We start from the raw sequence: 47,616 nt of genomic DNA, 5'->3' as shown, positions 1-47,616 counted from the left end.
AAGGGCACCACCGGCGATGCGATCTTCGCGGTCCTCTGTGGCTGCGGTCACAACATCCGCAAGATACTCGCCCACCTCCGGGCCATTTGGGCTGCGGTCATCTGCTGGCTTGCGGCCCACCTGAAGTCGCCGACAACGCGAATTCCTGTCGCTCAGGCGGTCTGAAGGCGTTGTTCAAAGCCGACTACTGCGTGTATTATATTAGTCATTAATTAAACTCCCCACGGGGAACGAATCATATTCAACAACTTGAACCTAAATGCAATTCAGTGATCCCCGAACCTAAACCGCCTTGAAATTATAGCAAATTAAGGTTAATGACGTCCACTCCCCGCAGGTTGTTCTGGCCTTGGTTGAATTCCATATACAAAACACATCCTATAGTAGATAAGCGTTTTCAGGGCAGTCCACGCCATAGGTTTACGTCTGGCTGAACGGCTGCATTGCAGCCGAAGCAGGGCTTTACTGCCCCGGCACGTCCAGCCCTTCGGGTTGACCTACGACAGTGAAATGCAGGTCCTCGGGGCGCAGAAGGCGTTTGGCGACGCGCTTTACATCGTCCAGCGTGACCGCCTCCACCTTTGCATTCCGGTCGACGACATATTCGGTAGGCAGCCCGTCCATCTGCATCCCGACGAGGATATCCGCAATCGGGCCGTTTCCGTCAAACCGCAGCGGGTAGGCGCCGGTCAGGTAGGTCTTGGCTTCCTCCAGCTCGTCCTGAGTCACGCCGTTTTCCGCCAGCTTCGCCCATTCGTCGCGGATCACTTGGATCGCTTCGGCGATGCGGTCATTGGCGCTGGCGACGCGACCGAGATAGAGCGCCGCGTGGTCCTTGGGCACGAGGTAGGAATAGACACCATAAGTCAGGCCACGCTTCTCGCGGACTTCCTGCATGAGACGGCTTTCAAAGCCGCCCCCGCCCAGCACAACATTCATGACATAGGCGGGGAAGAAATCCGGATCGTCGCGCTCAATGCCCTCATGCCCGAAAAGCGCAACCGATTGCGGGGTCTCGAACGGCACGATGTCTATCCCACCTTCCAGCGCAAAGCCCGCCGGTCCGGGTTGCTCCCAGCCGCTTTCGGGCAGATCCCCCAGCAGGTCATCAATCAGCGCCGAAAGCTCTTGCGCCGAGATATCACCGGCCGCCCCGATATAGACATTGTCGCGCCGCATCGTGCCCTTGTGCGCTGCCACCAGATCATCCCGCGTCAGTGCCGCCACGCTTTCCAGCGTACCGTCGGCGGAAGACCCGTAGGGATGGTCGCCAAAGGCCGCCGCGTCGAATGCCTGCCCGACAATGCTGTTGGGGTCTTTGAGGTCAGAGCGGATGCCGGATTCCACCTGGGCGCGAACACGCTCGATCGCGTCTTCGTCAAAGCGCGGATTGACCAGGGTCTCGCGCAGCAGCGCCACGGCCTCGTCCCGATTTTCGGTCAGGAACTTGGCAGAGACGGACACCGCGTCATCATAGGCGTCATAGCTGAACCGCGCGGCAAGCTCTTCTGTCCGTTCGGTGAAACTGCGCGCGTCCATGTCGCCTGCACCTTCCTCCAGCAGCGCCATCATCAGGTTCGTCGCGCCGCGCTTGCCTTCGCGGTCAAGCGAGGCACCCCCCTTGAAACGCAGTTCCAGCGCCACGAAGGGGATGCCTTGTTCCTCGACCAGCCACGCGTCGAACCCACCGGGTGTCGTGATTTCCTGAATGTCGATCTCTGCCCAGGCCGGGAAGGCCAGCAGAAGCGATGTCAGCAAGCTTGCCAGAAATCTCATTGCGTTACCTCCTCGGGGGTGGTCAGCCATCCGGTCACCGATTGGTTGCGGTCAAACACCTTGCGGGCGGCCGCGATGATCTCTTCGCCGGTGATGGATTGCAGGATGTTTGGCCAATCCTGCACATCCTCGACCGTCAGACCGATGGCAAGCGCCTGCCCGTAGCGATTTGCGAGCCGTTCGACATTGTCACGCGCATAGATGGTCTGGGCGCGCAGCTGCATCTTGATCCGGTCAAGCTGCGCTTCGTCGACACCTTCAGCGAGAAATTCGGCGATCACGCGGTCCATCGCGTCCTCGGCCTCTTGCAGGGAAACGCCGTCACTCGGAACAACTGCAACCCCGAAACTGCTCTCATCCAGCCGGGTATCGTCGTAAAAGGCCCCGGCCCAGACGGCGGTCTGGCTGTCGAAGGTCAGTGCCCGCACGAGTTTCGAGGTTTGCCCACCGCCCAGAACCTCTGCCAGCAGGGTCAGCGCCGCGGCATCGCGCTGATCGCCCGCATTGCGCGAGGGTGCAAGGTAGACGCGGCTGACATAGGGTTGGGCCACACGCGCGTCGCGGAAGGTCAGCCGCCGTTCGGCCAGTTGCGGTGGCTCGTCAGGCCGGGCGCGGGGCGAAAGCTCGGGGTTCGGGGGCAGCGGGCCGAATTGCTCGGTCGCCAGCGCGCGCACCTCTTCGGGTTCGACATCGCCCGCGACCACGAGGATCGCGTTGTTGGGGGCGTAGTATGTTTCGTAATAATCAAGCGCGTCCTGCAGATCCAACGTCACCATCTCGTGCCGCCAGCCGATGATGGGGATGCCGTAACGGTGGTTCATGTAAAGCGCCGCGTTGCGCTGTTCTCCGAACAGGGCGCCGGGGTCGTTTTCGGTCCGCTGGTTGCGCTCTTCGATGATGACTTCGCGCTCTGTCAGGATGTCTTCTTCGTCGAGGTTGAGGTTGACCATCCGGTCCGCCTCCATCCGCATCATCAATTCCAGCCGGTCAGCGGCCACGCGCTGGAAATACGCGGTGTAATCGTAGCTGGTAAAGGCGTTGTCCGACCCACCGTTGCGCGCCACGGTCCGGGAAAATTCGCCGGGTTCAAGCGTGTCGGTGCCCTTGAACAGCAGGTGTTCCAGAAAGTGTGCGACACCAGAGGCACCGGCGGGTTCATCTGCTGATCCGGCCCTGTACCACACCATATTGACGACGACCGGCGCACGGTGATCTTCGATCACCACCACCTCCATGCCGTTGTCCAGCGTGAACGTCGTGACGTCATCCTGTGGTACCGGAGCCTCTTCGGCATGGGCCAGCCCCGTGGCCACGATCAAGGCCAGGACGGCCCCCTTGACGGCATTGCGCATGCAGATCCTCCAAACGGTGTGAGGGCAAAGCTACGCTCAAACTGCGGGGTTTCAAGCCCGACCACGTCTTTGTGACAGGCCGGGCGACGTTTTAGTTGCCCGGCGGGGAGGTCGGTGTGCGCGCGCCCGCCTGACGGGCCGCATTTACCGTGCCGTAAGGGTCAAGCGTCTGGGCGCGATAGGCGCGGTTATACTCGTCTTCCTTGAAGAGTTTCCACGTGAAGAGCGACTTCCGCTTGCGGAATTCCAGATCCTCGGCAGCCAGATCCTGACGCACATTGCCGTCACGGCCCAGCCGGCTGGCATGATTGATCAGCGCACCGTCGCCCGCAGGCACGGAATCTGTCGGTGTCAGGCGCGAAGGATCGCCGCCCAGTGCTGCGACCGCGTCCTGTTTGGGCGTCTGATCGGTGCGGTTGGCCCCGCCCGGCGTGGGTGCGGGCAGTTCTGCGAAATTCGCCGGTTCAAGCAGGGGTTTCTTCGGCTCGATCGCGAATTCCTCAGGCGTGCCCCGGTTGTTGCGCAGATCATGGAGGGTGATGTCACGCTCGTACCCGCCGCAGGCGGTCAGCGCCATCATCGTTCCCAGCATCACCCAAATGTGCGGCCCAGTCATCGCCACCCTCCTGATCGTCATCATGTCAGCCATATCCGATTGATCGCCCAAGGTCACGGGGCCTTTTTTCCGGCCTTGCCGCCGGGTTTCTGCGGCGCCGGGAACAGCACCAGTCCCACAGCACCCACGAAGATGGCCACATCTGCGACATTGAAGGCAAACGGGTTCTCGATCCCGCAGCAGCTCATGTTCAGGAAATCGGCCACCGCGCCGTAAAGCAGCCTGTCGATGACATTCCCCAGCGCGCCACCGATCAGAAGACCCGCAGAGATCAGGCCCCATTTGCGCGGCGGATCGCGCCAGATCCAGATCACAACGAAAACCACGATCGCCAATGCGATGCTGATCAGGATCCAGCGCCCCATGTCGCTGTCACCCTGAAACAGGCCGAAATTCACACCCCTGTTCCACGCCATGCGGAAATTGAGCAGGGGCGGCAGGACGTCGATCTCGCCGCGGAACCGCAGATCCAGGAAATGCACGACCAGCCATTTTGTTGCCTGGTCGAGCATGAAGGTCCAGAAAGCGGACAGGAACACCAGTTTCATCGCTGCCCCATCCCTTTCGCGCGATATGTGTGTCGCCCCATCAATGACGGAAATGCCGCATGCCGGTAAAGACCATCGCAAGCCCGGCCTCATCGGCGGCTTTGATCACCTCGTCATCGCGCATGGAACCGCCGGGCTGGATCACCGCGACGGCCCCGGCCTCTGCCGCTGTCAGCAGCCCGTCGGGGAAGGGGAAGAACGCGTCGGACGCCACAACAGACCCTTGCGTCAAGGGCGCGGACAGGCCCAGAACCTCTGCCATGTCCTGCGATTTGCGCGCGGCAATGCGCGTGCTGTCAACGCGGCTCATCTGGCCAGCGCCAACGCCCACGGTGGCGCCATCCTTGACATAGACAATGGCGTTGGACTTGACGTGTTTGGCGACTTTCCAGGCAAAGAGCAGATCAGCCAGTTGTGCGTCGTCTGGCGCCTTTTTGGTCACGACTTTCAGATCGTCCAGCGTGATGGCGCCGTTATCGCGGTCCTGCACCAGCATGCCGCCAGAAACCTGCCGATAGGTCAGGCCGGCAAGTGCCGGGTTGGACAGACCGTTGGTGGTCAGCAGGCGCAGGTTCTTCTTCTTGGCAAAGATGTCGCGCGCCGCCTGATCGGCATCGGGGGCGATAACCACTTCGGTGAATATCTCGGAGATCGATTCGGCGGTGTCGCCATCCAGCGTGCCGTTTAGCGCGATGATGCCACCAAAGGCAGAGGTCCGGTCGCAATCGAAGGCGCGCTGATAGGCTTGCTTCAGCGTCTCGCCACGTGCCACGCCGCAAGGATTGGCGTGTTTGATGATCGCGCAGGCCGGGCCATTTTCCGGCAGGAATTCGGACACCAGCTCGAACGCCGCATCCGTGTCATTGATGTTGTTGTAGGACAGCTCTTTGCCCTGATGCTGCATCGCGGTCGATACGCCGGGGCGGGCCGATCCATCGGTATAAAAGGCCGCCGACTGGTGCGGGTTCTCGCCATACCGCAGCGACTGTGCCAGCGTTCCGGCAACCACGCGGCGACGCGGGGTCGCCTCGCCCAGCGCATCCGCCATCCAGGTGGACACAGCCGCGTCATAGGCACCGGTCCGCGCATAGGCGATCTGCGCCATTTTCTGACGGAAGGCATAGCTCGTCTGACCTTCATTGGCATCCAGTTCGGCCAAGAGCGCGTCGTAATCCTCGACATCCACAATGGTGGTGACGAAGCCGTGGTTCTTGGCTGCCGCGCGGATCATCGCAGGACCGCCGATATCGATATTCTCGATGCAGGTGTCGTAATCGGCACCCTTGGCGACGGTTTCCTCGAACGGGTACAGGTTCACCACCAGCAGGTCGATCGCGCCAATGCCGTGTTCGTCCATCGCCGCTACGTGATCCGCGTTGTCACGCAGCGCCAGCAGGCCACCATGCACCATCGGATGCAAGGTCTTCACGCGCCCATCCATCATCTCGGGAAAGCCTGTCACATCGGCCACGTCCCGAACGGCAATCCCGGCATCGCGGATCGCCTTGGCGCTGCCACCGGTGGACAGAAGTTCGACGCCGCGTTCGGCCAGGGCGCGGGCCAGATCCACAAGGCCGGTCTTGTCGGATACGGAAATCAATACGCGTTGCACGGGGGCGAGGTTGGCTGTGTTTTCTGTCATGTGTCGGCTGTCCCAGGTCTGCTTAAGGTCGGTAGCTCGATGTCATCGCGGGCAAGATCGCGGATCGCAACTGCGGTGTCCTGCGGCTTGGCCAGCGACCATCGGATGCGCGTCGCATACTCCATGGCGCGGCCAGATAAAACGACCTGTTTCGTCGCGCGGGGCCTCAAACGCCCTTTTTCCAGATAAACCGAGGGTTCGAGCGTCATTTCTGCGCTTCCTTCGTGTCGGAAAATCCAGATTTCCCCCGACCGCAGCGCCATGGACACGGCGGTTCCGCCCATATCCAGCGTGCTGTCAATTTCCGGATGCAGGTGAAAACGGATGCTGAACGGTACCCCTTCGAGCCCGGATGCATCAAGGCGCCGGTCAAAAAGCCGTTGGTCGGGATCGTCCAGCGACATCAGCAGATCCTCACCGACGATCGCCCTGCCATCGAATGTCATCTCAAGCGTGCGGACATGGGTCAGCCCGTGGGTCTTGCGATACCCGTCATGGCCGCCCTCAAAGCGGATGCCGTCCGGCGCATGGGTGATCTGGATCGGCACTTCGCGCGGCGTATCCTCCAGTGCCTCATGCCGCGTGGCCCCGATCATGCCGGGTTTGCCAAGCCGCGCACTGGAATAGCCGTCAAGCGTCAGCGTGGAATGCGACGGTGTCGCCCGGCCGGCCCTGCGCCAATCCTCACCGAAAACAGCGCCAGAGCCGCAATTGACGATGAGAGGGCGGCGGCCGGAGGTCAGCTCGAATGCCAGCGTCGAGGCATGTGCCTTGAGCGACGCCGCCCCCGAAGGCGGAGCTGCCGCATCAATGACCACGCTCGTGCGGCCCGCCGAAAGCCGGGCATAGCCCATCGCCAGCCCGTCGGCATGGCGGTTCTTGGCACCTGACATCGCCAGCGCCTGATCCAGCCGCCCGTCAAGCCCGCGCCCGCCACCGTGGAACCGCGCCAGCCCGCCGTCGGAATGGCGCAGCGTGCGCAATGTCGGCGCGATTCGGTCGATCGCGGCCATATGCGGCTCTTCCGGCAGTTTGCCCGCCTCGTCGAGGGACGAACAGGCCCAAGTCAGCAAGGTGAAAACCTCCAGAAGTTCTTCGGGGTTGCGGGTGGGAATTCCGCCCTGATCGTCGACCTGAATGCGACATTCCTCGCTCAGTGCGCGCCGCGCGGGAAGGACGTGCCGCTCCATCCCGTCCAGCGACAACCCTGCATAAAGCAGACCTGTAAGCGCCTCGAACCGTGCCACGCCCGGTGGCGTTGCCTGCCAGCGCCGACCAACGAACTCTGTCTGCTGCGCCAGAATGCGAAAGAAGGCCTGCGATTGGGGCCGTTCGATCCCGCGCAACAGAAAGATCGCGTGATGGATCCAGCGTATCAGGCGACGCCCGGTCAGTTCCGGCACCCAGCCTGGCCCCTGCCCCTTGCCATAGCGGGTGATCCAGCCCCAAAGCCAACGCTGCGCCACCTCCCTTGCTGCGGGATCGCCGACTGCGGCCAGATCGTCGAGCCATGCAAAGCCGTGGATTTCCTCCTCGAACGCCGCATCGGGCGGGTCGAGATCCCACAGCATCGCGCCCCGGGCTTCCAGAAGATGACCTGCGAATTGCAGGTTCCCGGCGACCAGCTGGCGCCCTCTGGCATAGCTGCCGACGGTGCGTGGTTCCGGCTGGAGTTTGAATGCGGTTGCGGTTGCTGCCCGCGTGCACAGACGCGCATGCAGACGATTCATCCAGCGCATTCGCCGCGCTGACCAGCTTTGGGAGTCGGCCATTCGTTGCCCTGCGCTCAGCCCTCAGGCGGCCTCTACGTGCCGCATTCTGGCAAAAGCTTACCCTGTGATTGTCGCCAAGTCACCTTCGAAAGCGATCTGTGGCGGGGTCAGAACCTGAGGCGATCAAGCCTTGGTCAGCAGCGCCATGTAAAACCCGTCCATACCGCCCGTGTCGGACCAATAGTCAGGGCGCAGCCGCACCCCGCCCTCTGGCGTGATCCAGTCCGGTTCTACCCCCGGCAGGTTCGGGGCGACGACCTTCAGCTCCGGGTGGCGCGCCAGCGCCTCTTCGACCTGGCACTCGCCCTCGTCGGGAATCAGCGAACAGGTGCAAAAGACCATTCGGCCGCCCGGTTTCAGCAATTGAACGGCATGATCCAGCATAGCCGCCTGCAAGGCGATAAGCCCGCCAATCTCATCGCCTTCGCGCGCATGGGGAAGGTCCGGATGGCGCCGGATCGTGCCGGTGGCCGAACAGGGCGCATCCAGCAGGATCGCGTCATAGCTGCCTTGGTGCTCCAGCCCGTCCTCGGTGACAATCTCTGCCTTCAACCCGGTGCGCGACAGGTTCTGGCGCACGCGCGCCATACGCTGTTCCGAAATGTCGAGCGCCGTGACAGAGGCGCCCGCGGCCGCCAGTTGCATCGTCTTGCCACCCGGGGCCGCGCACATGTCCAGCACGGTTTCGCCCGGTTGCGCATTCAGCAGGCGCGCGGGCAAGGCGGCGGCGGCGTCCTGAACCCAGAACGTGCCCTCGTCATAGCCGGGCAGCGCCGAAACCTGCCCCCCGGCAGACAGGCGCACCGACCCGGTCGGCAGCAGCGTGCCGCCGGTCGCCTCAGCCAGCGCCTGCGGATCGCCCTTTGCCGTCAGATCCAGCGGTGCGCCCGCAAAATGCGCCGCCTCCATGGCAAGCACAGCTTCGCCGCCCCATGCCGCAACCAACGGGCCGCGCAGCCATTTCGGCAGGCGCGGCACACGCAAAATGGCCCATTCTGCAGGCGCGGCATCCACCAGCTTGCGCAGGACAGCGTTCACAAGCCCCTTCAGGTGCCGCGTCTTCTGATCGCTTCCAACAAGGGTGACCGCCTCGTTGACCACGCCATGCGCAGCACCACCCATGCACAGCTCGACCACCGCGAGCCGCAGCACGTTCTGCACGGAAACCGGCGGCGCCTTGCGCAGATGCGGCTTGAGCAGCCGGTCAGCGCGTTCCAGCCCGCGCAGCACATCCAGCGTCAGGCGCTGCGCCGCGGCGCGGTCCTGCGGGGCCATCGCGTCCCATGCGGGGCCCTGGGTCACTTCGGACAGCAGGCAGCGCTTTTCGAGCACCTGGTCAAGCAGGCGCAGGGCCATGCGGCGCGCGCTCATAGGCTTTTGGGGCTTGGTCATGACAGCTCTCCGGGGTGGGGCCGGGCTTGCTCCCCGGTGATGCGGGCGTATATCAGGAGGCAAACCACAAGGGAACATGTCCGATGAACCAGTCGTCCAACCCGGATCTACCGCCTGCCGCGCAGCGCGCACTTGCCGAAGCCGAAGAGCGCCGCAAGAAAGCCGCTGCCGAGGGGAAATCCCTGCCCAAGGAGCTTGGCGGACGCGACGGCCCGGAACCCGTGCGCTACGGCGACTGGGAAAACAAGGGCCTCGCGATCGATTTCTGACCGACGCGCAAAAGCAGGTTGATGCGCCGCAAGTCGGCCTGCCTGCACTTGACGGTTTTGCACTATCGGCCGGGGCGTTTCATCCCCAACCGAAGGCGCACGGGTGAGCCATAAGGCGCCACCTGCAGCATCTTCGCGATAAAATCTGATCGCGAAGATGCACGGGGAAGGACGAGGCCCCCACCGTCAGTCTTTCAAACCAAGAACGTCGAGCATGTCATATTCGCCGGGCGTCTTGTCCTGCCCCCAAAGCGCCGCCCGCAGCGCACCGCGTGCAAACAAGGACCGGTCCGAAGCGACATGGCGCAGGATCAAGCGCTCGCCCTGCCCGGCAAAGATCACGTCATGTTCGCCCACAATGTCGCCGCCGCGAATGGCGGAAAAGCCGATATCGCCGGGCTTGCGCGCGCCGGTGATCCCATCGCGGCCACGGTCGGACACGTCGTCAAGCGACACACCCCGCCCTTCGGCCGCAGCCTCGCCCAGCATCAGGGCCGTCCCCGAGGGAGCGTCGACCTTGCGGTTGTGGTGCGCTTCGACCACTTCGATATCGAAATCTTCGTCAAGGGCCGCGGCAACCCGCTTGGTCAACTGCACCAGCAGGTTGACACCCAGGCTCATATTGCCTGCCCGTACGATCACCGCGTGATGCGCCGCAAGCTTGATCGCGTCGAGGTCTTCCTTCGCCAGCCCGGTCGTGCCGATCACGTGAACGGCGCGGGCCTGCGCGGCGAGACCTGCAAATTCCACGGTCGCCGACGGAGAGGTGAAATCCACCACGGCCTGTGCCCGGGCGAAGGCTTCCAACGGATCATCCTCGACCGTGACGCCCAGAGGCGCGCCTCCCATGGCTGCGCCGATATCCCGGCCCACCCAATCATGGCCGGGACGCTCCAGCGCGCCCACCAGCCGGGCGGTACCGCTTTCGGCGATCATCCGGATCAGCATCTGCCCCATGCGGCCCGAGGCCCCGGTCACAACAATCCCCGGCAGGTCGGTCATCTTCAGCACTCCTTCGCTTTGCGCCTCAATAGCGAAGCGGCGACAGCTTGGCAAAGCCCTGCGGAACGCATATGTCCACCCCTATGGCAAAGAACCGTTTCTCCGAGGGCTCCGGCCCGTCTCAAAGACAGCTTCGCGTGGGCGAGTTGATTCGGCGCACCCTGTCGGATGTGCTCAATCGCGGCGATATCCACGATCCCGACCTGAACCGCCTGTCGATCACGGTCGGCGAAGTACGCACCTCACCGGACCTGAAGGTCGCCACTGCCTATGTCTTGCCGCTTGGCGGCAAGGGGCAGGAAGAGGTGGTCGAGCTGTTGAAGCGCAACCAGGGCGAACTTCGCCGTGCCGTGTCGAAGAAGCTGACACTGAAATACGCGCCAGAGCTGCGCTTTCGGCTGGACGAAACCTTCGACCGCATGGATGAAACCCGTCGGCTTTTCGCGCAGGATGACGTGCGTCGAGATGTCGAGGATTAAGTCAGGCGTCGCGGCGTGGCTGTTGGGCTTGCTGGTCAGCAGCCCGGCGCTGGCGGTGGAGTGCCGCGATATTTCTTTCGAAGGCAATGACTTCACCATCTGCGAGGCCGACGCCCAAACCGAGGAAATCCGTCTGTTCCTGAACGGCCCGGAAGGCGCGCTTTATGGCCATTTCTCCGCCATCGCGGCACAGCTCGCAACGCAGGACGCCAGGTTGAGCTTTGCGATGAATGGCGGGATGTATCACGACGACCGCTCCCCGGTCGGCCACTATGTCGAGGACCGGCAGGAACAGATGCGGGTCATCCCCAATGCGGGCCCCGGCAATTTCGGTCTTTTGCCCAACGGGATATTCTGCATCCGCGAAGACCGCGCCGATGTGATCGAGACGCTGGACTATGTCGACACCGCCCCGGACTGCCTGCATGCCACGCAATCCGGCCCGATGCTGGTGATCGACGGCGAGCTGCACCCCCGCTTCCTGCCAGACAGTACGTCGCGATACATCCGCAACGGCGTGGGGACCGATCCTGATGGCCGCCGCGTGGTCTTTGCGATCTCGAATGACGCGGTCACCTTTCACGAATTCGGGCGGCTGTTCCGCGAAGAACTGGACGTGGCCAACGCGCTGTTCCTCGACGGCAACATCTCTCGCCTGTATGCTCCGCAGCTTGACCGCAGTGACTTCGGCTGGCGGCTTGGCCCGATCATCGGCATCGTGGAACGGAATTGACGCGGCAGCGGGCATCCGCTAGGCCCGCGCTTTCTGTTCACACACCTTGAGGATCTGATGGCACGCAAACGCAAGGGACGCGATATTTCCGGCTGGCTGGTGATCGACAAACCGGCGGGCCTGACATCAACCGCAGTTGTCAACAAGGTTCGCTGGGCAATGCAGGCCAAGAAGGCCGGGCATGCCGGTACGCTGGACCCCGAGGCCACCGGGCTGTTGGCCGTGGCGCTTGGCGAGGCGACCAAGACGGTCCCTTTCATCACCGATGCGCTCAAGGCCTATGAATTCACCATCCGGCTGGGTCAGGCGACCAATACCGACGATGCCGAGGGCGAGGTGATCGCGTCCAGCGATCTGCGTCCCGGCGATGATGCCATCAAGGATGCGCTCAACGCCTTTATCGGCGACATCATGCAGGTGCCACCGCAATTTTCCGCCGTAAAGATCGATGGGGAACGCGCCTATAAACGCGCCCGCGACGGTGAAGAGATGGAACTGGCCGCGCGCCCGCTCTGGGTCGAGGAACTGGTGCTGACGGACCGTCCCGATGCCGACACCGCCGTTCTGGAAATGACCTGTGGCAAGGGCGGGTATGTCCGCTCCATCGCCCGTGATCTTGGCGAGGCTCTGGGCTGCCACGCCCATGTTCTTAACCTGCGGCGGCTATGGTCCGGCCCGTTCGATCTGGACGGTTCGCTGACGATGAAAGAGGTCGAAAGACTGGCGCAGGACCCCGCGCTCGATGCCTATCTGCGCCCGCTTGAGGAAGGACTGGTCGACTTGCCTTGTGTCACCTGCCCGCCCGAATCCGCGGTGCGGTTGCGCAATGGCAATCCCGCCATGGTACTGGCCAACGGGGTCGAATATGGCGAAGAGTGCTGGGCGGCCATGAATGGCGAGGCTGTCGCCGTGGGGCGCTACAAGTCCGGCGAGCTGCACCCAAGCCGCGTTTTCGTCCGCTAACCATGTTGCGGCGCGCGCATGAGGCCCCGGGCTGCCTTTCCGAAGCGCTCTATTCGGATTGCGAGACCTACCGCTACGCGCTTTCACGCGTCTGGGATCCGGCAGCAGGGCAATTGGCCTATGTGATGCTGAACCCGTCCACCGCGACGGAGCTTCGCAACGATCCTACCATCGAACGGTGCGAAAGGCGCGCGCGGGCGCTGGGGTTCGGCGGTATCGAGATCGTCAACCTGTTTGCGTTCCGCGCCACCCTCCCGGCTGACCTGCGCCGCGCAGATGATCCGGTTGGTCCGGACAACGACACCGTTCTTGCAGCCCGCTGCGCCGCCGCGCGCATGGTCATCGCGGCCTGGGGCGTACATGGCGCCCTCAATGGCCGCGCTGCCGAAGTCCTGAGCAATTTATCGACCCCGCTGCACCATCTGGGGCTTACGAAGCAGGGCCACCCGAGGCACCCGCTTTACGTCCCCTACGCGGTGGAGCCGCTTCGCTGGACCGCCTGACCGCGACGGGTGATTAACTATTCGGGACAAAAAAGCTCGCATTTTGAGCACGTTTGGTGAAGTATTGGGCTGGGTAATTGTGGGGTTCAACATGTTGATGTTGACGAGTTTGATGGGTCTGATGATGCTCGGCTCCGTGATGGTCGTATCGACCGACGAGGAGGCCGAGGAGGCGCTCGAAGACGACAGCGAAGATCTGGAGATCGACGCTGCAAAGGCTGCGTCGTTCGATTTTGCCTCCGAAGACGGTGAAGACGCGCCGGAAGCGCCGTCCATCCTTGACCAGTTTACCCGCGTCGAAACGCCTTCCTATGTCAGCGAAGGGACGGACTCCTCTGACACGCTCTGGGGCGATGACACCGACGAGATGATGAACGGCTTTGACGACGATGACCTCCTCTATGGCGAGGGGGGCGAAGATGATCTTCACGGTGAACTCGGCGAAGACACCCTTGATGGCGGCGAGGGCGACGACACGCTGCACGGCGGCGAAGGCGACGATCTGCTATACGGTGGCACCGGGTCGGACGACCTGTATGGTCATGACGGTGACGACCGCATGGATGGCGGCGAAGGCGACGATTCCGTGAATGGTGGCCTGGGCAATGACACGCTCGAAGGCGGTTCAGGTGCCGACGCCCTGCATGGCCGCCACGGTGACGATCAACTGTCTGGCGGCGATGGCGAGGATACGCTTTTCGGTGGCTGGGGCGATGACACGCTCGATGGCCGCGATGGCAGCCGGGACTTCCTCAACGGCGGGGATGGCGAAGATCACTTGCGCGTGGATGAAGGCGACATCGCAAGCGGCGGCGATGGTATGGACAGCTTCTATCTCTCCGGCATCGAAGCCGATGAGGATGCCGCTCAAATCATGGATTTCGATCCCGTGGAGGACATGCTCGTCGTCCTTTATGACGAAGATACCGGCGAAGAGGATCCGGAAATCGCGATTGAACCGGATGCCGACAACGCCAACCTGGTAAACGTGACTGTTGATGGCGTCGCCGTGGCGCAGATCAACAGCGAAGACGCTCCGACCATCGACCAGATCGTCCTGATGCCAACACAGTCCGCCGGGCCCGTCTTTGGCGGTTGAAGCCGCGCATGGTGCCGGTGCATCCGGCGGCTGAGTTTTTTCTTTCCATCCTGACCAATCTGCCCTATACGCCCGCATCCGCCCTGGCACATGCGTGGGTGGGTATTCTCCACGGGCCTTGCTGGACGACATCCCGGCTCGCGCCATTCACACAAACCCAAAAGGAGACCCCGATGTCGATTACTGCTGAAGAAAAAACACGCCTGATGAAAGATTTCGCAACCAAGGAAGGCGACACCGGTTCGCCCGAAGTTCAGGTTGCCATTCTGACATCGCGCATCACCACCCTGACCGAGCACTTCAAGACCCACAAGAAAGACAACCACTCGCGTCGTGGTCTTCTTATGATGGTTGCACAGCGTCGTAAGCTGCTGGACTACCTCAAGGGCAAGGACGAGGGCCGGTATCAGGACCTCATCAAACGCCTGGGCATCCGCCGCTAAGCTCCCGATCTGGTCGGCGACAAGTTTGCCAGACCACACATCGGATCATTCTGAAACGCCCGCCATTCCGCGCGGGCGTTTTCTTTTGCGGTCCTTCTGTAGCTTCCTGCGATCTGCCCAGCGGCAAATATCGCTACCCGCTGGCGAGGTGCAGCGCGCCCGATGCGTTCCGTTTCGACCGGGATGCTATCGGGTGCTAGCGGCGCGCCTTAGCGCCCGCCCCTTTCCAAACGCCACAATCTGCTGTATGGCCCCCGCATCTGAGACGTGACGCCCTGACCCCGGCGCATGTAATGATAATGGGGTCGGCGGCAATGGGGCCGCCATGCAAAACGGGAGACCCGGAGGGCCGGGAGCGCTCCCACATAGGATACGCTGAATGTTCAACGTTACGACGAAAACGATGCAGTGGGGCGAAGAAACGCTGACACTGGAAACGGGCAAGGTTGCCCGCCAGGCGGATGGCTCGGTCATCGCCACCTTGGGTGAAACTTCGGTCATGGCAAACGTGACCTTTGCAAAGTCGCCCAAGCCCGGTCAGGATTTCTTTCCGCTGACCGTGCATTACCAGGAAAAATACTATGCCGCGGGTAAAGTGCCCGGCGGCTTCTTCAAGCGCGAGGCGCGTCCGACCGAGAAGGAAACGCTGACCGCGCGCCTGATCGACCGTCCGATCCGCCCGCTGTTCGTCCCCGGCTTCAAGCACGAAGTTCTGGTGATGTGCACCGTGCTCAGCCACGATCTGGTCAACGACCCCGACGTCGTGGCAATGATCGCGGCCTCTGCTGCCCTGACGATTTCCGGCGCGCCTTTCATGGGCCCGATCGCAGGTTGTCGCGTGGGTTATGTGGATGGCGACTATATCCTCAATCCCGAAGTCGAAGACATGCAGAACCTGCGCAACAACCCCGAGCAGCGGCTCGATCTGGTTGTCGCAGGCACCAAAGACGCCGTGATGATGGTGGAATCGGAAGCCTACGAGCTGTCCGAAGAGGAAATGCTGGGCGCCGTTACTTTCGCGCATGAGCAGATCCAGCCGGTGATCGACCTGATCATCTCGCTGGCAGAAGACGCCGCGAAAGAGCCGTTTGATTTCCAGGCACCGGATTACTCCGATCTTTACGCTGCCGTGAAAGCTGCGGGTGAGGATAACATCCGCGCCGCATATGCGATCACCGACAAGCAAGAGCGCACAAACGCTGTTGCCGCAGCGAAAGAGGCGATCAAGGCAGCGCTGACCGAAGAACAGCTGGAAGATGCGAACCTCGGCTCTGCGTTGAAGAAGCTTGAAGCATCGGTTCTGCGCGGCGATGTCGTCAAGACCGGCAAGCGGATCGACGGCCGTGCGCTGGACACTGTGCGCCCCATCGTCAGCGAAACCGGCTTCCTGCCCCGGACGCACGGCTCTGCCCTGTTCACCCGTGGTGAGACGCAGGGTCTGGTTGTGACCACTCTGGGCACCGGCGACGACGAACAGATGATCGACGCGCTGCATGGCACATACAAATCCAACTTCATGCTGCATTACAACTTCCCCCCCTATTCGGTGGGCGAAGTGGGCCGCGTTTCCGGTCCGGGCCGTCGTGAGATTGGTCATGGTAAACTGGCATGGCGCGCGCTTCAGGCGGTTCTGCCTGCTGCAACGGATTTCCCCTACACGATCCGTATCGTGTCGGAGATCACCGAATCCAACGGCTCCAGCTCGATGGCGTCGGTTTGCGGTGGCTCGCTGTCGATGATGGATGCGGGCGTTCCGCTGAAATCGGCGGTTGCGGGCGTTGCAATGGGTCTGATCCTTGAAGATGACGGTTCCTACGCAATCCTGACCGACATTCTTGGCGACGAGGATCACCTCGGCGACATGGACTTCAAGGTTGCGGGCACCGAAGCCGGCATCACCTCCTTGCAGATGGACATCAAGGTTGCAGGCATCACGCCCGAGATCATGCAAAAGGCCCTGGCGCAAGCCAAGGAAGGCCGGATGCACATCCTTGGCGAGATGTCCAAGGCCCTGACCGGTGCTGCGGAATTCTCTGTCCACGCACCGCGCATCGAAACGATGCAGGTTCCGACCGACAAGATCCGGGAAGTGATCGGCTCTGGCGGCAAGGTGATCCGCGAGATCGTCGAAGTGTCTGGCGCCAAGGTCGACATCAACGACGATGGCATCATCAAGATCGCATCGCCCAACGGCGACGCCATCAAGAAGGCCTATGACATGATCCATTCGATCGTGGCAGAGCCGGAAGAAGGCAAGGTCTACAAGGGCAAGGTCGTGAAGATCGTCGATTTCGGCGCCTTCGTGAACTTCTTCGGCAAGCGCGACGGCCTCGTGCATGTCAGCCAGATCGAAAACCGTCGCCTGAACCATCCCTCCGACGTTCTGAAAGAAGGTCAGGAAGTGTTCGTCAAGCTTCTGGGCTTTGACGATCGCGGCAAGGTACGCCTGGCGATGAAGATGGTCGATCAGGAAACCGGCGAAGAAGTCGCCCCCGAGAAGAAGACGGAAGAAGCCGAAGGCTAACGCCCGGCACGACCGTTGAATTTGGAAATGCCCCGACATTGACGTCGGGGCATTTTTCGTTTGCGCCCGGAGGTAACGGCTCTGGTAACCTTTTGGTAACCAATTCACCGCATATTAATCGCAGCACTCAGGTTCGTTTGAACACCCGTCAGCTCCCCCCAGCTGAAAGGCAGAGGGCGGCGAGGCCACCACTCACGTTCCGGCCCCGTCAATAACCCCGGTAGGCACGCCGGGGGCATGATCCTCCCTCATGCCGTCCCCTGCTCCATCAGCGATGAAGCAGGGGTGCCACTCAGATGATCTCATCCTCATCAAACAGCGGTGCGTCATCCATGGCTTCGGCAACGCCCTGTGATGCGGCTTCGGCATGGGCGACCTTCTTCACTAGACCGATATGGAACAGCGCGTCGCCCTCGTTGACCACGGGCAGATTCGTGCGGCCAATCACGATACCGGGCGCATCAGCGACAACCTCTGTCTCGGCCTCGCCGAACGGGTCGGAAATCAGGCCGAGCACGGCCCCCTCCTCGACATAGTCCCCGCTGGCTTTCAACGTCCGCAACAGCCCGCCCATCGGGGCGCGTGACCATGTGGACCGCTCGCAAAATACTGACTCGCGCCGCGCACGCGGAACGCCCTTGGCACCGACCATGCCAAGTTTCTGCATTACCCGAAGGATCCCGGCCAGACCCGCGCGGGCGGCGTATTCGTCAAAGCGCAGGCCTTCCCCGGCCTCGTAGAGCAGGACGTCCACGCCCAGCGCCTCTGCCCCCTGCCTCAGCGATCCGTCCCTCAATTTCGATGTCATGGTGACCGGCGCGGCAAAGGCAGCACCAAGGTCGCGCAGGCGATCATTGCCCGGCGTCAGGCGGATCTGCGGCAGGTTCGTGCGCCCCACCGCGGCGGAATGCAGATCAATGCCGACATCGCAGCGCTTCACGACCTCTGTCAAGAAAAGATGCGCAAGTCGTGCGGCCAGGGAGCCTTCGGAATGGCCGGGAAAGCACCGGTTGAGGTCACGTCGATCCGGCAGGTAGCGCGATTGCGACAGGAACCCGAAAGCATTGACGATCGGCACCGCGATCAGCGTCCCGGAAAGGCGCTGCACAGGCGCGGCACGCAGCAGGCGGCGGACAATCTCGGCACCGATGACCTCGTCACCATGAACCAGCGCCGAGACGAACATCACCGGCCCGTCCTTGCGGCCATGAATGACATGCGCAGACATGTTCACCGGCGTATGATCCGACAGAACGCTGACCGGCAGGTCCACCGTTCGCCGTGTTCCCGGCGCGATTGTCACCCCGCCGATATGCATGCTCGCCCGTGTCACCCTGCGTCTCCGTCCTTGCTTTCAGGTCTCGCGATTGGATCAAGCCGGAAGGAGAGACACAATAGAAATCGGCCCGTGAAACGATTTGGCGCGCCTCCCGGGCCGATTAATTTCAGACCCGCGCGATCAGGTCGGTGCCTTGGTCATGCGCAGGTAGGGCAGCACGGTCTTGAACTCGCCGAAGGTCTCTTTCGCCGCCGCCTCGTCAAAGCTCGTGGGGATGACCACGTCGTCACCCACATTCCAGTTGGCCGGCGTGGCAACCGTGTATTTGGCCGCGGTCTGCAACCCGTCAAGCGCGCGCAGCACCTCGGCGAAATTGCGACCCACGTTCATCGGATAGGTCATCGACAGTTTCAACTTCTTGTCCGGCCCGATGATGAACACTGCGCGCACGGTGGCACTATCGTTGGGCGTACGGCCGTCGGGCATGTAAGCCTCGGAAGGCAGCATGTCGAAGGCCTTGGAAACTGCCAGCCCTTCGTCAGCGATGATAGGGAAACCGGCAGTGGTGCCTGCAACCTTCTCGATGTCCTTCTTCCAGCCCTTGTGTTCCTCGACCCCGTCGACGGAAACCCCGATCACCTTGGTGCCGCGCTTCTTCCATTCATCTGCCAATTGGGCCACCGCGCCAAATTCGGTGGTGCAGACCGGCGTGAAGTCTTTGGGATGGCTGAACAGAATTGCCCAGCTATCGCCGATCCAATCGTGGAACTGTATCGTTCCCTGATCAGTTTCTGCCGTGAAATTCGGAACGGTATCGTTGATGCGCAAGCCCATGAGGAAACTCCTTTGCGGGTGTGAAAGCGGAACGTTCAAGGTAGGATATATTTATCCGCAGCCAGGTTAAAAGCAGCCGCTTGAAGGTTATGTCCGGCAGTGACAGAGTGCCGCGGAATTTCAGGAGGTCAAGCAATGATCGAGAAGCGTCAGTTTTATATCAATGGCCAGTGGGTAGCCCCCAAAGAGGGCCGCGACCATCACGTGATCGACCCCACCACGGAAGAGCCCTGCGCGGTGATATCCCTTGGCGGGCAGGCTGACACCGATGCCGCCGTTTCTGCCGCAAAGGCTGCCTTTCCTGCATGGATGGCGACCGACCCTGCGGAACGCATAGCGCTGGTCGAGAAGCTGCTTGGCATCTACAACTCTCGCGCCGAGGAAATGGCGCAAGCGATGAGCCTTGAGATGGGTGCGCCCATTGACATGGCCCGCAGCCAGCAGGTCGGCGCCGGGTCGTGGCACATGCAGAACTTCATCCGTGCGGCGAAGGAGTTCAACTTTGTTCGCATGCTGGGCGATCACGCCCCCAATGACCGGATTATCTATGAACCGGTTGGCGTGACCGCGCTGATTACCCCGTGGAACTGGCCGATGAACCAGGTCACGCTGAAGGTGATCGCCGCCGCCGTCGCAGGTTGCACGATGGTTCTGAAACCATCCGAGGAAAGCCCGCTCAACGCCTTGCTGTTTGCCGAGATGATCGACGCGGCTGGATTCCCTGCGGGGGTTTTCAACCTTGTGAACGGGGATGGCGCGGGCGTTGGCTCGCAGCTTTCGGCGCATGAGGACGTCGATATGGTCAGCTTCACCGGCTCGACCCGCGCGGGCAAGCTGATCTCCAAGGCTGCTGCTGATACGCTCAAGCGTGTGCATCTGGAACTGGGCGGCAAAGGTGCCAACCTGATCTTCGCCGATGCCGACGAGAAGGCAGTAAAACGCGGCGTGCTGCACATGATGAACAACACCGGCCAAAGTTGTAACGCCCCCAGCCGGATGATGGTCGAAGCCTCCGCATATGACCGCGCGGTCGAAACTGCCGCCGCAGTTGCTGGAAAGGTCACGGTTGGGCCAGCCTCGGAAGAGGGGCGCCATATCGGGCCGGTCGTGAACGAAGTTCAGTTCAACAAGATCCAGGACCTGATCCAGAAGGGCATCGACGAAGGCGCGCGGCTGGTTGCTGGCGGTCCGGGCCGCCCCGACGGGATGAACCGGGGTTTCTTCGTGCGCCCCACGGTCTTTGCCGATGTGACGCCGGACATGACCATCGCCCGAGAGGAGATCTTTGGGCCGGTCCTGTCGGTCATGAAGTTCGCGACCGAGGAAGAGGCCGTTCGGGTGGCCAATGACACCCCCTACGGTCTGACCAACTATATCCAGACGCAGGATGGGGCGCGTGCAAATCGCGTTGCGCGGCAGCTGCGCTCCGGCATGGTCGAGATCAACGGCCAAAGCCGTGGGGCGGGTGCGCCCTTCGGCGGCATGAAGCAATCCGGCAACGGGCGCGAAGGCGGTGTCTGGGGGATCGAGGATTTCCTGGAGGTCAAATCCGTTTCGGGCTGGTTCACCGACGCCGCCGAATAATCGACTGGCACTCAGTGGCGGGGGCGCTGCCCCCGTCGCCATCCGGCGGGCATTGCGAAGGCCGGTAATGCGCCTAGAACGGGGCCGGGCTGCGGAATTTCATGCCGATCCCGCCTTCGGGGTGGCGCAGGCGCAGCTCTTCTGAATGCAGCATCATGCGCGGGTGCTGCGCATCTGCCCCTTCGGCATATAACGGGTCGCCAAGAATAGGGTGGCCAAGCGACAGCATATGCACCCGCAGCTGGTGGCTGCGCCCGGTCTTGGGCATCAGATGCACGCGGCTCTCCGTGTCGCCTGCTTTCATCACCCGCCAATCGGTCAGCGCATTGCGGCCGTTTTCATGGTCGATCATCTGGCGTGGGCGGTTGGGCCAGTCCACACCGATAGGCAGGTCGATGGTGCCGGTCTTGGGCTCCACCCGCCCGGCGACGCGCGCCATATAGGTCTTCTTCGTCTGACGTTTCTCGAATTGCAGCCCAAGGTGGCGCTGCGCATGGGGTGTCAGCGCGAACACCATCACGCCAGACGTGTCACGATCCAGCCTGTGCACCAACAGCGTTTGCGGAAACGCGTCCTGAAGCCGTGTCAGCAGGCAATCAGACAGGTGTTCGCCCTTGCCCGGTACGGAAAGCAACCCGGCGGGTTTGTCCACGACGACAATCTGGTGATCTTCGTGCAGGATATTGAGCGGATCGGACGGGGGGGCGTAATCGCTGGACATGGCAGCGTGCTTACTGTGCCCGCGCGACGACGTCCAGCGTTGCCGCGTGCAGGGGCCTTGGGCCGTCGGATCGTCGGCAGGCACGTGCCGCGCGTGGCAAATCGGCCTAGACGATCTTGTACCCGGCAGCACGCAACCGACGTGCAAGCTCTGCGATATGCGCAGGCCCCACCTCGCAACACCCGCCGACGATGCTTGCCCCCTGATCGACCCACCCCAAGGCGAATTCGGCATAGGCTTCGGGTGTCAGATCGACCCGCTCTTCCAGCACATCGACTGTCGGCCGGTCCTTGAGGAAAGCGTCCTCGATCTGCACGAAACCGTTGGCATAGGCGCCGAAAGGCCGCCCGAACCCGCGCAGGATGTCCAGTGCGGGCGCAACGGATTCAGGGCGTGTGCAATTGATCAAGACCGCGGCAGGCGCGTGCCGGGTGATTACCGGCGCTACCTCTTCCAGCAATTCGCCGGACCGCAGGCGCGTGCCATCATCATCCTTCACGCTCAGCGCCACCCAGGCGGGCTTTCCACTATGCGCAATCGCGCGCAACGCGCCATCGGCCTGATCGACCGACGACATCGTCTCGGCAATGAATAGATCGACATGCGGGGCAAGCGCGCTGATGTTGGGCTGATAGGCCTTTTCGGCCTCGGCGGCGGGCGGGCAAAGGTCCGGCCGGTAAGAGGCGCGAAGCGGGCCAAGCCCGCCTGCGACACGCCCTGATCCATGCGCATCGCGCGCTTCGACTGCCGTGGTCGCGGCAAGCCGCAACAGCTCTTCCAGCTGATCGTGGAGCCCTTCCGGGCGCAGCCGATCCTCCAGCACCGGGTAGCTGTTGGTCGTCGCCACGGTGGCGCCTGCCTTGAAATACTCGTCATGCAGCTCGCGCAGAAGATGCGGCTTTTTCGCCATGACAGAGGTGGACCAAAGCGGCGTGGCGGGCATGTCCGACCGTCTGACCAGTTCTTGCCCCAGCGAGCCGTCCAGAAGAATGATATCGTGTGTCATGGGTCCTGCCTTACACCATCGGCGATGTCGTAATAGTCGCCTTTATCGAACGTGAAGATGTGTTTTTCCAGCCTCATCCCCGTTGGCCCGTCAATGGCGCCAAGCGCGAAGCTGATGCTGTCCTCGCCCGTGCCGTGCCAGAAAAGGAACGACCCGCATTCCCGGCATATTCCGCGCCGCGCCTTCGCGCTGGCCGCGAACCAATGGACCGGGCCGGAAACCTCCAATGCGGTCACAGGGACACGGGCAGAGGACCAGGCGTAGCCCGACATCTTGCGGCATTGCCCGCAATGGCACACCGACGCGCCGGTCGGGGATGCCTTCACGTCAAAGGTGATGGCTCCGCACATACAGCTTCCTTGCATCACACGCCTTTCTGGCCGGGCCCTTCAGATGGTTCCGCGCCGCGCGGGCAAGAGCCGCACCGCGAAACTGTGTGGGCAATAACACCAAATGACCATCGTGGGGCAAACAGAATCTGCGCATTTCGGGCGCCGCCCTTTTCATTCCCGTGCGGCTTGCCTATTGCACCTTCGCAACACAACGGAGCCTTCCAATGTCGCATGTCATCCTGATCCGGCACGGCCAAGCCAACACGACCGCCCGCGACGAGGGCAGCTATGACCGGCTCAGCGAGCTTGGCTGGCAGCAGTCTCGCTGGCTTGGGGAACATCTGCGCGCTGCGGGCGACCGGTTTGCGAGCTGCTACACCGGAACGCTGACACGGCATATTGAAACCTGTGAAGGTATCGCCCCGAACAGTGCGGCGGACCCGATCCGTGACCCGCGCCTCAACGAGCTGGAATATTTCACCATGGCGCAGCTTTTTGCCGAACAGCATGGCCAGCCCGTCCCGCTGGATCGCGAGGGGTTCATCCATCACCTGCCGCAATTGTTCGGCGCATGGAAAGACGGGCTGCTCAAGGGCGCGCCCGAAAGCTTTGACGGGTTCGAGAACCGCGTCGGCGAAGCCCTGCACGAGATTGCGCAAGGTGACGGGCGCGCGATTGTCGTGACGTCCGGCGGGCTGATCGGCATGGCGATGCGGGTCACGATGCGGCTGGACATGGCGGCCTACGCGCATGCGTGCCTGGCGATCAAGAACACTTCGCTGCACGGCTGGCAGCCGCTGGCCACGGGGCTCGCGCTCACGCAGTTCAACGCGACGCCGCATCTGGAAACGCCAGAGCGGCAATTCGCGCAGACCCACCTGTAAACCCTGCCCGGCGGCCATTTCTGGTGTGAGCGGCGCCAGAATGTCGAAGACAGGCTGACCAAAGGGATCGCTTGCGCGCTGTCAGCCTTCGCCCAGTTTCGGCGAGGGGCGATCCAAAGCCAGTTCCGCATCGGAGAATCGGAACGGAGACCGGATACCCGGAATACCACCCGGTGCGATCTGCATGCCGCGCGCCTGAACCTGCGGGTCGGCCATGACCTCTGCCATATCGTTGATCGGCCCGGCAGGGATGCCCTTGGCCTCGCAGGCGGCGAGCAAATCCAGCTTCTCAAAGCGCCGCGTCGCGTCGCCAAGAATGCGGGTCAGCTCGTCCCGGTTTTGGATGCGGTCCGCGTTGGACAGGTATGCCGGGTCATCGGCAAGCTCTGCCAATCCCAGCACGTCGCAAAGCCTGCGATACTGCCCGTCATTGCCCGTGGCGATGATGATATGGCCATCGGCGCAGTCGAACACCTGATAGGGCGTCAGATTTGGATGGTAGTTGCCCGTCCGCCCCGGGGGCGTGCCCGTCGCAAGGTAGTTCATGGCCTGGTTCGCCGTAACCGTCACTGCGCAATCCATCAGCGCCATGTCAATATGCTGCCCCCTGCCGGTCTGCGCACGCTGATGCAGCGCGGCCAGAATGCCGGTGACCGAATAAAGCCCGGTGAACAGATCGGTGATCGCCACGCCCGCGCGCTGCGGCTGGCCGTCGGGCTCTCCGGTGATCGACATCAGGCCGGACATGCCTTGGATGATATAGTCATACCCCGCACGGTGGGCATAGGGCCCGTCCTGTCCGAAACCGGTGATGGAGCAGTAGATCAGCCCCGGATTGACCTGCGACAGGCTGGCATAATCCAGCCCGTATTTCGCCAACCCGCCAACCTTGAAATTCTCGATAAGAATGTCCGCCTCGGCGGCCATGTCGCGCAATTGCGCCTGCCCCTCGGCGCTGGCGATGTCGATCACGACCGAGGATTTCCCGCGATTGCAGGAATGGAAATAGGCGGCGGAGGTTTCGCCCTCCCGCTCGATGAAGGGCGGCCCCCAGGCGCGGGTGTCGTCGCCCTGTCGGGCCTCGACCTTGGTGACATCCGCGCCAAGATCGGCAAGCACCTGACCGGCCCAGGGGCCGGCCAGAATACGCGCCAGTTCAATGACCTTCAGACCTGCAAGAGGCCCGCCGGGCGCCGAAACGCTCATTCTGCCAGGGCTTCATCCAACAGGGTCGACAGTTCGCTATAGGACATGTTGGCGTGCTTCTCGCCATTGATGAACAATGTCGGGGTGGAATTCACGTCATCCGCTGTCGCGTTTTCCTGATACCAGGCAACGAGCGAGCGCAGCTTGTCCGCATCATTCAGGCAGGCATCCAGCGCGTCATTTTCGATCCCGGCAAGCAGGCCGATCTTGCGCAATTCACCTGCGATGGCGCCGTCATTCCCGGCGCGTGCCCACGATTGCTGCCCCTTGAACATCAGCTCGGTGATGCCAAAGAACTTCTCGGGGCCTCCACAGCGTGCGATCATCGACGCCCAGACGCCGTATTTGTCAAAATAGACTTCGCGGAAGACAAACTTGACCTTGCCGGTCTCGATATAATTTTTCTTCAGCTCCTGGTACGGGCCTTCATGAAAGCTGGCACAATGCGGGCAGGTGAAGGAGGCATATTCCATCACCGTTACCGGCGCGTCTTCCGAACCTTGCACCATCTCGACAATTTCAACGGCGGTTTCTTCGGCCGCGGTCTGCGCCGACAGGCTGCTTGGCGCCACGGCGACGATCCCGGCAGTTGCGATGAGCAGCGCCGCGGCTGCAGAGGAAAAGAGTCGGGTCATTGGCGACCTCCAGTTTGGTGAGTGTTCAGCGTTTCGATCGGGAAAGCACATTTTTCGCAAGCATTTCAAGCGCATTACGCAGTGCTTCGTCACCCACGCCCTGCGCGGTTTCAGCCGCTGCGCGAGTGACCGATGGGTCAGGATCTTTGTGGGCAGGTCCGGGCGCGCGATCGAACTGCACATGCCCTTCGGAAAACCCGGTCGCCGCTGTCTGTGTGATACGGATGCGCGCGATGGCGTTGAAACCGTAGACGGCGTTGACGCGGCTGCGGATCATCTCTTTCTGCATTTCCAGCATCGGCGCCTGGGCACCCGTGGTCAAGAGCGTCAGCGTTGCCCCCATGCCACCACGGCCATAGCTAATCTCGACCGGGCGGGACATCGCTGCGATATCCTCGCCCGCGATTTCGGACCAATGGGTCAGCACGCGCGACTGCGCGAAGCCGCGGCTTTCGCTGGCCTTGCTGATCCGATTGCGCAACAAGGACGATGTCCGCGCGAAACCGTATGTGCTCGAGTTACGTTGGCTCATGCCTTGAATCCCCTGCCTCGACGCTATTGTAGTGGGCCGGACGGCGCGCACCAGCCCCGTTCTGATCCGATGCCCAGAAGGAAGCTCAAGTTTGCGTGAATCCGCCTCTGCCCAGGAATTGCTGGATTGGTATGACAGGAACGCCCGCCGGATGCCGTGGCGTGTGGGACCGGATGCACGCCGACTTGGGGTGCGCCCCGACCCGTACCGCATCTGGATGTCCGAGGTGATGTTGCAGCAAACCACTGTTGCGGCAGTGAAATCCTATTTCGAAACCTTCACCGCCCGCTGGCCCACCGTTGTTGATCTGGCAGCGGCCGAAGATGCCGATGTCATGGCCGCGTGGGCCGGGCTTGGCTATTACGCCCGCGCGCGGAACCTGCTGAAATGCGCCCGCGCGGTCGCGAATGATCACAGTGGCGTGTTTCCGGACACGCGCGAGGGGCTCTTGTCCCTGCCCGGCATCGGGCCCTATACGGCGGCGGCGGTGGCCGCGATTGCCTTTGACCGGCCTGAAACCGTGGTGGACGGCAATGTCGAACGGGTGATGGCGCGGCTGCATGACGAACACACCCCCCTGCCGACTGCCAAACCGGTCTTGACGGAAATGGCAGCGGCCCTGACCCCGCAAGAGCGCCCCGGCGATTATGCGCAGGCCGTGATGGATCTGGGCGCCACGATCTGTACCCCCCGCAAACCCGCTTGCGGCCTTTGTCCTTGGCGCAAACCCTGCGCCGCGTGGGAGGCGGGGACCGCAGCGGAACTGCCCAGGAAACTGCCGAAAAAGCGCAAGCCCACAAGGTTGGGCATCGCCTATCTCGCCCGCCGTGTAGATGGCGCATGGCTGCTGGAGCGCAGACCCGACAAGGGGCTTTTGGGCGGCATGCTGGGCTGGCCCGGTTCGGACTGGGGGGATGCCCCGCAAGACGACCCACCAATCAGGGCCGAATGGCGCGAACTGCCCGCCGAGGCCCGCCACACCTTCACCCATTTCCACCTGCGTCTGATGGTGAAGACTGCGCTGGTGCCGATGGACCGTGCGCCGATTCGAGGGGATTTTGTCGAATTGCCGGATTTCAGCCCGTCGGACCTGCCAACCGTGATGCGCAAGGCGTTTGACCTTGCGAAAGACAGTTGATCCTGCACTTTTCCACAGGCGGCCACGCGGGTAGAGTGGCGCCAAGAGGTGCACGATATGACAGACCAAACCACACTTGCCCCGTCAGAGGTGGCGCGGATCGGCCGCGCGCTGCCATTCTGGTTGTCGCTGGGGCTGATCCCGGTCGTCTGGTTGTCGGCCACGCAGGGCGGGTGGTGGCTTGTGCTGCCGCCGGTCTGCTCCTGGTTTCTGTTTTCCGCGCTTGATTTTGCGTTCGGGCTGAATGCCCAGAATGCCGACCCCGAAACCTCGGAGAACGACCTCTTTTGGTACCGCCTCGTCACACTGATCTGGCCGCCGCTGCAATTCATCTCGCTCTTCGGGTTGATCTGGTACGTCACGCGGGCGGGCCATCTGTCGGGCGGCGAAAAGCTGGCGCTGTTTTTCGGGGTGGGCGTGATGACCGGGACGGTCGGCATCAACTACAGCCACGAGCTGATGCACCAGAAAGCGAAGTGGGAACGCAATTTGGGCGACCTGCTGCTGGCCATGGTGCTTTATTCACATTTCCGGTCCGAACACCTTCTGGTGCATCACCGCTATATCGGCACGCCGCGCGACCCGGTCACCGCGCGCTATAACGAAGGCTTCCACCGGTTCTACCCGCGCGTTTTGCGGCAAAGCTGGCATTCCGCGTTCAACGCTGAAAAGGCGATGCTGGCGCGCAAGAACAAGCCCTGGACTGACCGCAGCAACCCGTTCTGGCGGTATTGGGGCTTGCAGGCCGCGATGCTGGTGCTGGCACTTTTGCTGGGCGGCTGGGTCGGCGTGGGGCTGTTTATCGTTCAGGCCGGGGTCGCGATCTGGCAACTGGAGCTGGTCAACTATGTCGAACATTACGGCCTGACCCGCAAACACCTTGGAGGCGGCAAGTACGAACACGTCAAACCGCGCCATTCCTGGAATGCGGCGCACAAGGCATCGAACTGGCTGCTGATCAACCTGCAACGCCATTCGGATCACCACTACAAGCCCGACCGGCGCTTTCCGCTGTTGCAGAACCATGAACAGGCCGACGCGCCACAGCTGCCCTACGGCTATCCTGTGATGACGATGGCCGCGATGGTCCCGCCGATCTGGAGGCGCATCATGAACCCGAAAGTGCGTGCCTGGCGCGACCGCTATTACCCAGAGATCACCGACTGGCGGCCCTATAACAGGGCCGAGAACCCGGCACCCCGCTGATCTGCGATGGCCCGGCTGTCGGCCACGCAGATGCGGCGCACAGCGTTTCAACGGCCCACACGCAGCCCGGACCTTGCCGCCAGCGCACAAAAAAGGGGGCTGCAAAAGCGCCCCCTTCAACTTGCCTGCGATAACGCGAGGTATCAGCCGTTAACGCTGTCCTTCAGCGCCTTCGCAATGGTCATCTTGACCACCTTGTCGGCTTCTTTCTTGAACTGCTCGCCGGTGGCAGGGTTGCGCACCATACGCTCGGGACGCTCGCGGCAATAGATCTTGCCAACGCCCGGAAGGGTCACGGCACCGCCTGCGGCGACTTCGCGGGTGATCAATGCGCAGACCGCATCCAGAGCTGCGCCTGCAGCTTTCTTGTCGCTGTCCATTTCATCGGCCAGGGCGGCGACGAGTTGGGTCTTGGTCATGGGTTTCGCCATTTCATGGTCTCCTTTATCCGCCCGATGTCTTGGGCCTCGTGGCGCATATCTAACTTCATCTTGCGGGGCAACACAACAAATTGTGGTGCAAAACAGGCATAAATAGTGCGTTTTTGACCGACTTCCCCAAGGTCAAAGGAAGGCTGTCTCGTCAAATGCGCGCAATTTCCGGCTGTGAATGCGTTCCAGCGGCATCTCGCGCAGCGTCTCCATCGCGCGGATTCCGATCATCAGGTGGCGCGCGACTTGGGTCTTGTAAAAGTCCGACGCCATTCCGGGAAGCTTCAATTCGCCATGCAGCGGCTTGTCGCTGACACAGAGCAATGTGCCGTAGGGAACTCGGAAGCGGAACCCGTTGGCCGCGATCGTGGCGCTTTCCATATCCAGCGCGATGGCGCGCGACTGACTAAGCCGCTGCACCGGTCCAGTATGTTCGCGCAGCTCCCAGTTGCGGTTGTCGACGCTGGCCACGGTGCCCGTTCGCATCACCCGCTTGAGGTCATAGCCATCCAGCTGCGTTTCTTGTGCCACGGCGTTTTCCAGCGCGATCTGAATCTCTGCCAGTGCCGGGATTGGCACCCATACAGGCAGGTCGTCATCCAGAACGCGGTCCTCTCGCAGATAGGCGTGGGCGAGCACGAAATCACCCAGCGACTGCGAATTGCGCAGACCCGCGCAATGCCCGACCATGACCCAGGCATGGGGCCGCAACACGGCGATGTGGTCGGTCGCCGTCTTTGCGTTGGACGGGCCCACGCCGATATTGACCAACGTGATCCCACTGCCATTCGCCCGCTTCAGGTGATAGGTCGGCATCTGCGGCATCTTCAGCGTCGGGGGCAAGGGCTGGTCCGCTCGCGTGATGACCTGATTATCCGTGCTGACGAAGGCCGAATAGCCGCTTTCGGGGTCGGCAAGCTGGGCGCGGGCGTAGGCCTCGAATTCGCTGACATAGAACTGGTAGTTGGTGAACAGAACGTGGTTCTGGAAATGCTCGGGGTCGGTCGCCGTGTAATGTGCCAGCCGGGCCAGGCTGTAATCCACCCGCTGCGCCGTGAAGGGGGCAAGCGGTTCCGTCCCGTCAGGGCTTGGCACGAAGGTGCCGTTTACGATGTCGTCATTCGTGGTGCTGAGGTCGGGCACGTCGAACACGTCACGCAGAATGAAATCCGCAGCCCCTTCTTGCGGCACCGTGATGGACCGGTCGCTGGCGACGGCAAAATGCACCGGCATCGGGGTGTCGGACACCCCGATCTGCACCTGCACATTGTGGTTCTGGGTCAGCAGCACGATCTGCTGTTCAAGGTAATGACGAAACAGGTCCGGCCGGGTGATCGTCGCCGCGTGTGTGCCGGGCGAGGCGACATGCCCGAAGCTGAGCCTGCTATCGACCTTGGCAAAGGTCGTGGTGGTGATGCGGATCTCGGGATAGAAGGCGCGGTAACGACAGCCGGGATGCCCGGCCTCCATCGCCTCGCGGAACCGATCACACAGAAACCCGGCGGCACCGTCATAAAGCTCCACAAGCCGATCAACGGCGCTGGCCGCATCGGTGAAAAGCTCTGCCTGGGGCAGGTCCGGTGTCGTCAGAGTTATTCCGTTGCCTTGATCCTGCATCTCTTTAACGCCCCTTGGCCGGTTTTGCGGCAACCTGACACCAACCGACCGTCGGATCAAGCAGCAGCGTGGCGACAAGCTCTGGTCAATGGTGGCGCGCTGGCGCAAACTGCGCAGATATACCCTGTTTGAAGGAACCTGCCATGACCGTGCAAGATTTGCGCCCCAACCTGGACCACTGGCAAGAGCGTGTCGACCTTGCCGCCGCTTTCCGCTGGACTGCGCGGCTGAACATGCACGAGGCTGTGGCCAACCATTTCAGCCTTGCCATTTCCGACGATGGCAGGAAGTTCCTGATGAACCCCAACCAGATGCATTTCTCGCGGGTAAAGGCCAGCGACCTGATCGTGGTTGATGCGGATGATCCCGAAACGCTCAGCGGGCCCAACGCGCCGGACCCCACTGCATGGGGCCTGCATGGCGGTCTGCACCGGCTGTGCCCGCATGCGCGCTGCGCGATGCATGTGCATTCCGTCCATGCGACCGTTCTGGCCTGCCTTGAGGACCCGCGCCTGCCCCCGATCGACCAGAACTGCGCGACCTTCTTCAACCGCCACGCCATCGACACCAACTATGGCGGGCTGGCGTTTGAGGATGAAGGCGCGCGCTGTGCAGAGCTGCTGCGCAACCCCAAGCACAAGGTTCTGGTGATGGGCAATCACGGCGTGATCGTGATTGGCGACACCGTCGCGGACACGTTCAACCGGCTGTTCTATTTCGAGCGCGCAGCAGAGACCTATATCCGCGCGCTCCAGACCGGTCGGCCGCTGAACGTCCTGTCCGACGAGATCGCCGAGAAAACGGCGCGGGAGTTGGAGGAATATCCCGAACAGGATGCGCGGCATCTGGGCGAGCTCAAGGCCATTCTGGACGAAGAAGGCTCCAACTACGCGAACTGAGCGCGCAGGTCAGCGCATGCCGGTTTCGTCCAGCATGCCCTGACGTTTCGCCTCGTGGTAATAGCCCCGGGAATACCATTTGACGGCAGTGTCATAGCTGCCGTTCGACAAAAGCCATGCACCCCGCAGATATTTCACGGCGTATTTCAGATTGGTTTCGGCATCCAGAAGATCCGTATTCTGGCCGCTGAACCCCATGCCCCGCGCGGTTGCGGGCTGGATTTGCATCAAGCCGTAATTGGGGCCATTGCGCACCCACGGGCGATGCGTGCTCTCGCGCACAACCACTTTCTGCACAAGCGGGCGCGGGACGTCGTATCGGTCGGCATATTGGTTGATAAGCTGCCGCAGCTCCGGCGTTTCATTGGGATAAAGCGGCTGCGTCTTGGGCGTGGCGGCAAAGGACATCTGTTCGGAGGGGCCAGACAGATCCGCACAGGCGGGTAGGGAAAGGCACATCATAAGAAGCAAAAGGCTTGGGATGCGTGTCATAGTCAGCTCATGGCTTGTTGATCCCTTTCCGGTTAGCGCGGAAACGACACCCGGCAAAGCGCGCCGTTTCGCCTGCGGCAGCATCATGCCGAAAGCGGTTTGGCATCGGCGCCTTTCAGCCATCGCCCACAGGGGCAAGAGGACGCAGGCCATGGCCCCTGATTGGCCACGACGCCCCTTGCCATTCGGCCTGTACGGCCTCACCTTGCCAGACATGACACGCACTCTTCTTACCATCGGGCACGGTTACAGCGCGCAGGCGCTTGTCCGGCATTTGCGTCGGCAAGGCGGCTGGCGCTTCATCGCCACCACCCGCAGCCCCGAAAAAGCGGCAAAGCTGCAGGACGAAGGGCTGGAGGCGATGATCTGGCCGGGCGAGGATCTGGCAGGCGCATTGGCGCGGGCCACACATGTCCTTTCGTCTGTCTCTGCGGATGCCGATGGCGATCCGGTATTGCGCGCGCTGGCCCCTGCGCTTGCAAAGGAAGCGCCGCGCCTTGAATGGGTCGCCTACCTGTCCACCACCGGCGTCTACGGCGACCATGATGGCGACTGGGTGGACGAAGATACCCCGCTGAACCCGTCGACCCCACGTGGCCGCGGGCGCAAGGAGGCCGAGGCCGCTTGGCAAAGCATTCCCGGCCTGCCGCTGCACATCTTCCGGCTTGCCGGAATTTACGGCCCGGGCCGCGGCCCGTTTGCCAAGGTCCGCGCAGGGACGGCCCGGCGCATCATCAAACCCGGTCAGGTCTTCAGCCGCATCCATGTCGAGGATATCGCGCAGACCCTTGCGGCCTCCATCGCGGCGCCCCGCCCGGGCGGCATCTACAACCTGTGCGACGACGAACCGGCCCCGCCGCAGGATGTGATCGCCCATGCGGCAGAACTGCTGGGCATGAAGGTGCCCGAAGCGATCCCCTTCGACGAGGCGGAACTAAGCGCCATGGCGCGGAGTTTCTATGCTGAATCCAAGCGGGTCCGAAACGACCGCATCAAGACCGAACTGGGCGTGACCCTGCGATACCCGGACTATCGCAGCGGTCTGTCTGCGCTTCTGAAGGAAGAAGACCAGACAGGCTGACAGCGCCAACCGACTGGTAGGCATGGCATGGCTGACACCGCTTCTTCCCACAAGCTAAGCGCATTGCTGGATGCGCTGCGGCCAGAGGAAGAGGCCGAGCATGTCTCTGTAGAAGAGCTGATCCAAAAGATAGGCGAGCGTGCCTTTGCGCCGCTGATGCTTGTGCCCGCGCTGGTACTGGTCTCGCCGCTTTCAGGCATCCCGACATTGCCGACGCTTGGCGGGCTGCTGATCCTGCTGATCGCGGTTCAGGACCTGATCGGTCGCAACCACCTGTGGCTGCCGGGGTTCCTGATGCGTCGACGCCTGCCCGCAGGCAAGCTTCACGGCGCGCTGGATTGGCTGGAAAAACCCGTGGCTTGGGTTGACCGGCACACTGGCGAGCGTCTTCGCATGCTGACACGCAGCCCGCTGCGCCATGTTGCGCTGGTCATCATCATCCTGATTACCGCCGCCTGGCCCCCGCTGGAACTGCTGCCGATGGTTACCAGCATCGGGGCGTTTGCCGTCTCGCTGCTTTGCATCGGGATGGTCACGCGTGATGGGGTGTATATCGCGGCGGGCTATGTCTTTACCGCCGCCGTGGTCACCCTGTCCATCACTTTGTTCAACGCCGGTGTAAGCGCGGGGCAGTAGTGGTCAGGCCCGGCCCGTGCGGATCGCCTCGACCCCCAGAACGTTCAGGACCTTTGCCTCGATATCCGCCGCGCTCAGCTTGGCCACAGCGTACATATCGGCGGGCGAGGCTTGATCGATGAAGATGTCAGGCAGAACCATCGACCGGTATTTCAGCCCGTGGTCAAACACGCCCTCTTCGGCCAGAAGCTGCGCGACATGGCTGCCAAAGCCGCCAACCGCGCCTTCTTCGATGGTGATCAGCGCCTCATGCTCGGCGGCCAGTCGCAGGATCAATTTGCGGTCCAGAGGCTTGGCAAAGCGCGCATCGGCCACGGTGGGGGTAATCCCCCGCGCAGCCAGCGCCTCGCAGGCGGTCAGAACTTCGGACAGGCGCGTGCCAAAGGACAGGATCGCCACGCCTTTGCCTTCGCGGATCATCCGGCCCTTGCCGATTTCCAGCAATTCACCGCGTTCCGGCATCTCGACGCCTGTGCCTTCGCCGCGCGGATAGCGGAACGCAATCGGGCCTTCGTCATGCGCGGCGGCGGTGGCGACCATATGCTTCAGCTCCGCCTCATCCGCGGCAGCCATCACGACGAAACCGGGCAGGTTGGCCAGAAACGCCGTATCATAGCTGCCTGCATGGGTCGCGCCGTCGGCCCCGACCAGCCCAGCCCGGTCAATCGCGAAACGCACTGGCAGGCGCTGGATCGCGACGTCATGCACCACTTGGTCATAGCCGCGCTGCAGGAAGGTCGAATACATCGCGCAGAATGGCCGCAAACCGCCGGCAGCCATCCCGGCCGCAAAGGTCACGCCGTGCTGTTCTGCAATGCCTACGTCGAAGCAACGGCTTGGATAGCGTTCGGCAAACAGATCAAGCCCCGTGCCATCCGGCATCGCCGCCGTGACGGCGCAGATGCGCGTGTCGTCGGCTGCCTCCTGCAACAGCGCCTCGGCGAATACCTTGGTGTAGCTGGGCGCGTTGGAGGGCGTCTTCTTCTGCTGACCGGTGATGACGTCGAACTTCGCCCGCGCATGGCCGCGATCATCCGCGTCCTCGGCAGGGGCATAGCCCTTGCCCTTCTTGGTCAGCACATGGATCAGAATGGGCCCGGTCGCGCGCTGCCGAACGGTGCGCAAGACGGGCAACAACTGGCCCAGATCGTGCCCGTCCAGCGGCCCGATATAGCTGAACCCCAGCTCTTCGAAGAGCGTGCCGCCCAGCGTCATGCCCTTGAGCATTTCCTTGGCGCGCTTGGCCCCTTCGCGGAAAGGTTCCGGCAACAGGCTGACTGCGCCCTTCGCGGCCTGTTTGAAATCCTGAAATGGCGCTTCGGTATAAAGCCGGTTGAGATAGGTGGACATGGCACCAACGGGGGGCGCGATGCTCATCTCGTTATCGTTCAGAATGACGATCAGGCGCTTTTTGAGATGGCCCGCATTGTTCATCGCCTCATAGGCCATGCCCGCGCTCATCGCGCCATCGCCGATCACCGCAATCGCGTCGCCATGGCCGGTGTCACAAGCGCCGCCCAGATCACGCGCCACGGCAAAGCCAAGCGCCGCACTGATCGAGGTAGAGCTATGCGCGGCGCCGAACGGATCGTAAGGGCTTTCGCTGCGCTTGGTGAACCCGGACAACCCGTCCTTCTGGCGCAGCGTTGTCATGCGGTCGCGCCGCCCCGTCAGGATCTTGTGCGGATAGCACTGGTGGCTGACATCCCAGATGATCTTGTCGCGGGGCGCATCAAACACGGCATGCAGGGCCACGGTCAGTTCGACCACCCCCAGCCCGGCCCCCAAATGGCCACCGGTCTGCGAGACCGCTGCGATGGTTTCGGCACGCAGCTCGCTGGCCAGCCGGGTCAGTTCCGGGTCCGAAAGCTGGCGCAGATCGGCCGGCACGTGGACGCGATCCAGCAGCGGTGTTTCGGGTTTCGGCGACATGGCGAGCCTCCGCGGGCTTGTGTCAGTTCTCGCGCGAGATAACGAAACGGGCGGCTTCCCGCAAGCATTCCGCATCGGCGCCGTAAACAGATAGCGCATCACAGGCCTCGGTCACGAGGGTTTCCGCGCGGCGTTTCGCCCCGTCCAGACCCAGATGGCTGACAAAAGTGGCCTTGCCGCGCCCTGCATCCTTGCCCACTGCCTTGCCGACGGTTGCGGCATCGCCTTCAACATCCAGAATGTCATCGGCAATCTGAAAGGCGAGGCCAAGGCATTCGCCGTAAAGGCGCAGCTTGTCGGGCGCGGCACCTGCCATGATTGGGCCAGCCGTGGCCGACCACGTGATCAGCGCGCCGGTCTTTCCGGCCTGAAGGGCGGTCGTGTCTTCAAGGCTCAGCGGCGTCTGCGCCGTCTCTGCGGCGATATCCATCGCCTGCCCGCCGACCATTCCGCGTGCCCCCGCCGCCGTGCCAAGGCCATGGATCAGCGCGACTCGCCGATCCGCTGCACAAGGCGTCTGGGCCGCGAGCTGAAAGGCCAAGGCCTGAAGTGCATCGCCCGCCAGAACGGCGATGGTCTCGTCCCATTTGCGGTGAACGGTGGGTTTGCCGCGCCGCAGATCGTCATCATCCATGCAGGGCAGATCGTCATGCACAAGACTGTAGGCATGCAGCGCCTCAATCGCAGCGGCCGCAGGGGCTGCGTCCTGCCGACCCAACCCATGCAGCCGCGCCCCTTCGATCACCAGGAACGCCCGCAGCGCCTTGCCACCCTCGACCGCATAGCGCATCGCATGGGCCACATCGCTGTCCAGACCTGCAAGCGCGGAGGCGATCTCTGCCTGCGCGAGCTCAGCCGCGCGCGTCAAAGCGGGTTTGAGCGGCAAAAGGGCGGTGTCGGGCATGGATGGTTGCATCGAAGTAAGGCCGCCGGGCATTTACAGCCCTTCGACCGGCGTTGTCCCTGTTGGCTCGCCGTCGGTATTCAGCGTGATGGCGGCGACTTTTTCCTCGGCTTCTTTCAGCTTCGCTTCGCACCGCTTTTTCAGGGCGGCACCGCGCTCGTACAGCTTGATGGAATCCTCAAGTGCCACATCGCCGCGTTCCAGCTTGCCCACGACCTGCTCCAGCTCGGCCATCGCCTGCTCAAAGCTCATCTCGTCCACTGCGGTTTCGCTCATTTGCCTGCCTCCATCAATTCCTCGACATGCGCACGGGTGCTTTGCGCAAGCGCCTCCAGATCATAGCCGCCCTCCAGAGTCGAGACCACCCGACCATCGCAAAGCTCTGCCGCCAATGCGCAAAGCTGCCGGGTCAGCCAGCGGAAATCCCCGGTCTCCCAGTTCAGCGCGGCGAGGGGGTCGTCCTTATGTGCGTCGAACCCTGCGGAAATCACGATCAGCTCTGGCTTGAAGGCGCGAAGACGCGGAAAAACCTGCGCTTTGTAAAGGGCGCGCATCTCCTCGCCGCCCGTATCCGGCGCCAGCGGCAGGTTCAGGACGTTGTCATAGGCGCCCGTTTCATCGGGCCTGCCCGACCCGGGCCAAAGCGGCATCTGCTGGCTGGTGATTGTCAACGCGCGCGCCTCGTCCCACAGCAGGTCCTGCGTGCCATTGCCGTGATGCACGTCGAAATCCACCACAGCCACACGCGACAGCCCGTGATGGTCCAGCGCATGTTTCGCGGCCAAAGCAGCATTGCCGAAAAGGCAAAAACCCATCGCGGTCTCTTTCTCGGCATGGTGGCCGGGGGGGCGCAAAGCGCAGAACGCGTTGGCGACATCGCCCGCCATCACCATGTCGACGGCCCGCACGACCGCACCGGCGCCGCGCCACGCAGCCTCCATCGATCCGGGCGAAAGGAATGTGTCCCCGTCGATCTGCGCAAAGCCAGAGGCAGGCAAGGCCGCGCGAAGCCCCTCGATATAGGACTTGGGATGGATGCGCAGAAGATCGTCCTCTGCCGCCATTGGCGCGGTCACGCGGTGCAGGTCCAGACCTTCCAGCGCGTGCAGGACATGTTCCAGCCGCGCCACACGTTCCGGATGCCCCTCGGGCGTTACATGGTCCAGAAAGGCAGCATGGGTGATCAGGGCCGTTGCCAAGACATCCTCCACTTCTTGTCAGATTTGCGAAACCGCGAAGGTCAGTCAGGGGCGAGCATATATCCCGCGCCGCGCACCGTCTGAAGATAGCGCGGCTGTTTCGGGTCGACCTCGATCTTTCGGCGCAGGCGGGTGATCTGAACATCCACGGCGCGTTCCTGGCTTTGGTCACGGTCGCGGCCCAGATCCTCGACCAGCTTTGCGCGGCTCACCGGTTCGCCCGGACAGGCCGAAAAGATCCGCATCAACTGTGCCTCGGTCGCGGTCAGCCGGACAAGGTCTTCGCCCCGCCACATCTCTCCGCGCTCTATGTCATACCGCACCGGCCCAAGCGTCAAGAGCTTCGGCACAGAGGCATCGCTTTCGGGTTCCGGCATCCGCCGCAGGATCGCATTGATGCGCAGCAGCAGTTCCTTTGGCTCAAAAGGCTTGGCAAGGTAGTCATCCGCGCCGGCCTCCAGCCCGGCGATCCGATCATCCGTATCCGCCTTGGCGGTCAGGAGAAGGATCGGCGTCTGCGAGGTCTTGCGCAGGTCGCGGGTCAGGCTGATGCCGTCCTCTCCGGGCATCATGACATCCAGCACGATCAGGTCGAATTCCAACCCTGACAGAACCCGCCGCGCATGCGCCGCGTCCCGTGCCGACGTCACAAGAAAGCCGTGGCGGATCAAAAATTTCTGCAACAGGCCGCGTATGCGTTCGTCATCATCGACAATCAGCAGATGCGCATCTGGTTCGCTCATGCACGTCCCTCCCTCAGCGCAACGTAGTTGCGCCGCATCTCACTGTCCATCATCGCTTCGAGGACCTGACGGAAACCTGCGACGGCGTCGGGTCCGGCCTCGCGGTAAGCCGCCCGCATACGCGCGCGCTGCGCGTCGGACAGTTTCTGCTCCAGCTCCCTGCCCTGTTCGGTCAGATAAAGATGCCGCTCGCGCTTGTCCGCGCGTCCCACCCGGCTTTCGATCAGCCCGTCGGCGATCAGGGTGCGCAGAACCCGGTTCAGCGACTGTTTGGTCACGCCAAGGATATTGAGAAGGTTGTTCACGGTCGTCCCCGGTGCACAATTGACGAAGTGAATCGCCCTGTGGTGCGCACGCCCGTAGGACATGCCTTGCAGGATGCGGTCGGGATCGGCGGTAAACCCCCGATATGCAAAGAACATCGCCTCAATGCCCTGCCGAAGCTGTTCATCGGTCAGATAAAGGAGCGCCTCCCCCCCGTGACCGCCCATATTACGTAAATCCGCCATGTCTACTCTCCGATCTGCAGAGTGCTGCGCCATCGTCGTGATTTTAAGTCAGCCTTGTTGACATTCCAAGGGCCAACTGGTACCGAAACTGAGTTTATGCGCAATATTATGACCAGTTCGGCCATATCTAGCGCAATATTTGCAAACAAACTGGCAGGAGAAAGCCATGGCCGCAACATATGATGATCGTGACGGCAAGATCTGGATGGACGGGAAACTGGTCGATTGGCGCGCAGCAAACGTCCATATCCTGACCCACGGCCTGCATTACGCGTCTTCCGTATTTGAGGGCGAGCGCTGCTACAACGGCAAGATCTTCGAATCCGTCAAACATTCCGAACGGTTGAAGAATTCGGGCAAACTGCTGGATATGGAAATCCCCTATTCGGTCGAAGAGATCGAGAAGGCGAAATATGACGTCCTCAAGGCCAATGGCTGGGATGACGCCTATGTGCGCGTCGTCGCCTGGCGCGGCGCTGGCGAGGATATGGGTGTCGCGTCTTCGCGCAACCCGGTGCGCATGGCCGTCGCGGCATGGGAATGGGGCGCCTATTATGGCGATGCCAAAATGAAGGGCGCGAAGCTCGACATCTCGAAATGGAAACGCCCTTCGCCCGAAACGATTCCCGTCCATGCCAAGGCGGCCGGGCTGTACATGATCTGCACCATGTCCAAACACGCGGCAGAGGCCAAGGGCTGCTCTGACTCGCTGTTCATGGATTACCGTGGCTACGTGGCCGAGGCCACAGGCGCCAATATCTTCTTCGTGAGGGACGGCGAGGTCCACACACCTGATGCCGATTGCTTCCTCAACGGCATCACGCGGCAAACGGTGATCCGGCTGCTGAAGGAGCGCAACGTCACGGTGCATGAGCGCCGTATCGCGCCCGAAGAGCTGGAAGGATTCGAGCAGTGCTGGCTGACCGGCACCGCCGCCGAGGTCACCCCCGTCGGTCAGATCGGTGACTACACGTTCGAAGTCGGACAGATGGCGCGCGACATCTCTGAAAGCTACGAGAAGCTGGTGCGGAGCTGACTCCGCGCCGGGCCACGACCCGGCGCCTCTGTCATCCCTCCTGGCTGGTTAGAAAAAGGGCGGGGCCTTCCGGCACCCGCCCTTATCCATTCCCCAAACTGCGTCGATGGATCTCAGCCCGGGCTCATACCACGAAGCCGTTCAGACCGCCGCCGCAGCATCTCCACAACCGTCAGCAGGCAGACAGAAATCACCACAAGGATCGTCGCCACGGCAAGGATCGTCGGCGAGATCTGTTCCCTCAAACCGATGAACATCTGCCAGGGCAACGTCTTCTGGCTGGCTGAACCGACAAACAGGACCACCACAACCTCGTCGAAAGAGGTGATGAAGGCGAAAAGCCCTCCCGAGATCACGCCCGGCAGGATCAGCGGCATCTGCACGCGGAAGAACGTCGTGACAGGATCGGCCCCCATATTGGCCGCCGCCCGTGTCAGCGAGTTGTCAAAGCCGACCAGCGTCGCCGTCACCGTGATAATGACAAACGGGATTCCCAGCGCGGCATGGGCAAGCACGACACCCAGATACGTGCCCTGAAGCCCGATCCGCGAATAAAAGAAATACATCCCGGCCGCCGAGATGATCAGCGGCACGATCATCGGCGAGATCAGGATTGCCATGATCGCGCGGCGGAACGGCACATGCGGCTGGCTCAGCCCGATTGCCGCAAGCGTGCCAAACCCCACCGACAGGATCGTCGCCATCGGTGCGATCGTGACCGAATTCCAAAGCGACTGCTGCCATGCATCGCTTGTGAAGAAATCCCGGTAATGTTTCAGGCTGTAGCCATCGGGGTCAAATCGCAGCATTTCCGGCGTGAAGGTAAAGAAGTCCTCGGCGTTGAAGCTGAGAGGCATCACCACCAGAATTGGCGTGATCAGGAATATGAAGATCGCCCCGCAGATCACCCGGAACGCGAAATGCCACAAAACCTGCCCGGATGTGAGGTAAGGCGCCACTTTCGCGCGGTATCGTCCCTCGAACAGCCAATAGGCGAACCATCCGGTGAACCAGCCAAAGGCAGCCCCCACCACCGCGCCCGGGATGCCGCCGAGCGAAAAGCCCAACACCGCAAAGGCGACGATCAGCCCCCAGCGCACCGGCTTTTCCGGCAGATCCATCTTCATGATGGCAACGGCGATCACTGCCAGCAGCGCGCCTCCAATCAGGAAGCCCAGCAAAGTCGATCCGTTCGCCGTGCCGATGAAGATGCCAAAGAACGCCCCGGCAGCCGCCATGACAGGCGCCACGAAGGAGATCGGTTTACGTGAAATCGGTGTGAGTGCGACCATGTTTGCTTACCCCAGCTTCACGTTGTCGATGCCGACAATCTTGTCATAGGCCCAGTAGAGGATCAGCACGACCGCCAGAAGGATCGCGCCAAGCGCAGCCGCCAGCCCCCAGTTGAGCGAGGAGGAGATGTGATATGCGATCCGGTTGGAGATGAACGTACCAGTGGTGCCACCGACGATCTCCGGCGTGATGTAGTAACCGATCGCAAGGATGAACACGAGGATCGACCCCGCGCCGATGCCCGGCACCGACTGTGGGAAATACACCCGCCAGAACGCTGTCCAGTTGGTGGCCCCCAGTGATTTCGCGGCCCGCAGATAGGTTTGCGGGATCGTCTGCATCACCGAATAAAGCGGCAGGATCATGAAGGGCAGCAGAATGTGGGTCATCGCCACGATCGTGCCGAACTGATTGTTGATCATGACCAACCGGTCACCGTCACCAACCAGCCCCAGCCAGACAAGGACGTCGTTGATCACACCCTGCTGTTGCAGCATCACCTTCCAGGCCGAGGTTCGCACCAGAAGCGAAGTCCAGAATGGCAGCAACACAAGGATCATCAGAAGGTTTGCGGTGCGCGCAGGCAGATTGGCCAGAATCCATGCAACGGGATAGCCCAACATGATGCAACTGATGGTGATGACCAGCGACATGAACATCGTGCGCTTGAACAGCAGGCCGTAGATCCGTTGATCCTCGTCGCGCAGCGCCGGACCATCTGGGGTCTTCTTCATGTCGACGGAGTTCAGGAAATAACCAGACGTGTATTTCGGCGAGTAGGTCTTGATCGTCTGCCAGATCGGCGTGTCCACCCAATCCTCGTCAATTTCCGCGAAACCGTCCGTGAACGAGATTGACTCGAAATCCTGCGCGGCAGACGCGGCCTCCTGAAGCAGGTCCGCATTCGGACCGCTATAGGCAGAGACATCGGCGCCGCTCGTCAGATCCTGCCAAAGCGCGGCGTAGACAAGAGACCACGGATCTTCGCTTGCCGGGTTATCGCCGTCATCGACGCGGACGAAATTTGCAAAACTGCTGTAGCTCTCTGCGGTCTTGGGCAAAAGCTCCGCGATACCGTCACGCAGTTCCAACGCAGGGGCCAGCTTTCCGGATGACTTGCCCCAGCTGTTAGCCTCACTCAGCCAGGCATCCGATCCCATCACCTGCGCCCAGGTTTCGCCGTCCTTCCAGGCCTTGTTGAGATCTTCGAACTGGTCCTGATAAACCTCTCCGATATCATCAAGCCCGCGCCCTGACTTACGAAAGAGCGACGAGGCACCCGTCAGTTCATAGTTCAGGCGCGAACCAAGCCGCGTGTGCAGCTTCCGTTCGGCGGCGATGAAAATATCGTAATAGGCCGCTTCGTAGATTTGCTCGGATGGCAGCTCGCCCGAAGTGCTGTCCCAATCTTTCAGGGCCACGACAGTCCGAGGCAGCGTATCGCTGACAATCTGGTTTTCGACAGAACGGAACAACATGTCCGCGATTGGCGCGATAAACGTCAGAAGGACAAAGAGAAGCAAGGGCGCGATCAGCATCAATGCACGCAACTTCTGCCTGCGCAACGCGCGGCCCAGGCTGCGCTTCAACGGGGTGCCGTCGGCAGCAAGCACCGGACCGGTATCGGCGCTCTCCATCAGTCGGAGCCCGTCATCCGGTGTCGGCGCTTCGCTTGCGTTGCTCATATCGTCCCCGTTGTTTTTTGTTCTTAAAGGTCAAAACGAATGGCGCGGAAGAGGCCGACAGGCGGCCCCTTCCCGTTTCAAAACCGGCTTATTGAGCCAGCCACGCCTGGAACTTCGCGTCGATATCGTCGCGATAGTCAGCCCAGAACTCGTAGTTGTAGAGGAACGTGTTCTGCGCGTTGTTGGGATCGGTCGGCATATGCGGCGCCATGTCGATACCCAGATCGGCGTGCTGACCGACCAGCGGTGCAGAGGACGCACGTGCCGGACCGTACGAGATGTACTTGGCCTGATCGGCAAGGCGCTGCGTGTCGGTCGCGAACTTCACGAAATCCTTGACGCGGGCGAGTGCGGCGTCGTCCAGACCCGTCGGAATAATCCAGCCGTCAAGGTCAAAGACCTGCGCGTCCCACATCATGGCGACCGGCTGATCCTGCTCTTCAATCACCGAAAACAGGCGACCGTTATAAGTAGAGCCGATGAAGATTTCGCCATCTGCCAGAAGCTGCGGCGTATCGGCCCCGGCGGACCACCAGATCACTTCGTCCTTGATCGTTTCCAGCTTGGCCAGCGCCTGGTCCTGACCTTCGTCGGTTTCCAGAACGTCATAAACGTCTTCCTTGGCCACACCGTCGCAGAGCAAAGCCCATTCCATGTTGTTGATGGGGCGCTTTTCCAGCGCGCGCTTGCCCGGATATGTCTCCAGGTCGAACACGTCGCAGATCTGGCTGGGCGCATCTACGCCTTCGGGCACCATGTCGGTGCGATAGCCGAATGTGGTCGAATAAACGATCTGCGGGATAAAGCAGTCGCTGACCAGCAAGTCGCCGAAGTCGTCCTCGGCGGAGGTGCCGTCAGGCGCTGCGGCCAGGTCCTCTTCGGGATCGATCTCCATCGCCAGACCTTCGTCACACAGGCGGATGGCATCGGACGCCACAACGTCGACCAGATCCCAGGTCACGTTGCCGGCTTCGTTCATTGCGCGCAGCTTTGCCACGGCTTCGTTGGAGCTTTCGTCCCAAACAACCGCAACATCGGGGTGCATTTCCATATAGGGCTCGGAATATGCCTTCTGCTGCGACGCCTGATAGGCACCGCCCCAGGACACAAGCGTCATCTCGCTGGACATGTGGCTTTCGGCCCAAGCCGCGCCGGCAGCAACGGTCAGCGCCGAAGTTGCCAGAAGGGTTTTCGTCAGTTTCATTCAAATCTCCCAGTTTGCCCAATTCGTACAGGGGGTCACGTGCTTCGGGCAGTAGCCGGACCCGGACCTGCTGGAGACGTCAACATGACGCCCCCCGCGATTCTCAGTCTCAGTTCGCGTCGAGCGCGCGGCAGTCTTCTGGCTGCCAGCCAATCTCGACGATCTCTCCCGGCTTCAGGCGAACCTGATCAGGAGCGTTTCGTGTCTTGATGATGAAGTCGTTGTTCCCGGCGACTTTCAGGCGGGTTCGGAAGATATCACCCATGTAGATGAATTCCTGCACCTCTGCCTTCAGAGTATGGGACCCTTCTGCCAGCCGGTCGACATTGAACTCCACCCGTTCGGGACGGATCGATACGCGGGTCCGTTCGCCCGGCTGCGAGACATTGACCGGCTTGGCGTCGATCAGCCCGCCATCGTCCAGTTCTACCAAGGCGACACCGTTGGCTATCTCCTTGATCGTGCCATCAAGCGTGTTGTTCTCGCCGATGAACTGCGCGACGAAACTGTTTTCCGGTGCCTCGTAAAGCACATCTGGCGGGGCCAGCTGCTGAATGCGGCCATCGTTGAATACAGCGACGCGGTCCGACATGGTCAGCGCCTCGGTCTGGTCGTGGGTCACATAGACAACGGTGATGCCTAGATTGTCGGCGATGCGCTTGATCTCGAACTGCATGTGCTCGCGCAGCTGCTTGTCCAGCGCGCCCAGCGGTTCATCCATCAAGACGAGCTCTGCCTCAAATACCAGCGCGCGGGCGAGCGCGATCCGCTGCTGCTGGCCACCAGAGAGCTGCGCAGGGCGCCGCCCGCCGAATTCGCCCATCTGGACCATTTCCAGCGCGCGCTTGACCTTCTTCTCACGCTCGGATTTGCCGATCTTGCGCACTTCCAGCGGGAAGGACAGGTTCTCGGCCACCGTCATGTGCGGGAAAAGCGCGTAGTTCTGGAAAACCATGCCGATGCCGCGCTTGTGTGGCGGGATATTGTTGATCGCAACCCCGTCCAGACGGATGTCGCCATGGGTGGCCGTCTCAAACCCGGCCAGCATCATCAGGCAGGTGGTCTTGCCGGATCCAGACGGTCCAAGCATCGTTAGGAATTCGCCCTTTGGCAGGGCCAGGTTCAGATCTTTAACGACAAGCGTTTCGCCGTCATAGCTTTTCTGCACGCGTTCAAATTCGACGAACGCCTCGCTGTTCGCTGTATCAGCCAAGCTAGGCTCCCTGTGTGTTTCCGCGGGTTTTCCCGTTTTCATTGTCCCAACTAAAACGGCTAAGGCGCTTGTTTGCAACCGCTTTGGTTTCAATTGTGGCTAAGCATGTGTCCACCATAGGCAAAACGACTCAAAAACCATGCCCTTCGCGGTGAAATGCGGCACAGGAGGAAGAAACTTCCGCCGCGGCAATCCGATCGCAGACTCCAATTCCCCCGAGAATCACCCTCATCGTTCAATTTTTGGACCCGGAATGCTCAATTCGATGTCGAATGCATCCGTCTTACGCGCGCAATTGCACAATTTTTGACACGGAACGCGAATTTAACCGCCAGTATGTCGCATTTGGATGTCCCAGCCCCTTCCCCCCTGCGGCAGACTTCGTGGAAGCTCTTGATGATGGACACCGCAATGACCTTTCACCGCTTCCACAAGGATCTCCCCTTCACCGCAGAGGAATACGGTCGCCGTCTGGCAGCCACCCGGGCGGCGATGGAGCGGGCGGGGCTGGAGGCCCTTTTGGTGACCGACCCGTCGAATATGGCGTGGCTGACCGGCTATGACGGCTGGTCCTTTTACGTGCATCAGGGTGTCATCATTCAGCATGATGCAGATCCCATCTGGTGGGGCAGGCTGCAGGACAGCAACGGTGCCGTGCGCACGGTTTGGATGGCCGATGACTGCGTCTGGGGCTACGCCGACAGTTTCGTGCAATCCACCGAATGCCATCCGATGCAGGATCTGGCAGAGCGGCTCGCCTATATCGGGCTGGACACTGCCCGGCTTGGGGTCGAGATGGAGAATTACTATTACTCGGCCAAGGCCCATGCCGCGCTGACGGCGGCCCTTCCGAACGCGGTGCTGAAGGATGCAACGGCGCTGGTGAACTGGCAGCGGGGCGCAAAATCCGACGAAGAAATCCTGTTCATGCGCCGTGCCGCCATGATCTCGGAAAAGATCGTCGATGGTCTGATGGAACGTGTAGAGCCGGGCATCCCGAAGAACGAGGTCGTGGCGCAGGTCTATGTCGATGCGCTGCAGGGCGTTGACGGGCACTGGGGCGACTACCCGGCCATCGTGCCGCTCCTGCCCTCTGGCACCGATGCCGCCGCACCGCATCTGACATGGGATGGGCGCCCTTTTTCGACGGGTGAGGCCACGTTCTTTGAAATTTCCGGCTGCTATCGCCGCTATCACGCGCCGCTGTGCCGGACGATCTTTCTGGGCAAACCCGACGATACGATCCTGCGCGCAGAGGCGGCGCTTGTCGAGGGGCTGGAGGCGGGATTGGATGTGGCCCGCGCAGGCGCCCGTGCCTGCGATATCGCGGCGGCGCTCGCAGCCCCACTGGAACGTGCAGGGATCGCGCGCAGCGCCCGTTGCGGCTATCCCATCGGCCTCAGCTACCCGCCCGACTGGGGGGAGCGCACGATCTCTTTGCGCGCCGAAGATCAGACCGTGTTGCAACCGGGCATGACCTTCCACTTCATGCCGGGGCTCTGGATGGAGGATTGGGGGCTCGAGATCACCGAGTCGATTCTGATCCGAGAGGACGGACCGGCAGAGACATTCTGCAACCGGCCGCGCAAGCTCTACGTCAAGCCATGACCCATCTCAACCGGACCCGCGACATTCTGCGCGACCTCATCGCCTTCCCAACCGTTTCGGCCGATCCGAACCTCGACATGATGGGCTATATCGCCGACCTGCTGGACGCCCACGGAGCGCGGGTGGACCTGATACACGACGCGACGGGGCGCAAATGCAATCTTTTTGCCTCGCTTGGGCCAGAGATCGACGGCGGCGTCATGCTGTCGGGCCATTCCGACGTGGTGCCCGTGACCGATCAGGACTGGAGCCGCGATCCCTGGCAGATGTGGGAGGAGGATGCGCGCCTTTACGGGCGCGGCGCCTGCGACATGAAGGGGTTCATCGCGGCGACACTGGCGCTGGCCCCGTCTTTCACCTCTCGCAATCTGCGCCGTCCCATCCATTTTGCCTTCACCCATGACGAAGAAGTCGGATGTCTTGGCGCCCAGTCGCTGGTCGACGCGCTGCGCGACCGTGACGCCCGCCCCTCTGTCGCAATCGTGGGCGAGCCGACGATGATGGGCGTGATCGAGGGGCATAAGGGCTGCTGTGAATATACCACCCGCTTCACCGGGCTGGAGGGGCATGGCTCTGCCCCGGATCTTGGCGTCAACGCCGTGCTCTATGCCGTGCGCTACGTGAACCGGCTGATGCAACTGGCCGAAGAGATGAAATCCCGCGC

47 protein-coding genes and 1 pseudogene (1 of these 48 cut by a window edge) are annotated in these 47,616 nt (G+C 62.0%); 19 read left to right on the top strand and 29 right to left on the bottom strand.

The window, feature by feature from the left end; translation table 11 throughout:
• A pseudogene (locus EDD52_RS24050) lies at nucleotides 1-165 on the top strand (IS5/IS1182 family transposase); the annotation flags it as partial.
• A 297-nt stretch (nucleotides 166-462) separates the two neighbouring features.
• Here the strand turns inward: EDD52_RS24050 and EDD52_RS17085 are convergent.
• From EDD52_RS17085 to EDD52_RS17055, 7 genes are all read right to left on the bottom strand, one after another.
• Nucleotides 463-1,776, bottom strand: coding sequence for a M16 family metallopeptidase (locus tag EDD52_RS17085; protein ID WP_132247202.1), 1,314 nt, complete (start codon nucleotides 1,774-1,776; stop codon nucleotides 463-465).
• Complete coding sequence (locus EDD52_RS17080) at nucleotides 1,773-3,128, bottom strand: M16 family metallopeptidase (RefSeq protein WP_132247200.1); 1,356 nt, start codon at nucleotides 3,126-3,128, stop codon at nucleotides 1,773-1,775. Before EDD52_RS17080 ends, EDD52_RS17085 begins: the two co-directional genes overlap by 4 nt.
• A gap of 91 nt (nucleotides 3,129-3,219) precedes the next feature.
• The gene (locus EDD52_RS17075; RefSeq protein WP_132247198.1) at nucleotides 3,220-3,744 is read right to left on the bottom strand and encodes a DUF3035 domain-containing protein; all 525 of its coding nucleotides are present in this window, start codon (nucleotides 3,742-3,744) and stop codon (nucleotides 3,220-3,222) included.
• Nucleotides 3,745-3,797: 53 nt separating this feature from the next.
• Nucleotides 3,798-4,292, bottom strand: coding sequence for a signal peptidase II (lspA, locus tag EDD52_RS17070; RefSeq protein WP_132247196.1), 495 nt, complete (start codon nucleotides 4,290-4,292; stop codon nucleotides 3,798-3,800).
• Nucleotides 4,293-4,332: 40 nt separating this feature from the next.
• Nucleotides 4,333-5,934, bottom strand: coding sequence for a bifunctional phosphoribosylaminoimidazolecarboxamide formyltransferase/IMP cyclohydrolase (gene purH, locus EDD52_RS17065; RefSeq protein WP_132247194.1), 1,602 nt, complete (start codon nucleotides 5,932-5,934; stop codon nucleotides 4,333-4,335).
• Nucleotides 5,931-7,706 (bottom strand): heparinase II/III family protein, encoded by a 1,776-nt coding sequence (locus EDD52_RS17060; protein ID WP_132247192.1) that lies wholly within the window; start codon nucleotides 7,704-7,706, stop codon nucleotides 5,931-5,933. Before EDD52_RS17060 ends, purH begins: the two co-directional genes overlap by 4 nt.
• 123 nt (nucleotides 7,707-7,829) lie before the next feature.
• Nucleotides 7,830-9,098 (bottom strand): RsmB/NOP family class I SAM-dependent RNA methyltransferase, encoded by a 1,269-nt coding sequence (locus EDD52_RS17055; protein ID WP_132247190.1) that lies wholly within the window; start codon nucleotides 9,096-9,098, stop codon nucleotides 7,830-7,832.
• Nucleotides 9,099-9,181: 83 nt separating this feature from the next.
• On the opposite strand from EDD52_RS17055, the gene EDD52_RS17050 reads away from it, so the two are divergent.
• On the top strand, nucleotides 9,182-9,367 hold the full coding sequence (locus EDD52_RS17050; protein ID WP_132247188.1) for a DUF1674 domain-containing protein: 186 nt from the start codon (nucleotides 9,182-9,184) through the stop codon (nucleotides 9,365-9,367).
• Between the two features lie 186 nt (nucleotides 9,368-9,553).
• Here the strand turns inward: EDD52_RS17050 and dapB are convergent, their stop codons facing one another.
• A complete protein-coding gene (dapB, locus tag EDD52_RS17045; protein ID WP_132247186.1) occupies nucleotides 9,554-10,369 on the bottom strand; it encodes a 4-hydroxy-tetrahydrodipicolinate reductase in 816 nt (271 codons plus the stop codon).
• An 83-nt stretch (nucleotides 10,370-10,452) separates the two neighbouring features.
• On the opposite strand from dapB, the gene rbfA reads away from it, so the two are divergent.
• The 7 genes from rbfA to pnp all read left to right on the top strand — a co-directional run bounded on the left by rbfA (nucleotide 10,453) and on the right by pnp (nucleotide 17,113).
• Nucleotides 10,453-10,848 carry a 30S ribosome-binding factor RbfA gene (gene rbfA / locus EDD52_RS17040; protein WP_132247222.1) on the top strand — a complete coding sequence of 132 codons (396 nt, stop codon included), beginning with the start codon at nucleotides 10,453-10,455 and terminating at the stop codon, nucleotides 10,846-10,848.
• On the top strand, nucleotides 10,835-11,581 hold the full coding sequence (locus EDD52_RS17035; protein WP_132247184.1) for a phosphodiester glycosidase family protein: 747 nt from the start codon (nucleotides 10,835-10,837) through the stop codon (nucleotides 11,579-11,581). The genes rbfA and EDD52_RS17035 overlap by 14 nt, the downstream gene beginning before the upstream one ends.
• A gap of 57 nt (nucleotides 11,582-11,638) precedes the next feature.
• Nucleotides 11,639-12,544, top strand: a complete 906-nt coding sequence (gene truB, locus EDD52_RS17030) for a tRNA pseudouridine(55) synthase TruB (RefSeq protein ID WP_132247182.1) — start codon at nucleotides 11,639-11,641, stop codon at nucleotides 12,542-12,544.
• A gap of 2 nt (nucleotides 12,545-12,546) precedes the next feature.
• Nucleotides 12,547-13,047, top strand: a complete 501-nt coding sequence (locus tag EDD52_RS17025) for a DUF1643 domain-containing protein (RefSeq protein ID WP_132247180.1) — start codon at nucleotides 12,547-12,549, stop codon at nucleotides 13,045-13,047.
• A 91-nt stretch (nucleotides 13,048-13,138) separates the two neighbouring features.
• A complete protein-coding gene (locus EDD52_RS17020; protein WP_132247178.1) occupies nucleotides 13,139-14,146 on the top strand; it encodes a calcium-binding protein in 1,008 nt (335 codons plus the stop codon).
• 173 nt (nucleotides 14,147-14,319) lie between these two features.
• Nucleotides 14,320-14,589 (top strand): 30S ribosomal protein S15, encoded by a 270-nt coding sequence (rpsO, locus tag EDD52_RS17015; RefSeq protein WP_132247220.1) that lies wholly within the window; start codon nucleotides 14,320-14,322, stop codon nucleotides 14,587-14,589.
• Nucleotides 14,590-14,968: 379 nt separating this feature from the next.
• A complete protein-coding gene (gene pnp, locus EDD52_RS17010; RefSeq protein WP_132247176.1) occupies nucleotides 14,969-17,113 on the top strand; it encodes a polyribonucleotide nucleotidyltransferase in 2,145 nt (714 codons plus the stop codon).
• A gap of 292 nt (nucleotides 17,114-17,405) precedes the next feature.
• Here the strand turns inward: pnp and EDD52_RS17005 are convergent, their stop codons facing one another.
• Both EDD52_RS17005 and EDD52_RS17000 read right to left on the bottom strand, forming a co-directional pair.
• A complete protein-coding gene (locus EDD52_RS17005; protein ID WP_132247218.1) occupies nucleotides 17,406-18,431 on the bottom strand; it encodes a succinylglutamate desuccinylase/aspartoacylase family protein in 1,026 nt (341 codons plus the stop codon).
• Nucleotides 18,432-18,572: 141 nt separating this feature from the next.
• Nucleotides 18,573-19,226 carry a peroxiredoxin gene (locus EDD52_RS17000; RefSeq protein WP_132247174.1) on the bottom strand — a complete coding sequence of 218 codons (654 nt, stop codon included), beginning with the start codon at nucleotides 19,224-19,226 and terminating at the stop codon, nucleotides 18,573-18,575.
• 135 nt (nucleotides 19,227-19,361) lie between these two features.
• Here EDD52_RS17000 and EDD52_RS16995 point away from each other — a divergent pair, with 135 nt between their 5' ends.
• A complete protein-coding gene (locus tag EDD52_RS16995) occupies nucleotides 19,362-20,810 on the top strand; it encodes an aldehyde dehydrogenase family protein (RefSeq protein WP_132247172.1) in 1,449 nt (482 codons plus the stop codon).
• Between the two features lie 73 nt (nucleotides 20,811-20,883).
• Here the strand turns inward: EDD52_RS16995 and EDD52_RS16990 are convergent, their stop codons facing one another.
• From EDD52_RS16990 to EDD52_RS16980, 3 genes are all read right to left on the bottom strand, one after another.
• Nucleotides 20,884-21,531 carry an RluA family pseudouridine synthase gene (locus EDD52_RS16990; RefSeq protein ID WP_132247170.1) on the bottom strand — a complete coding sequence of 216 codons (648 nt, stop codon included), beginning with the start codon at nucleotides 21,529-21,531 and terminating at the stop codon, nucleotides 20,884-20,886.
• Nucleotides 21,532-21,637: 106 nt separating this feature from the next.
• Nucleotides 21,638-22,537, bottom strand: a complete 900-nt coding sequence (locus EDD52_RS16985; protein WP_132247168.1) for a homocysteine S-methyltransferase family protein — start codon at nucleotides 22,535-22,537, stop codon at nucleotides 21,638-21,640.
• Nucleotides 22,534-22,905, bottom strand: a complete 372-nt coding sequence (locus EDD52_RS16980; protein ID WP_207906045.1) for a GFA family protein — start codon at nucleotides 22,903-22,905, stop codon at nucleotides 22,534-22,536. The genes EDD52_RS16985 and EDD52_RS16980 overlap by 4 nt, the downstream gene beginning before the upstream one ends.
• 188 nt (nucleotides 22,906-23,093) lie before the next feature.
• Here EDD52_RS16980 and EDD52_RS16975 point away from each other — a divergent pair, with 188 nt between their 5' ends.
• Complete coding sequence (locus EDD52_RS16975; RefSeq protein WP_132247164.1) at nucleotides 23,094-23,753, top strand: histidine phosphatase family protein; 660 nt, start codon at nucleotides 23,094-23,096, stop codon at nucleotides 23,751-23,753.
• Nucleotides 23,754-23,834: 81 nt separating this feature from the next.
• Here the strand turns inward: EDD52_RS16975 and EDD52_RS16970 are convergent, their stop codons facing one another.
• The 3 genes from EDD52_RS16970 to EDD52_RS16960 are packed head-to-tail and all read right to left on the bottom strand — an operon-like array spanning nucleotide 23,835 to nucleotide 26,126.
• Nucleotides 23,835-24,959: a CaiB/BaiF CoA transferase family protein gene (locus EDD52_RS16970; protein WP_132247162.1), complete on the bottom strand. Its 1,125-nt coding sequence runs from the start codon at nucleotides 24,957-24,959 to the stop codon at nucleotides 23,835-23,837.
• Entirely contained in the window at nucleotides 24,956-25,594 is a 639-nt protein-coding gene (locus EDD52_RS16965) for a DsbA family protein (RefSeq protein ID WP_132247160.1), read from the bottom strand. Before EDD52_RS16965 ends, EDD52_RS16970 begins: the two co-directional genes overlap by 4 nt.
• Before the next feature lie 25 nt (nucleotides 25,595-25,619).
• On the bottom strand, nucleotides 25,620-26,126 hold the full coding sequence (locus EDD52_RS16960; protein WP_132247158.1) for a DUF721 domain-containing protein: 507 nt from the start codon (nucleotides 26,124-26,126) through the stop codon (nucleotides 25,620-25,622).
• Nucleotides 26,127-26,217: 91 nt separating this feature from the next.
• Between EDD52_RS16960 and mutY the strand changes: the two genes are divergently transcribed.
• Together mutY and EDD52_RS16950 are read left to right on the top strand one after the other, a co-directional pair.
• On the top strand, nucleotides 26,218-27,264 hold the full coding sequence (mutY, locus tag EDD52_RS16955) for an A/G-specific adenine glycosylase (RefSeq protein ID WP_132247156.1): 1,047 nt from the start codon (nucleotides 26,218-26,220) through the stop codon (nucleotides 27,262-27,264).
• Nucleotides 27,265-27,321: 57 nt separating this feature from the next.
• On the top strand, nucleotides 27,322-28,470 hold the full coding sequence (locus EDD52_RS16950) for an alkane 1-monooxygenase (protein ID WP_132247154.1): 1,149 nt from the start codon (nucleotides 27,322-27,324) through the stop codon (nucleotides 28,468-28,470).
• A gap of 143 nt (nucleotides 28,471-28,613) precedes the next feature.
• Here the strand turns inward: EDD52_RS16950 and EDD52_RS16945 are convergent, their stop codons facing one another.
• Together EDD52_RS16945 and EDD52_RS16940 are read right to left on the bottom strand one after the other, a co-directional pair.
• Nucleotides 28,614-28,901, bottom strand: coding sequence for an HU family DNA-binding protein (locus tag EDD52_RS16945; RefSeq protein ID WP_132247152.1), 288 nt, complete (start codon nucleotides 28,899-28,901; stop codon nucleotides 28,614-28,616).
• Between the two features lie 132 nt (nucleotides 28,902-29,033).
• Entirely contained in the window at nucleotides 29,034-30,518 is a 1,485-nt protein-coding gene (locus EDD52_RS16940; protein ID WP_132247150.1) for an AMP nucleosidase, read from the bottom strand.
• A 143-nt stretch (nucleotides 30,519-30,661) separates the two neighbouring features.
• Here EDD52_RS16940 and EDD52_RS16935 point away from each other — a divergent pair, with 143 nt between their 5' ends.
• Nucleotides 30,662-31,417, top strand: a complete 756-nt coding sequence (locus EDD52_RS16935) for a class II aldolase and adducin N-terminal domain-containing protein (protein WP_132247148.1) — start codon at nucleotides 30,662-30,664, stop codon at nucleotides 31,415-31,417.
• A gap of 9 nt (nucleotides 31,418-31,426) precedes the next feature.
• Here EDD52_RS16935 and EDD52_RS16930 read toward each other — a convergent pair whose 3' ends face one another.
• Nucleotides 31,427-31,909 (bottom strand): lytic transglycosylase domain-containing protein, encoded by a 483-nt coding sequence (locus tag EDD52_RS16930; protein ID WP_132247146.1) that lies wholly within the window; start codon nucleotides 31,907-31,909, stop codon nucleotides 31,427-31,429.
• 214 nt (nucleotides 31,910-32,123) lie between these two features.
• On the opposite strand from EDD52_RS16930, the gene EDD52_RS16925 reads away from it, so the two are divergent.
• Nucleotides 32,124-32,990: an SDR family oxidoreductase gene (locus EDD52_RS16925; protein ID WP_132247216.1), complete on the top strand. Its 867-nt coding sequence runs from the start codon at nucleotides 32,124-32,126 to the stop codon at nucleotides 32,988-32,990.
• 27 nt (nucleotides 32,991-33,017) lie between these two features.
• Nucleotides 33,018-33,626 (top strand): exopolysaccharide biosynthesis protein, encoded by a 609-nt coding sequence (locus EDD52_RS16920; protein WP_132247144.1) that lies wholly within the window; start codon nucleotides 33,018-33,020, stop codon nucleotides 33,624-33,626.
• A 3-nt stretch (nucleotides 33,627-33,629) separates the two neighbouring features.
• On the opposite strand, the gene dxs is transcribed toward EDD52_RS16920, so the two are convergent.
• From dxs to EDD52_RS16890, 6 genes are read right to left on the bottom strand one after another with little or no spacing between them, the layout of a single operon-like run.
• Nucleotides 33,630-35,558: a 1-deoxy-D-xylulose-5-phosphate synthase gene (dxs, locus tag EDD52_RS16915; RefSeq protein WP_132247142.1), complete on the bottom strand. Its 1,929-nt coding sequence runs from the start codon at nucleotides 35,556-35,558 to the stop codon at nucleotides 33,630-33,632.
• A gap of 22 nt (nucleotides 35,559-35,580) precedes the next feature.
• Entirely contained in the window at nucleotides 35,581-36,462 is an 882-nt protein-coding gene (locus tag EDD52_RS16910) for a polyprenyl synthetase family protein (protein WP_132247140.1), read from the bottom strand.
• A 33-nt stretch (nucleotides 36,463-36,495) separates the two neighbouring features.
• Nucleotides 36,496-36,738 (bottom strand): exodeoxyribonuclease VII small subunit, encoded by a 243-nt coding sequence (locus EDD52_RS16905; RefSeq protein WP_132247138.1) that lies wholly within the window; start codon nucleotides 36,736-36,738, stop codon nucleotides 36,496-36,498.
• Nucleotides 36,735-37,661 (bottom strand): histone deacetylase family protein, encoded by a 927-nt coding sequence (locus tag EDD52_RS16900; protein WP_132247136.1) that lies wholly within the window; start codon nucleotides 37,659-37,661, stop codon nucleotides 36,735-36,737. Before EDD52_RS16900 ends, EDD52_RS16905 begins: the two co-directional genes overlap by 4 nt.
• Nucleotides 37,662-37,702: 41 nt before the next feature.
• On the bottom strand, nucleotides 37,703-38,404 hold the full coding sequence (locus tag EDD52_RS16895) for a response regulator (protein ID WP_132247134.1): 702 nt from the start codon (nucleotides 38,402-38,404) through the stop codon (nucleotides 37,703-37,705).
• On the bottom strand, nucleotides 38,401-38,913 hold the full coding sequence (locus EDD52_RS16890) for a MarR family winged helix-turn-helix transcriptional regulator (protein WP_132247132.1): 513 nt from the start codon (nucleotides 38,911-38,913) through the stop codon (nucleotides 38,401-38,403). The genes EDD52_RS16895 and EDD52_RS16890 overlap by 4 nt, the downstream gene beginning before the upstream one ends.
• A gap of 166 nt (nucleotides 38,914-39,079) precedes the next feature.
• On the opposite strand from EDD52_RS16890, the gene EDD52_RS16885 reads away from it, so the two are divergent.
• Nucleotides 39,080-39,949 (top strand): branched-chain amino acid aminotransferase, encoded by an 870-nt coding sequence (locus EDD52_RS16885; RefSeq protein WP_132247130.1) that lies wholly within the window; start codon nucleotides 39,080-39,082, stop codon nucleotides 39,947-39,949.
• Nucleotides 39,950-40,062: 113 nt separating this feature from the next.
• On the opposite strand, the gene EDD52_RS16880 is transcribed toward EDD52_RS16885, so the two are convergent.
• The 4 genes from EDD52_RS16880 to EDD52_RS16865 all read right to left on the bottom strand — a co-directional run bounded on the left by EDD52_RS16880 (nucleotide 40,063) and on the right by EDD52_RS16865 (nucleotide 45,344).
• Nucleotides 40,063-41,241: an ABC transporter permease gene (locus EDD52_RS16880; protein ID WP_132247128.1), complete on the bottom strand. Its 1,179-nt coding sequence runs from the start codon at nucleotides 41,239-41,241 to the stop codon at nucleotides 40,063-40,065.
• A gap of 6 nt (nucleotides 41,242-41,247) precedes the next feature.
• A complete protein-coding gene (locus tag EDD52_RS16875) occupies nucleotides 41,248-42,927 on the bottom strand; it encodes an ABC transporter permease (RefSeq protein WP_132247126.1) in 1,680 nt (559 codons plus the stop codon).
• A gap of 88 nt (nucleotides 42,928-43,015) precedes the next feature.
• Entirely contained in the window at nucleotides 43,016-44,131 is a 1,116-nt protein-coding gene (locus EDD52_RS16870) for an extracellular solute-binding protein (RefSeq protein ID WP_132247124.1), read from the bottom strand.
• Nucleotides 44,132-44,240: 109 nt separating this feature from the next.
• On the bottom strand, nucleotides 44,241-45,344 hold the full coding sequence (locus tag EDD52_RS16865; RefSeq protein WP_132247122.1) for an ABC transporter ATP-binding protein: 1,104 nt from the start codon (nucleotides 45,342-45,344) through the stop codon (nucleotides 44,241-44,243).
• Nucleotides 45,345-45,755: 411 nt separating this feature from the next.
• Between EDD52_RS16865 and EDD52_RS16860 the strand changes: the two genes are divergently transcribed.
• Nucleotides 45,756-46,952, top strand: a complete 1,197-nt coding sequence (locus EDD52_RS16860; protein ID WP_132247214.1) for a M24 family metallopeptidase — start codon at nucleotides 45,756-45,758, stop codon at nucleotides 46,950-46,952.
• On the top strand, nucleotides 46,949-47,616 hold the 5' portion of the coding sequence (gene argE, locus EDD52_RS16855) for an acetylornithine deacetylase (RefSeq protein ID WP_132247120.1). Its footprint extends 493 nt past the window's final position; only the first 668 of its 1,161 coding nucleotides appear in the window; it begins with the start codon at nucleotides 46,949-46,951; the stop codon falls past the right edge of the window. Before EDD52_RS16860 ends, argE begins: the two co-directional genes overlap by 4 nt.

Origin of the sequence: Primorskyibacter sedentarius (assembly GCF_004342065.1) — a bacterium.
In the GTDB taxonomy this organism is placed as follows: Bacteria; Pseudomonadota; Alphaproteobacteria; order Rhodobacterales; family Rhodobacteraceae; genus Primorskyibacter; species Primorskyibacter sedentarius.
Note: the sequence above shows the minus strand (reverse complement) of the source record. Positions and strands in the feature narration are given on the sequence as shown.

Excerpts from the sequence above, each read along its gene's own strand:
- rpsO (WP_132247220.1), top strand. The coding sequence starts at position 14,320 with ATGTCGATTACTGCTGAAGAAAAAACACGCCTGATGAAAGATTTCGCA.
- EDD52_RS17050 (WP_132247188.1), top strand. The coding sequence starts at position 9,182 with ATGAACCAGTCGTCCAACCCGGATCTACCGCCTGCCGCGCAGCGCGCA.
- EDD52_RS16905 (WP_132247138.1), bottom strand. The coding sequence starts at position 36,738 with ATGAGCGAAACCGCAGTGGACGAGATGAGCTTTGAGCAGGCGATGGCC.
- EDD52_RS16940 (WP_132247150.1), bottom strand. The coding sequence starts at position 30,518 with ATGCAGGATCAAGGCAACGGAATAACTCTGACGACACCGGACCTGCCC.
- EDD52_RS16920 (WP_132247144.1), top strand. The coding sequence starts at position 33,018 with ATGGCTGACACCGCTTCTTCCCACAAGCTAAGCGCATTGCTGGATGCG.
- EDD52_RS17060 (WP_132247192.1), bottom strand. The coding sequence starts at position 7,706 with ATGGCCGACTCCCAAAGCTGGTCAGCGCGGCGAATGCGCTGGATGAAT.
- EDD52_RS16885 (WP_132247130.1), top strand. The coding sequence starts at position 39,080 with ATGGCCGCAACATATGATGATCGTGACGGCAAGATCTGGATGGACGGG.
- lspA (WP_132247196.1), bottom strand. The coding sequence starts at position 4,292 with ATGAAACTGGTGTTCCTGTCCGCTTTCTGGACCTTCATGCTCGACCAG.
- dxs (WP_132247142.1), bottom strand. The coding sequence starts at position 35,558 with ATGTCGCCGAAACCCGAAACACCGCTGCTGGATCGCGTCCACGTGCCG.
- purH (WP_132247194.1), bottom strand. The coding sequence starts at position 5,934 with ATGACAGAAAACACAGCCAACCTCGCCCCCGTGCAACGCGTATTGATT.
- truB (WP_132247182.1), top strand. The coding sequence starts at position 11,639 with ATGGCACGCAAACGCAAGGGACGCGATATTTCCGGCTGGCTGGTGATC.
- EDD52_RS16870 (WP_132247124.1), bottom strand. The coding sequence starts at position 44,131 with ATGAAACTGACGAAAACCCTTCTGGCAACTTCGGCGCTGACCGTTGCT.
- EDD52_RS17085 (WP_132247202.1), bottom strand. The coding sequence starts at position 1,776 with ATGAGATTTCTGGCAAGCTTGCTGACATCGCTTCTGCTGGCCTTCCCG.
- EDD52_RS16890 (WP_132247132.1), bottom strand. The coding sequence starts at position 38,913 with ATGGCGGATTTACGTAATATGGGCGGTCACGGGGGGGAGGCGCTCCTT.
- EDD52_RS17035 (WP_132247184.1), top strand. The coding sequence starts at position 10,835 with ATGTCGAGGATTAAGTCAGGCGTCGCGGCGTGGCTGTTGGGCTTGCTG.
- EDD52_RS16990 (WP_132247170.1), bottom strand. The coding sequence starts at position 21,531 with ATGTCCAGCGATTACGCCCCCCCGTCCGATCCGCTCAATATCCTGCAC.
- EDD52_RS16995 (WP_132247172.1), top strand. The coding sequence starts at position 19,362 with ATGATCGAGAAGCGTCAGTTTTATATCAATGGCCAGTGGGTAGCCCCC.
- EDD52_RS16950 (WP_132247154.1), top strand. The coding sequence starts at position 27,322 with ATGACAGACCAAACCACACTTGCCCCGTCAGAGGTGGCGCGGATCGGC.
- EDD52_RS16960 (WP_132247158.1), bottom strand. The coding sequence starts at position 26,126 with ATGAGCCAACGTAACTCGAGCACATACGGTTTCGCGCGGACATCGTCC.
- EDD52_RS16945 (WP_132247152.1), bottom strand. The coding sequence starts at position 28,901 with ATGGCGAAACCCATGACCAAGACCCAACTCGTCGCCGCCCTGGCCGAT.
- EDD52_RS17080 (WP_132247200.1), bottom strand. The coding sequence starts at position 3,128 with ATGCGCAATGCCGTCAAGGGGGCCGTCCTGGCCTTGATCGTGGCCACG.
- EDD52_RS16965 (WP_132247160.1), bottom strand. The coding sequence starts at position 25,594 with ATGACCCGACTCTTTTCCTCTGCAGCCGCGGCGCTGCTCATCGCAACT.
- EDD52_RS17000 (WP_132247174.1), bottom strand. The coding sequence starts at position 19,226 with ATGGGCTTGCGCATCAACGATACCGTTCCGAATTTCACGGCAGAAACT.
- EDD52_RS16935 (WP_132247148.1), top strand. The coding sequence starts at position 30,662 with ATGACCGTGCAAGATTTGCGCCCCAACCTGGACCACTGGCAAGAGCGT.
- EDD52_RS16860 (WP_132247214.1), top strand. The coding sequence starts at position 45,756 with ATGACCTTTCACCGCTTCCACAAGGATCTCCCCTTCACCGCAGAGGAA.
- EDD52_RS17005 (WP_132247218.1), bottom strand. The coding sequence starts at position 18,431 with ATGCATATCGGCGGGGTGACAATCGCGCCGGGAACACGGCGAACGGTG.
- EDD52_RS16925 (WP_132247216.1), top strand. The coding sequence starts at position 32,124 with ATGACACGCACTCTTCTTACCATCGGGCACGGTTACAGCGCGCAGGCG.
- EDD52_RS16930 (WP_132247146.1), bottom strand. The coding sequence starts at position 31,909 with ATGACACGCATCCCAAGCCTTTTGCTTCTTATGATGTGCCTTTCCCTA.
- EDD52_RS16875 (WP_132247126.1), bottom strand. The coding sequence starts at position 42,927 with ATGAGCAACGCAAGCGAAGCGCCGACACCGGATGACGGGCTCCGACTG.
- EDD52_RS17055 (WP_132247190.1), bottom strand. The coding sequence starts at position 9,098 with ATGACCAAGCCCCAAAAGCCTATGAGCGCGCGCCGCATGGCCCTGCGC.
- EDD52_RS16910 (WP_132247140.1), bottom strand. The coding sequence starts at position 36,462 with ATGCCCGACACCGCCCTTTTGCCGCTCAAACCCGCTTTGACGCGCGCG.
- EDD52_RS16985 (WP_132247168.1), bottom strand. The coding sequence starts at position 22,537 with ATGACACACGATATCATTCTTCTGGACGGCTCGCTGGGGCAAGAACTG.
- EDD52_RS17075 (WP_132247198.1), bottom strand. The coding sequence starts at position 3,744 with ATGACTGGGCCGCACATTTGGGTGATGCTGGGAACGATGATGGCGCTG.
- EDD52_RS16970 (WP_132247162.1), bottom strand. The coding sequence starts at position 24,959 with ATGAGCGTTTCGGCGCCCGGCGGGCCTCTTGCAGGTCTGAAGGTCATT.
- pnp (WP_132247176.1), top strand. The coding sequence starts at position 14,969 with ATGTTCAACGTTACGACGAAAACGATGCAGTGGGGCGAAGAAACGCTG.
- rbfA (WP_132247222.1), top strand. The coding sequence starts at position 10,453 with ATGGCAAAGAACCGTTTCTCCGAGGGCTCCGGCCCGTCTCAAAGACAG.
- EDD52_RS16975 (WP_132247164.1), top strand. The coding sequence starts at position 23,094 with ATGTCGCATGTCATCCTGATCCGGCACGGCCAAGCCAACACGACCGCC.
- EDD52_RS17020 (WP_132247178.1), top strand. The coding sequence starts at position 13,139 with ATGTTGATGTTGACGAGTTTGATGGGTCTGATGATGCTCGGCTCCGTG.
- dapB (WP_132247186.1), bottom strand. The coding sequence starts at position 10,369 with ATGACCGACCTGCCGGGGATTGTTGTGACCGGGGCCTCGGGCCGCATG.
- EDD52_RS17025 (WP_132247180.1), top strand. The coding sequence starts at position 12,547 with ATGTTGCGGCGCGCGCATGAGGCCCCGGGCTGCCTTTCCGAAGCGCTC.
- EDD52_RS16895 (WP_132247134.1), bottom strand. The coding sequence starts at position 38,404 with ATGAGCGAACCAGATGCGCATCTGCTGATTGTCGATGATGACGAACGC.
- EDD52_RS16880 (WP_132247128.1), bottom strand. The coding sequence starts at position 41,241 with ATGGTCGCACTCACACCGATTTCACGTAAACCGATCTCCTTCGTGGCG.